Annotated in this window: 49 protein-coding genes; 43 read left to right on the forward strand and 6 right to left on the reverse strand. The window is 22.6% G+C overall.

The window, feature by feature from the left end; translation table 11 throughout:
* The first annotated feature begins 50 nt into the window (after window positions 1-50).
* Genes ACTTAV_RS00420 through ACTTAV_RS00445 form a run of 6 tightly spaced genes read left to right on the forward strand, consistent with a single transcriptional unit; the run spans window position 51 to window position 5,177 of the window.
* Complete coding sequence (locus tag ACTTAV_RS00420) at window positions 51-287, forward strand: hypothetical protein (protein ID WP_440669450.1); 237 nt, start codon at window positions 51-53, stop codon at window positions 285-287.
* 20 nt (window positions 288-307) lie between these two features.
* Window positions 308-709: a VOC family protein gene (locus tag ACTTAV_RS00425; protein ID WP_440669451.1), complete on the forward strand. Its 402-nt coding sequence runs from the start codon at window positions 308-310 to the stop codon at window positions 707-709.
* Window positions 710-720: 11 nt separating this feature from the next.
* The gene (locus ACTTAV_RS00430; protein ID WP_440669452.1) at window positions 721-1,863 is read left to right on the forward strand and encodes an aminoacyl--tRNA ligase-related protein; all 1,143 of its coding nucleotides are present in this window, start codon (window positions 721-723) and stop codon (window positions 1,861-1,863) included.
* Window positions 1,827-2,690, forward strand: coding sequence for a formyltransferase family protein (locus ACTTAV_RS00435; RefSeq protein ID WP_440669453.1), 864 nt, complete (start codon window positions 1,827-1,829; stop codon window positions 2,688-2,690). Before ACTTAV_RS00430 ends, ACTTAV_RS00435 begins: the two co-directional genes overlap by 37 nt.
* Window positions 2,691-3,434, forward strand: a complete 744-nt coding sequence (locus ACTTAV_RS00440; RefSeq protein ID WP_440669455.1) for an AAC(3) family N-acetyltransferase — start codon at window positions 2,691-2,693, stop codon at window positions 3,432-3,434. It begins immediately after the preceding gene.
* Window positions 3,435-3,446: 12 nt separating this feature from the next.
* Complete coding sequence (locus ACTTAV_RS00445; protein ID WP_440669456.1) at window positions 3,447-5,177, forward strand: LIC12162 family transferase; 1,731 nt, start codon at window positions 3,447-3,449, stop codon at window positions 5,175-5,177.
* On the opposite strand, the gene ACTTAV_RS00450 is transcribed toward ACTTAV_RS00445, so the two are convergent.
* Window positions 5,163-5,681: a hypothetical protein gene (locus tag ACTTAV_RS00450; RefSeq protein ID WP_440669457.1), complete on the reverse strand. Its 519-nt coding sequence runs from the start codon at window positions 5,679-5,681 to the stop codon at window positions 5,163-5,165. The genes ACTTAV_RS00445 and ACTTAV_RS00450 overlap by 15 nt on opposite strands.
* Before the next feature lie 34 nt (window positions 5,682-5,715).
* Between ACTTAV_RS00450 and ACTTAV_RS00455 the strand changes: the two genes are divergently transcribed.
* The 22 genes from ACTTAV_RS00455 to ACTTAV_RS00560 are packed head-to-tail and all read left to right on the forward strand — an operon-like array spanning window position 5,716 to window position 27,657.
* The gene (locus ACTTAV_RS00455; RefSeq protein ID WP_440669458.1) at window positions 5,716-6,996 is read left to right on the forward strand and encodes a DUF4910 domain-containing protein; all 1,281 of its coding nucleotides are present in this window, start codon (window positions 5,716-5,718) and stop codon (window positions 6,994-6,996) included.
* Window positions 6,983-7,975 (forward strand): UDP-N-acetylglucosamine 4,6-dehydratase (inverting), encoded by a 993-nt coding sequence (gene pseB / locus ACTTAV_RS00460; RefSeq protein ID WP_440669459.1) that lies wholly within the window; start codon window positions 6,983-6,985, stop codon window positions 7,973-7,975. The genes ACTTAV_RS00455 and pseB overlap by 14 nt, the downstream gene beginning before the upstream one ends.
* Window positions 7,975-8,841: an aldo/keto reductase gene (locus ACTTAV_RS00465; RefSeq protein WP_440669460.1), complete on the forward strand. Its 867-nt coding sequence runs from the start codon at window positions 7,975-7,977 to the stop codon at window positions 8,839-8,841. The genes pseB and ACTTAV_RS00465 overlap by 1 nt, the downstream gene beginning before the upstream one ends.
* Window positions 8,838-9,533, forward strand: coding sequence for a cytidylyltransferase domain-containing protein (locus ACTTAV_RS00470; protein WP_440669462.1), 696 nt, complete (start codon window positions 8,838-8,840; stop codon window positions 9,531-9,533). The genes ACTTAV_RS00465 and ACTTAV_RS00470 overlap by 4 nt, the downstream gene beginning before the upstream one ends.
* Entirely contained in the window at window positions 9,527-10,852 is a 1,326-nt protein-coding gene (locus ACTTAV_RS00475; RefSeq protein ID WP_440669463.1) for an aminotransferase class III-fold pyridoxal phosphate-dependent enzyme, read from the forward strand. Before ACTTAV_RS00470 ends, ACTTAV_RS00475 begins: the two co-directional genes overlap by 7 nt.
* A gap of 2 nt (window positions 10,853-10,854) precedes the next feature.
* Complete coding sequence (locus tag ACTTAV_RS00480; RefSeq protein ID WP_440669465.1) at window positions 10,855-11,040, forward strand: hypothetical protein; 186 nt, start codon at window positions 10,855-10,857, stop codon at window positions 11,038-11,040.
* 3 nt (window positions 11,041-11,043) lie between these two features.
* Window positions 11,044-12,096 (forward strand): pseudaminic acid synthase, encoded by a 1,053-nt coding sequence (gene pseI / locus ACTTAV_RS00485; protein WP_440669466.1) that lies wholly within the window; start codon window positions 11,044-11,046, stop codon window positions 12,094-12,096.
* On the forward strand, window positions 12,097-13,059 hold the full coding sequence (locus tag ACTTAV_RS00490; RefSeq protein ID WP_440669468.1) for an NAD-dependent epimerase/dehydratase family protein: 963 nt from the start codon (window positions 12,097-12,099) through the stop codon (window positions 13,057-13,059).
* Window positions 13,056-14,060, forward strand: a complete 1,005-nt coding sequence (locus ACTTAV_RS00495; protein ID WP_440669469.1) for a shikimate dehydrogenase family protein — start codon at window positions 13,056-13,058, stop codon at window positions 14,058-14,060. Before ACTTAV_RS00490 ends, ACTTAV_RS00495 begins: the two co-directional genes overlap by 4 nt.
* Window positions 14,053-14,931: an N-acetylneuraminate synthase family protein gene (locus ACTTAV_RS00500; RefSeq protein ID WP_440669470.1), complete on the forward strand. Its 879-nt coding sequence runs from the start codon at window positions 14,053-14,055 to the stop codon at window positions 14,929-14,931. The genes ACTTAV_RS00495 and ACTTAV_RS00500 overlap by 8 nt, the downstream gene beginning before the upstream one ends.
* On the forward strand, window positions 14,928-16,220 hold the full coding sequence (locus ACTTAV_RS00505; RefSeq protein WP_440669472.1) for a glycosyltransferase: 1,293 nt from the start codon (window positions 14,928-14,930) through the stop codon (window positions 16,218-16,220). Before ACTTAV_RS00500 ends, ACTTAV_RS00505 begins: the two co-directional genes overlap by 4 nt.
* 3 nt (window positions 16,221-16,223) lie before the next feature.
* Window positions 16,224-16,955, forward strand: coding sequence for a cytidylyltransferase domain-containing protein (locus ACTTAV_RS00510; protein ID WP_440669473.1), 732 nt, complete (start codon window positions 16,224-16,226; stop codon window positions 16,953-16,955).
* A gap of 16 nt (window positions 16,956-16,971) precedes the next feature.
* A complete protein-coding gene (locus ACTTAV_RS00515) occupies window positions 16,972-18,027 on the forward strand; it encodes a hypothetical protein (RefSeq protein WP_440669475.1) in 1,056 nt (351 codons plus the stop codon).
* Window positions 18,027-19,757 carry an asparagine synthase (glutamine-hydrolyzing) gene (asnB, locus tag ACTTAV_RS00520; protein ID WP_440669476.1) on the forward strand — a complete coding sequence of 577 codons (1,731 nt, stop codon included), beginning with the start codon at window positions 18,027-18,029 and terminating at the stop codon, window positions 19,755-19,757. The genes ACTTAV_RS00515 and asnB overlap by 1 nt, the downstream gene beginning before the upstream one ends.
* 1 nt (window position 19,758) lies before the next feature.
* Window positions 19,759-20,910: a UDP-4-amino-4,6-dideoxy-N-acetyl-beta-L-altrosamine transaminase gene (pseC, locus tag ACTTAV_RS00525; RefSeq protein ID WP_440669477.1), complete on the forward strand. Its 1,152-nt coding sequence runs from the start codon at window positions 19,759-19,761 to the stop codon at window positions 20,908-20,910.
* Window positions 20,900-21,388, forward strand: coding sequence for a GNAT family N-acetyltransferase (locus ACTTAV_RS00530; RefSeq protein ID WP_440669478.1), 489 nt, complete (start codon window positions 20,900-20,902; stop codon window positions 21,386-21,388). Before pseC ends, ACTTAV_RS00530 begins: the two co-directional genes overlap by 11 nt.
* Entirely contained in the window at window positions 21,363-22,430 is a 1,068-nt protein-coding gene (locus ACTTAV_RS00535) for an aminotransferase class I/II-fold pyridoxal phosphate-dependent enzyme (protein ID WP_440669479.1), read from the forward strand. The genes ACTTAV_RS00530 and ACTTAV_RS00535 overlap by 26 nt, the downstream gene beginning before the upstream one ends.
* Window positions 22,423-23,502: a Gfo/Idh/MocA family protein gene (locus tag ACTTAV_RS00540; protein WP_440669480.1), complete on the forward strand. Its 1,080-nt coding sequence runs from the start codon at window positions 22,423-22,425 to the stop codon at window positions 23,500-23,502. Before ACTTAV_RS00535 ends, ACTTAV_RS00540 begins: the two co-directional genes overlap by 8 nt.
* Window positions 23,492-24,271 carry a 3-deoxy-manno-octulosonate cytidylyltransferase gene (kdsB, locus tag ACTTAV_RS00545; protein ID WP_440669482.1) on the forward strand — a complete coding sequence of 260 codons (780 nt, stop codon included), beginning with the start codon at window positions 23,492-23,494 and terminating at the stop codon, window positions 24,269-24,271. Before ACTTAV_RS00540 ends, kdsB begins: the two co-directional genes overlap by 11 nt.
* A gap of 2 nt (window positions 24,272-24,273) precedes the next feature.
* Window positions 24,274-25,263, forward strand: a complete 990-nt coding sequence (locus tag ACTTAV_RS00550; protein ID WP_440669483.1) for a Gfo/Idh/MocA family protein — start codon at window positions 24,274-24,276, stop codon at window positions 25,261-25,263.
* 9 nt (window positions 25,264-25,272) lie between these two features.
* Complete coding sequence (locus ACTTAV_RS00555; protein WP_440669484.1) at window positions 25,273-25,881, forward strand: SIS domain-containing protein; 609 nt, start codon at window positions 25,273-25,275, stop codon at window positions 25,879-25,881.
* A gap of 6 nt (window positions 25,882-25,887) precedes the next feature.
* Window positions 25,888-27,657, forward strand: coding sequence for a hypothetical protein (locus ACTTAV_RS00560; RefSeq protein ID WP_440669485.1), 1,770 nt, complete (start codon window positions 25,888-25,890; stop codon window positions 27,655-27,657).
* Here ACTTAV_RS00560 and ACTTAV_RS00565 read toward each other — a convergent pair.
* Window positions 27,644-29,239: a hypothetical protein gene (locus tag ACTTAV_RS00565; RefSeq protein ID WP_440669487.1), complete on the reverse strand. Its 1,596-nt coding sequence runs from the start codon at window positions 29,237-29,239 to the stop codon at window positions 27,644-27,646. The two genes, ACTTAV_RS00560 and ACTTAV_RS00565, sit on opposite strands and share 14 nt — an antisense overlap.
* A gap of 146 nt (window positions 29,240-29,385) precedes the next feature.
* On the opposite strand from ACTTAV_RS00565, the gene ACTTAV_RS00570 reads away from it, so the two are divergent.
* Genes ACTTAV_RS00570 through ACTTAV_RS00585 form a run of 4 tightly spaced genes read left to right on the forward strand, consistent with a single transcriptional unit; the run spans window position 29,386 to window position 33,688 of the window.
* Complete coding sequence (locus tag ACTTAV_RS00570) at window positions 29,386-30,435, forward strand: NAD-dependent epimerase/dehydratase family protein (protein ID WP_440669489.1); 1,050 nt, start codon at window positions 29,386-29,388, stop codon at window positions 30,433-30,435.
* 14 nt (window positions 30,436-30,449) lie between these two features.
* Entirely contained in the window at window positions 30,450-31,748 is a 1,299-nt protein-coding gene (locus ACTTAV_RS00575) for a glycosyltransferase family 2 protein (protein ID WP_440669491.1), read from the forward strand.
* Window positions 31,749-31,757: 9 nt separating this feature from the next.
* Window positions 31,758-32,780, forward strand: a complete 1,023-nt coding sequence (locus tag ACTTAV_RS00580) for a radical SAM/SPASM domain-containing protein (RefSeq protein ID WP_440669492.1) — start codon at window positions 31,758-31,760, stop codon at window positions 32,778-32,780.
* Window positions 32,747-33,688 carry a glycosyltransferase gene (locus ACTTAV_RS00585; protein ID WP_440669494.1) on the forward strand — a complete coding sequence of 314 codons (942 nt, stop codon included), beginning with the start codon at window positions 32,747-32,749 and terminating at the stop codon, window positions 33,686-33,688. The genes ACTTAV_RS00580 and ACTTAV_RS00585 overlap by 34 nt, the downstream gene beginning before the upstream one ends.
* On the opposite strand, the gene ACTTAV_RS00590 is transcribed toward ACTTAV_RS00585, so the two are convergent.
* From ACTTAV_RS00590 to ACTTAV_RS00600, 3 genes are all read right to left on the reverse strand, one after another.
* Window positions 33,667-34,455 (reverse strand): class I SAM-dependent methyltransferase, encoded by a 789-nt coding sequence (locus ACTTAV_RS00590; RefSeq protein WP_440669496.1) that lies wholly within the window; start codon window positions 34,453-34,455, stop codon window positions 33,667-33,669. The genes ACTTAV_RS00585 and ACTTAV_RS00590 overlap by 22 nt on opposite strands.
* Window positions 34,452-35,207, reverse strand: a complete 756-nt coding sequence (locus ACTTAV_RS00595; protein WP_440669497.1) for a histidine phosphatase family protein — start codon at window positions 35,205-35,207, stop codon at window positions 34,452-34,454. Before ACTTAV_RS00595 ends, ACTTAV_RS00590 begins: the two co-directional genes overlap by 4 nt.
* Window positions 35,208-35,287: 80 nt before the next feature.
* Window positions 35,288-36,151, reverse strand: a complete 864-nt coding sequence (locus tag ACTTAV_RS00600) for a putative sugar O-methyltransferase (RefSeq protein ID WP_440669498.1) — start codon at window positions 36,149-36,151, stop codon at window positions 35,288-35,290.
* A 37-nt stretch (window positions 36,152-36,188) separates the two neighbouring features.
* Here ACTTAV_RS00600 and ACTTAV_RS00605 point away from each other — a divergent pair, with 37 nt between their 5' ends.
* The 4 genes from ACTTAV_RS00605 to ACTTAV_RS00620 are packed head-to-tail and all read left to right on the forward strand — an operon-like array spanning window position 36,189 to window position 39,802.
* Window positions 36,189-37,124 carry an NAD(P)-dependent oxidoreductase gene (locus ACTTAV_RS00605; RefSeq protein WP_440669499.1) on the forward strand — a complete coding sequence of 312 codons (936 nt, stop codon included), beginning with the start codon at window positions 36,189-36,191 and terminating at the stop codon, window positions 37,122-37,124.
* Window positions 37,121-38,200 carry a CDP-glucose 4,6-dehydratase gene (gene rfbG / locus ACTTAV_RS00610; RefSeq protein WP_440669500.1) on the forward strand — a complete coding sequence of 360 codons (1,080 nt, stop codon included), beginning with the start codon at window positions 37,121-37,123 and terminating at the stop codon, window positions 38,198-38,200. The genes ACTTAV_RS00605 and rfbG overlap by 4 nt, the downstream gene beginning before the upstream one ends.
* Entirely contained in the window at window positions 38,197-38,889 is a 693-nt protein-coding gene (locus ACTTAV_RS00615; protein WP_440669501.1) for a sugar phosphate nucleotidyltransferase, read from the forward strand. Before rfbG ends, ACTTAV_RS00615 begins: the two co-directional genes overlap by 4 nt.
* Before the next feature lies 1 nt (window position 38,890).
* Complete coding sequence (locus tag ACTTAV_RS00620; RefSeq protein WP_440669503.1) at window positions 38,891-39,802, forward strand: NAD-dependent epimerase/dehydratase family protein; 912 nt, start codon at window positions 38,891-38,893, stop codon at window positions 39,800-39,802.
* A gap of 9 nt (window positions 39,803-39,811) precedes the next feature.
* Here ACTTAV_RS00620 and ACTTAV_RS00625 read toward each other — a convergent pair whose 3' ends face one another.
* On the reverse strand, window positions 39,812-40,495 hold the full coding sequence (locus ACTTAV_RS00625) for a PIG-L deacetylase family protein (RefSeq protein ID WP_440669504.1): 684 nt from the start codon (window positions 40,493-40,495) through the stop codon (window positions 39,812-39,814).
* Window positions 40,496-40,542: 47 nt separating this feature from the next.
* Here ACTTAV_RS00625 and ACTTAV_RS00630 point away from each other — a divergent pair, with 47 nt between their 5' ends.
* The 7 genes from ACTTAV_RS00630 (at window position 40,543) to ACTTAV_RS00660 (ending at window position 48,281) form a co-directional block, all read left to right on the forward strand.
* Window positions 40,543-41,286 carry a methyltransferase domain-containing protein gene (locus ACTTAV_RS00630; RefSeq protein ID WP_440669505.1) on the forward strand — a complete coding sequence of 248 codons (744 nt, stop codon included), beginning with the start codon at window positions 40,543-40,545 and terminating at the stop codon, window positions 41,284-41,286.
* 71 nt (window positions 41,287-41,357) lie between these two features.
* Complete coding sequence (locus ACTTAV_RS00635; RefSeq protein WP_440669506.1) at window positions 41,358-42,308, forward strand: hypothetical protein; 951 nt, start codon at window positions 41,358-41,360, stop codon at window positions 42,306-42,308.
* Between the two features lie 20 nt (window positions 42,309-42,328).
* Window positions 42,329-43,321, forward strand: a complete 993-nt coding sequence (gene galE / locus ACTTAV_RS00640) for a UDP-glucose 4-epimerase GalE (RefSeq protein WP_440669508.1) — start codon at window positions 42,329-42,331, stop codon at window positions 43,319-43,321.
* A gap of 3 nt (window positions 43,322-43,324) precedes the next feature.
* Complete coding sequence (locus ACTTAV_RS00645; RefSeq protein WP_440669509.1) at window positions 43,325-45,061, forward strand: ATP-binding cassette domain-containing protein; 1,737 nt, start codon at window positions 43,325-43,327, stop codon at window positions 45,059-45,061.
* A 47-nt stretch (window positions 45,062-45,108) separates the two neighbouring features.
* Window positions 45,109-46,116 carry a glycosyltransferase family 4 protein gene (locus ACTTAV_RS00650; protein WP_440669510.1) on the forward strand — a complete coding sequence of 336 codons (1,008 nt, stop codon included), beginning with the start codon at window positions 45,109-45,111 and terminating at the stop codon, window positions 46,114-46,116.
* Window positions 46,100-47,407, forward strand: a complete 1,308-nt coding sequence (locus ACTTAV_RS00655; RefSeq protein ID WP_440669511.1) for an O-antigen ligase family protein — start codon at window positions 46,100-46,102, stop codon at window positions 47,405-47,407. Before ACTTAV_RS00650 ends, ACTTAV_RS00655 begins: the two co-directional genes overlap by 17 nt.
* Window positions 47,388-48,281: a glycosyltransferase family 2 protein gene (locus ACTTAV_RS00660; protein WP_440669512.1), complete on the forward strand. Its 894-nt coding sequence runs from the start codon at window positions 47,388-47,390 to the stop codon at window positions 48,279-48,281. Before ACTTAV_RS00655 ends, ACTTAV_RS00660 begins: the two co-directional genes overlap by 20 nt.
* Window positions 48,282-48,284 lie beyond the last annotated feature (3 nt).

Below are 48,284 nucleotides of genomic sequence, written 5' to 3' on the forward strand. Positions count from 1 at the left end.
ACCTGATATTATTTATTAAATTATCTTAAAGCGTTTATTAAAATACCAAGATGCCCAAAAATGAGCTTATAAAAAAAATTGTTGATGATTTTTTAATAAAAAAAGAAGGTAAATCAGTCTTAAAAAGAATAGATAAAAAAAATTTAATTTCTGAGGGTATTATCGATTCTCTTGATGTATTTACTTTAGCTTCAAAAATTGAAAAAAAGACTAAAATCAAGATCAATATTGCTGATAGTAAAATTTTTAAAAAGTTTCAAAAATACAAAACCTTAATTAATCTATAGACAAGTCACAGTTATTTTAAATGAAAATACATCATATAGGAATTGTTTGTGAGGAAGATGATTTAAAAAATTATTTTTTTTTACCAGAAAAAAAATTTATCTATTTCGATAAAAAGCAGAACAATAAACTAGTAATAGGAAAAAATAAATATAACAATCTATGGATGGAGTTTGTAATACCACTTAATTCTAAATCAACTGTTAAAAATTTTCTTAAAACTAGAGGTTCAGCAATTCATCACATTGCTTACTATGTGAAAGATATTAATAAGATTAAAAGAGAATTTAAAAAAAAAACAGATTTTTTATATGTTAATTCTTATAAAATAGAAATAAATTGTTTTGGTGGGTTATTGGAGACTGTCTTTTTTTATAATAGTAATATATTCATAGAATTTTTATCAAAAGCTAAAAAAAGATAATCTTTAAGAGTATGAAAACTGTTTATAAACATAACCATAGAATTAACGATAAACAAAAATCTTTTATATTAAATTCTCTTAAAGATAGTTTTCCTAAATCAAATTTAATTATAAAGAAAAACAAAATTTTTTTATTAAATAAAAAAAACTATTTAGAGATCAAAAAAAACTGTCCAAATTTGATGAAATTATCTATAACATCAAAAAATAAAATAATTTTTTATCAAAATAAAAAAATAAAATATAAAAAAAATCCAATTTCATTATTAAAAAAAAAAAAAGAAATAATAAAAATCTCAGAAGGATTATTTCAATTTCAAGGTAATTTTTTAAAAGTTTTTAGATCAGTAAATAAATACTTTTACGATTTGGCTTTAAAAGAATATAATGCAATAGATCAAGAGCACCCTGTTTTTTGGCCAATTGATCTATATAAAAAAATTGATTATTTCAAAGATTTTCCTCAGCAAATATTAATGGTTAGCGGTTTAAAAAAAAGTTTTAATAATTATAAAAAGTTTTCAAACAAATATGGTAACAAAAAAAATTTTAAGTCAATTAAAATAAACAATCAATTTAGAAATTCAAATTATGGTCTTCAGCCAGCTGTTTGTGACAACTGTTACTATGCTTTACAAAATGTAAAAAATCATAAAAATTCAATTTATACAACTTATAATAAAGTTTTTAGAGATGAAAAATCAAATTTTAAAACCTTGGATAGGCTAATTAGTTTTTCTGTTAGAGATATAATGTTTGTTGGAGATGAGCAATTTGTTTTGAGGACTAAAAACAAGTTAGTTAAATCCTTAAAGAAATTTTTTCAAACAACAATGCTAAATTGTAGGATAGAAGTAGCAAATGATCCTTTTTTCATTTCTAATGTAAATAAAAAAGTATTCCAGGATGCAATGGATTTAAAGTATGAAATAATTGTTGAAATACCTTTTTTAAAAAAGGAAATAGCAGTAGGTTCAATTAATTTCCATCTTAATACCTTTGGTAAAGCTTTTAAGATTAAAAGAAAAGGAAAATTTATTTTTTCTGGGTGCATCGGAATAGGTTTTGAAAGATTATTATTAGCACTCTACAGTCAACATGGAATTAATATCAATAAATGGCCAAAAAAATTAAAAAAAATTTTAAATTTATGAGACTAAAAATTGCCCTTATCATCGGTCAGGCAATTGGTCTTAAATGTTTCCGGCATATTAGTGAAGATAAAAATATTGATCTTAAGTATGTAGCATGTGATGACAGAAGATATATCAAAATAGTTAAAAAAATTTCTAAAAAAAAAAAAATATCATTCATTAAGAAATTTGACAAAAATTTTATAAAAAAAAAAAACTTAGAAGGTTTTTTTTTACTAAGTATTCTATCAAAAACAATAATAAAAGAAGATGTTTTGAATAAGTTTAAAGATTGTTTTAATGTTCATCCTGCAATTTTACCTCAATATCCAGGTATTAACCCAATTTCAGGAATGATTTTTAATAGAGAAAAAAAAATTGGAGTAACGATACATAAAATGACAGCAAATGTAGATGCAGGTGGAATAATTCAAGTGTTCAGAACTTCAATTAGTTTGAAAGATAATTTACTCAGCTGTACAAAAAAAATTGAAAGTTTGACCATAAAAATTTTAATCAATTTTTTAAATAAACTATCTAAAGGAAAAAAAATTAAAATCCTAAGTAACAATATTAAAAAAAAAAAACTTTTTCCCAAAAAAATTCCTAACAATGGATTACTGAATTTTAATTGGAATTTTGATGAATTTTTAAAATATTTTAATGCTGGATTTTCAGGACCTTATTCTAGCGAATGGGGGAAATTATATTTCAATTATAATAAAAAAAAAAAAATAATATGTAATTTTAAAATTTTAAAAAAAAATAACGAAAAAAAAATCTTACAAATTGATAAAAAAAATTATTCTTTAAAATTAAAAAATAAAACAATTATAGTATCCACTTAAATGTTAAAAAAAATTCAATCAATTTTATTAAAGTCTGGTATCAACGAAGCAGATTATGTTTACATTTATTCAGATTTTAGACCCTTCTTTAAATTCTGTAAAAAAAATCCAAAAAAGTTAGTAAAATTATTTTTAGAGTTTTTTACAAATAGAGGAATAACATGTGTTATCCCGTCATTTTCATATACCACTTCTGGTAAATTTATTGTTGAAAAGACAAAGTCGAAAGTCGGATTTTTAGCAAATTTTGTAATTAGTAACTTAAAATATGAAAGATCTGAACATCCATTATTTTCTTTTGTTTCAATTGGTAAAAATTCTAAAATTGTTCAAAAGGTTGGCAAATCCGCTTTTGGCAAAAAGTCTTTACACGCAAGACTTTATGGTAAGAATTGTTATTTCTTATATTTTTTCCGTCCTCTAAAAGATGGGAATACTCTTGTCCATCATATAGAACAGATGTTTAAAGCTAATTACAGATTTGAAAAAAAATTTTCCACAAAAGTATATAATGGTAAAAAATATATAGGAAAAAATTATTCTGCTTATCTAAAAAAAAATATAAACGACAAAAAATATTTTTTAAATTTTAAAAAAGTTTTAAAAAAATTGATAAATAAAGAATACATTAAAATAAATAAATTCAAAAAATCACAAATAGCAATTTTAAAATATGATAATTTTTATGATGATTTAAAAAAACTTTATAAATTTGACAACAAAATTTTTATTAATTGTAAATAAACTTTTGTAGCAATGAAAAATAGATTAATAACAACAAATATCAGTTCATTATTTTCATTAAATGAGCGCAATATTCTTTTAGGTGAATGGTGTATTGAGAATAAACAAAAAACTGATTTTGATACGTTAAAATACGAAAAAATAAATTATCATTTTAACAAACCTGGTAAATTGCAAACTGATTTTCAATATTTGAATAATCTTTATCCTAAAATACTTAATTCATTAATTAGATTTTTAAATGACTATCATGAAACAAAATTTTCAAAAAGATATTGGGAAATCATTATTGGTCCAACACTTGTACAATTATTATCAGTTTTTTGGGATAGATGGGAATTGATTAAAAATGTATCAAAAAATTATGATATTAATGATGTGCCAATTATAGAGTATGTGCCATCTGATTTTATATCTCAAGATTTTAACGATATTTTTACTAATAAGCTCGATTCCCATTTTTGGAATAATTGTGTTTTTTCAGAAATAATTAAAGATTCATTTAAATTGAATATTTCTAAAATTAAGAATGAATATTTTAAAAATAAAAGTTTTTTTGTTAATCAAGACTTAGAGTCAAGTCATAGATTTAAAATTTTGGATAAAATATTATCTAAACTTATAAATCCTAAAGAAATTCTTATATATAAACTAAACTTGGGAAAAGCAAATTTTTTTAAGTATATTTTTTTTCAAAGAAGATTATCAAGATCATTTAGTGAATTTTCAAAAAAAATTAAAATCGACAATATCAAAATTGATAGAAACTTTAAATTAGATTTTACTATTTCAAATGAATTTGAAAAAATGTTATCAAAAAAGATATTATTATTTTTTCCATTATCACATCTTGAAGGTTTTAAAAAGATTCAATCAGAAGCAATAAAAATTAAATTAAAACCAAAATATATAGTCACAGCGTTTGGGCATGTAGTTAATGATCTTTTCAAAGTTTGGTTAGCTGAAGTTTTAGAAAAAAATGATAGTAAATTAATTATTTCAAGTCACGGAGGTTATGTGGAAAATTGTATTAATTTTGATTCTTGGATTAATATTTCAGACAAGTTTATATCTTGGGAAAAATCTAATGAAAAAAAAATAGTTCAGTTACCTCCATTATGCCTTAAAACTAGTAATAAAGATCATTCAAACAAAAAAAATAATATTTTATTTTGTACATCTAATACAAATCTTTATGCATACAGAATTCAGGATTATATTATTGGCTCACAAATAATTGAATGTTTAAAGTTATGGGAAAATTTATTTACAATAATGAATGACAAGATTAAAGATAAAATAGTTATAAGACATGTTCCCAATTTTGATAGATGGAATCAAAAAGAAAAACTTGATAAATTATTTCAGCATAATGCACTATCTCAAAAAAAAAATTTTATAGATGAATTAAAGAATTCAAAAATTGTAATTAATACAGCTATGCAAACAACGTTTTTTGAAAGTATGAGTTTTGGCGTACCTTCATTGGTTTTATTAAAATATGATTTATGGAATTTATCTGAAAAAGGAAAAACTATTTATGAAAAATTAAAAGAAAATAAAATTATTTTTAATGATGTAAAAAAATTAAATGAACACTTAAATGAAATAGCTGAAGAACCAAATTTATGGTGGAATAGTCAAAAAATTTTAAAAATTAGAGAAGAGTTCCATGATCATTACTGTAAAAGAGGAAATTTTGATCAATGGAATAATTTTTTTAATAATTTAATTTTTTCTTAATCTCAATTTTATTTTCTGAATTGTGGTTCTTTTAAAAGTAGTATTTTTTTTTGTTAAATATGTCTCAAAACCTATTTTTTCATAAGATAGAATTGATTTGATATTCTTTTTATTAAATCCAGCAAAAAAGTTTTTTTTATTAAAAAATTTGTTTATAAAGATACAAGCATGGGCAATAAAAAAATGTGAAACTTTTTTATTCAAAAAATTTTTATCAAAAATAAAAATACCTACCGAAACATATTTTTTGTTTAGATTTTGTAGTCCAGATGTAGCAATTAATTGATTATTATAAAAAAAACCTAGAATTATTTTAGATTTAGACAGGTTAATTTTGTTTATGTATTTTTTTTGCCATAATTCACCATTATTAATTTTGCTTAAAATAAATTTAGACTTTTTTATCGACGATAAATATTTTCGGTTTATATGTTTCTCTGAGATACATTTAATGCTTAAATTAAATTTTTTTACTTTGAAATTATAGGTGTTTTTAATAAACATGTAATATATAGACTAAAATAAAACATACAAAATTATGATTGGAAATAAAGTTTTTAATTTAGCAAAAAAAGTATGGAATTATAATAGAAGTTTAACTGGTCAAGGCGTAAGAGATACATTAAATGAATTTAAAAAAATTAACAAAGATCTTAAAATAAATAAAGTTAGATCGGGCACAAAAGCATTTGATTGGGAAATTCCTCTAGAATGGAATGTTAGAGAAGCATATATATCCGATCCTTCAGGAAAAAAAATATGTGATTTTCACAAAAATAATTTACATCTCGTGGGTTATTCTATACCTCAAAAAAAATCTTTCAATTTAGAACAGATAAAAAAAAAAATTTATACTTATAAAAAAATTCCAAAAGCTATTCCTTATCACACCTCTTATTACAAAAAAGATTGGGGATTTTGTATGAGTTTAAATCAAAAAAAAAAATTAAAAAAGGGAATTTATAAAGTCAATATAAATACTAGCCTTAAAAAAGGTTATATGAATTTTGGGGAAATTTTTATTAAAGGAAAGAAAAAAAAAGAGATTTTTTTTTCAACATATGTTTGTCACCCATCTATGGCAAATAATGAATTATCAGGTCCATGTACTATGATTTATTTTTCAGATTATCTAAAGAAAATAAAATTAAATTATTCAGTTAGAATATTATTCATTCCAGAAAGTATTGGATCAATTTATTATTTAAGTAAGAATTATAAAAAAATGAAAAAAAATATTATAAGTGGATTTAATATAAGTTGTATAGGTGATAATAGATCTTATTCTTTCATTTCTAGCAGAAAAAATAACACTGATACTGATAAAATTACTAGATATGTATACAAAAACATATCCAATAAATTCAAAGAATATTCTTGGAATGATAGAGGAAGTGATGAAAAAAATTATTGTGCGCCAGGAATAGATTTACCAGTATGTACAATAATGAGATCAAAATTTGGAAAGTATAAAGAATACCATACATCAGAAGATAAATTAGGAAAAGTGGTTTCAAAAGTAGGTCTTAATAATAGTTTTGAATTATTGAAAAAAATTCACTACTTAGCAGATAATTACTCTAGTCCAAAAACAAGCGTTCTGGGAGAGCCATTTTTGACAAAGTACAATTTGTATCCAACTTTAAGTTCACAAAATTTACCAAAAAAAACTATGCTAATTAAAAATATTATTACATATAGTGATGGCGATAATTCTATAATAGACATAGCCGAAAAGTGTAAAGTCTCAGTTTGGGATATAATTCCTTTAATAAAAATGTTACAAAAAAAGAAAATTCTAAAAAATGCTGAACAATAAATCAATACTAATTACTGGTGGAACAGGATCTTTTGGAAAAAGAATCACAGAAAAGATCTTAGAAAAATTTAACCCAAAAAAAGTAATTATTTTTTCAAGAGATGAACTCAAACAATCCGAAATGCAAAATGAAAAAATTTATCAAAAAAAGAATGTAAGATTTTTTTTAGGTGATGTAAGAGACTTACAAAGACTCAAAACAGCTTTTGATGGTGTGGATGTTGTAATTCATGCGGCTGCTTTAAAACAGGTTCCAGCAGCAGAATATAACCCAGGTGAATATGTAAAAACAAACATTCATGGCGCACAAAATGTTATTCAAGCCGCAATAGATTGCAATGTTAAAAAGGTTATAGCATTATCAACTGACAAAGCTGTTAACCCAATAAACTTGTATGGGGCAAGTAAATTAGTATCTGATAAATTATTTGTTGCAGCAAATAACATAGTAGGTAAGAAAAACATATGTTTTTCAATAGTAAGATATGGAAATGTTTCTGGCTCTAGAGGATCAGTTTTGCCATTGTTTTTGGAATTAAAAAAAGCAAAGAAAAAACTTACGATTACACATAAAGATGCAACTAGATTTTGGATCACATTGGATCAAGGTATACAATTTGTATTTGATTGTCTTACAATAATGAAAGGTGGAGAAATTTTTATCCCTAAAATTCCAGCAATAAAAATTACAGACTTAGCTAAAGTAATAGATCCACAAAATAAATACGAAATTATAGGATTGAGGCCATCAGAAAAATTACATGAAGTTTTAATTTCGCCAGATGAAAGTATAGATGTTGTTGAGTTTCGAAAATACTATACTATAAAGCCATCATTTGAATTTCATACTAGAGTTGATTATTTTAAATCACAAAACAATGAAAAAGGAAAGAAAATTAAACAAGGCTTTAAATATTCTTCTGATTTAAGAAACAATCTATTAAATCTTAGTCAGATAAAGAAGCTTATCAAAGTTTAATGAGATTATCTAAAATCGTAGTTGGAGGTGCTCAAATTGGAAATAATTATGGCGCAGTTGGTAAAAATTTAACCAAAAGTGATACAATTAAGATTTTTAATTTTTTTATTAAAAATAAAAAAAAAATTCATATAGACACCTCGCCTTTTTATGGAAACAGTCAAAAATTGCTAAGTTGTCTGTCAAAAAAAAATATTTATATAATTTCAAAAATTAAGAATATTCCAAAAAATGAAAAAAAAATCGAAAACTATATTCAAAATTTTATTAAAAACTTACAAAAGGAAGTAAATAAAAAAATCTTTTGCATTTTTCTTCATGATGAAAAAGATCTAGATAATCTTAAAAGACTTAAAGTAATTAAAAAAGTTTTTCAAAAGTTTAAGAAAAAAAAAATTATTAAATATTTTGGTTATTCAATTTATGATCTTAAAAAATATAAAAAAAATATTTTTAAAGTTAAACCAGATATTTTACAATTTCCATACAACTTACTAGATAATAGAGTTACCAATAAAGATTTAAAAAAAATTAAAAGTCATAAAATTAAGATTTATGTGAGATCGATATTTTTACAAGGTTTGTTGTTATGTAATTCTAAAAATTTACCAAAAAAATTTAATAAATTTTCTAATATATGGAAGAAACATGAGAAAGAGCTAAGTTTAAATGGATTAAATAGACTTCAGGCTGCTTTGAGTTTTGTTTTTAATAATAAAATGATTGATAAATCAATTATTGGTTTTAAATCATTGAAAGAATTTAAACAGATTTTGAAATGCAAACTGTCAAAAAAAAAACTTAATTTTGTAGTAAAAAATAAGAAAATTTATAATCTTATAATTAACCCAAGAGTTTGGAAATGATAGCAGTAATTATTCAAGCTAGAGAAAAATCTACACGGTTTCCAAAAAAAATTTTTAAAAAAATTATTAAGAATGAAAATTCACTATCTTTAATTATTAAAAGATTAAAAAAAAGCAAACAAGTTAAAAAAACTATAATTGCAATTCCATCTTTAACAAAAAATTTTGAGTCTATAAAAAAAAGATATCGACACATTAAATTTTTTGTAGGTAATGAAAAAGATGTATTAAGTAGATATTATTATGCTGCCAAAAAAAATAACATTTCTATAATAGTAAGAATAACATCTGATTGTCCTTTAATTGACTGGGAAATGCTTGACAGAATGATAAAAGATTTTAAAAAATTGAAAGTAGATTTTTATTCAAACTGTTTGAATAGAACTTTTCCAGATGGATATGATATAGAAATATTTTCATTTAAAGCTTTATCTTTAGCTTTTCATAAAGCCAAAAAAGTTTTTGATAGAGAGCATGTAACAAGTTATTTAAAGAGATCAAAATTAATAAAAAAAAAGAACTTTGCTAACAAAATAAATTTATATTTTATTAGACTTACATTAGATACTAAAAAAGATTTATTTTTTATTAAAAAGATATATAAATTTTTTTATCCAAAAATATTTTTTAAATTTAAAGATGTAATGGAATTATTCTCTCAAAAACCACATTTATTTCATCAAAAATGGTAAAAAAAAATAACTATAATATTTGGAAAAAAGCAAAAAAAATTATTCCAGGAGGAAATATGTTAATATCAAAAAGACCTCCAAAGTTTTTAGAAAAAAAATATCCAATTTATTTCAAAAAATGTAAAGACTCATTTGTCTGGGATATAAACAATAAAAAATATCTTGATATGTATTTAATGGGAGTGGGAACAAATATTTTAGGTTATAATAATTCTTATGTTAATAATGCAGTTAAAAAAATAATTGACAGTGGCAATACATCTTCTCTCAACTCAGTTGAGGATTTGAAATTATCTAAAGAACTTCTTAAAATTAATAAATGGGCTGATATGGTCAAACTCGCCCGAACTGGTGGGGAAGCCAACGCCATTGCTGTAAGGATAGTAAGAGCATCAACAAATAGAGATTTAATTCTCTTTTGTGGTTATCATGGTTGGCACGATTGGTATTTATCCGCTAATTTAATAAATAAAAATAATTTAGACAGCCATTTATTTCCTAATTTAAGTGTTGCAGGAATTCCAAAAAAACTGAAAGGTTCATCAATTTCAGTCAATTTTAACGATTTTAAAAAAATAAGATTATTGGGATCAAAATATAAGGAAAGAATTGCAGCAATTAAAATCGAGGTTCAGAGAAATGATCCACCAACTAAAGAGTTTTTAGGGGAAATTGAAAATATTAGAAATAAATATGGAGTAAAATTGATTGTAGATGAGTGCACATCAGGATTTAGAGATAACTTTGGTGGAATTTATGAGAAATTTAATATTAAACCAGATATTGCTATTTTTGGTAAATCTTTAGGAAATGGTTTTCCAATTACTGCAATCCTAGGTAGGAAAAAAATTATGCTTAATGCTGATAAAACATTTATAAGTAGTACTTTTTGGAGTGAAAGGACTGGAACAACAGCTGCCATAGCAACTTTAAAAAAAATGAAAACTTTAAAAAGTTGGTCGAAAATTTCAAAAAAAGGTAAATTTATAAAAAAAAAATGGGGAGAATTTTCAAAAACTTATGATCTGCCAATAATAATCACAGGTCTAGATGCATTGCCTAAATTTGAATTTAAAAATAAGAATAATGAAATAATGAAAAATTTTATTCTATTTGAAATGCTAAAAAAAAATATATTGGCAAAAAATATTATATATTTAAGTGTTACACACTCTGATCAACAAATTAAAAGGTATTTAAATAATCTGAAAAATATATTTTATAAAATCAAAAAAAATAGGTTAGATCATCATAATATTAACAACTTTTATGTCAAAAAATTAAAAATTGCTGATATTAAATTAAAGCGTATAAACTAATTATGAAAAAAAACTATAAGAAAATAATTTCTCAAATAGAGTCTGTAAGAAAAAAAAATAATAAGAATTGGATGGACATTTTAAGAATTGCTTTTGAAAATAATCCAAAAGCAACCTCAAAAGTCTTTGCAAAGATTTACAGAGAAGATAAACAAATTTCTAATTTAGCTAAAAAACTTACCAAGTAAAATATGATTAATATTGATGGAAGAGCTTTAACTGATTCTAAGCCACCTTTTTTGATTGCCGAAATATCAGCAAATCATAAAAAATCATTATCACGAGCTTTAAAATTGGTAAAAATGGCCGCGAAGGCTGGATTTGATGCTGTTAAACTTCAAACTTATGAGCCAGATAAGATTACCTTAAAATCAAAAAAAAAGGATTTTCAAATTAAGGATAAGAAGAGCATTTGGTATAAAAAAAATTTATATGATTTATATCGAAAAGGTCAAACACCTAAAATTTGGCACAAAAAAATTTTCAATGAAGCAAAAAAACTTGGCTTAATTGCTTTTAGTACACCATTTGATTTAGAATCTGTTAGGTTTCTAAAAAAATTAAAAGTTCCATGTTATAAGATATCTTCATTTGAAATAACTTATTTAGATTTAATCAAAGAATGTGCCAAAACAAAAAAACCACTTATTATTTCTACAGGCTTAGCTAAGTTTTCTGAAATCAAAAAAGCAATATCTGAAATAAAAAAAGTAGGAAACAACAAGATAATACTATTAAAATGTTCTAGTAGTTATCCTGCAAATCCTGAAGATATAAACTTAAAAACTTTACTGGATTTAAAAAAAAGATTTAAATTAGATGTTGGTTTATCTGACCACTCAATAGGTTCTGAAGTAGCTATAGCGAGCATACCTTATGGAGTCAAAGTAATTGAAAAACACGTTACAGTAAATAATAAAGATGGAGCGTTGGATAGCAAATTTGCTCTTCCAATTAAAGAATTTAAAAATTTTGTAAACTCAATTAAAAATACACATAAAGCTCTTGGCAAAATTAAATATGGCCCTACTAAAAATGAAAAAAATTCTTTAAGATATAGAAGATCTATATATGTTAGTGACATAATCAATAAAGGTGACAGAATTTCTAAAGATAATATAAAAATTGTACGACCCTCTTTAGGAATGCCAATTAAATATTATAAAAAGATTTTAGGTAAAAGAACAAATAAAAGTTTTAATCCTGGGGATGTAATTAAATTAAAAAATTTAAAGAGAAATTAAATGTATTTAGTAACAGGTTGTGCTGGTTTTATAGGAATGAGTCTTACTCATCAATTATTAAAAAAAAATAAAAAAGTAATTGGTTTGGATAATTTGAACCAGTTTTACAATGAAGGCTTTAAAAAAAAACGATTATCAATTTTAAAAAAAAATAAGAATTTTAAATTTATTAATGTTGATATATCTAATAAAAAAAAGATACTGAATATTTTTAAAAATAATAAACCTAAAGTAGTTATTCATTTAGCTGCCCAAGCTGGAGTTCGAAACTCAATTCAATTCCCAGAATTATATTTAAAATCTAACTTAATTGGATTTTTTAATATTTTAGAGTCTATAAAAATCACAAAACCAAAAATATTTTTATTTGCTAGTAGTTCAAGTGTATACGGTTACAGTAAGGGAAAATCATTTAAAGAAAGTGATAATACAGACAAATGTTTAAGTTTTTATGGTGCAACAAAAAAATCAAATGAGATTATGGCTCATTCATACTTTCACCAATATAACTTAAGCATTATTGGCTTAAGGTTTTTTACTGTTTATGGACCATGGAATCGACCCGATATGGCAGCTTATACTTTTGCAAAAAATATTAAAAACTCTAAGAAAATTAGTGTTTATGGGAAAGGTAATCTTAGACGAGATTTTACTTATATAGACGATGTAGTAGCTTCAATTGATAAATTAATTTTTAAATCACTAAAAATAAAAAAACCTTTCTTTGAAGTATTTAATATTGGAAATAATAGTCCAGTTAAAGTGAGTAAATTTATTAAGATAATGGAAAAAAAATTAAATAGAAAATCAAAAAAAATTTTTAAAAAAAAACCTAAAACTGATTTGGTATTTACAAATTCAAATTCAAACAAGTTAATAAAGTTTATTCGTTTTAAACCACAAACTTCTATTGAGAGTGGTCTAAAATTATTTTTTAATTGGTTTAATAAAAATTCTAAATGAAATTATCAAGGATAATTAAAAATAAAATTATTTTTAAAAATAATTATGAAAAATGTTTTATTATTGGCTCATCACCATCGAAAAATGCCAGATCACCAAGATTATGGAATTATGTATATAAGAAATTAAAAATTCAAAGAGAAATGTATCCAGCAGATTTAGAAAAAAAAAATATAAGAAATTTCTTTAAGATTATTAAAAAAGATGAAACTTTTAAAGGATTATTAATTACAATTCCATTTAAAGAAATAAGTCTTAAGCATGTTGATAAAGTTTCTTTATCTATTTCAAGGATAAATTCAATAAACACAATAGTTAAAAAAAAAAAATTAGAAGCCTTTAATACTGATTACTTAGGTGCTTTAGAGAGCTTAAAAAAAATTAAATTGAAGAAAAAAAATCAAAAAGTATTAGTGGTCGGTTCAGGGGGTACTGGTAAAACAATTATGCATGCAGTAAATAGTTTTTTAACAAATAGCAAAATTTATTTACTGAATAGAACAGCAGGTAAATCTTATAAAATTTTAAATAAATTCAAATCACAAAAAAAAAATAGTTTTTTTCATATTAAGAAATATGATGATATATTTAAAATAGATAAATTTGATTTACTTATTAATTGTACATCGGTTGGTTTTGATAACTGGTGTAAAAGAAAAAATTTAAACATAAATTTAAAACCTTTTTCGCCATTATCACCAATAAAAAAAATTAATGGAATAAAGTCAAAAAATCTTAATTTATTTATGAAAAAAAATAAATTAATTATTAAAGAAAATCAAAAAATTACCGAAAAATTTTTGAAAAAGAATAAAAAAATCAAAGTTTTTGATGTAATATATAATCCAGTAGAGACAATTTTATTAAAAAAAGCAAGAAAAAACTCTATAAAGAACCTTAATGGACTATATATGAATCTTGTTCAGGCTGCTAAAGCTTTTGTTTTAGTAAATGGATTAGGTTATAAAAAAGTTTTAAATATAATGAAATCTTATGGATAATAAATTTCCTGGTAAAGATATTACATTAGAAGATTGCGAGTTCAAATTTCCACTCGCTACAAAAAAAAAACAAAAAGAGATTTTATTTAGCAAAAAAATCAAATTTAATTCAAAAACAATACCAGTAATTGCCGGCCCAAATACTTTAGAAAATAGAGACATGATTTTAAGATGTTGTGATCTATTAGAAAAAAAAAAAATTGGAATGTTGAGAGCAGGTATTTATAAACCACTTACTTTTCCATATAGATCTAAAAAATATTTCGAACTTGGAGATAAAGCAGCAAAGATTTTAGAGGAAATAAAAAAGAATTATGATTTGTTAATAGTTTCTGAAATTATGGAAGAAAAGAAAATAGATTTTATTAATGATTATGTTGATGTTTTTCAAATTGGATCAAGAAATATGCAAAATTTTCCTCTGATAACCGAAGTTTCAAAAAAACTTAAACCAATGATTATAAAAAGGCACTATGGTGCTTCTCTAAGGGATTTGTTGGGAGCAGCAGAGTATGCATTAGTTAACAAAAATAATAAAGTAGTTTTATGTGAAAGAGGAGTTTCTGTACCCCATACTCATAAGGCTACAAGTAGATTTTTATTAGATTTACAAATTGTACCTGCGGTAAAAGAGGTTTCAAACCTACCCTTAATTGTTGATCCTAGTCATGCTTGTTTTTGGCACAAATGGGTAGAACCATTAACACTTGCATCAATTGCTTCTGGGGCAAATGGTTTAATGATTGAATTTCATCCAGACCCCAGAAATGCCGCAGTAGATCCTTTGCAACCAATTAGTTTCCAAGAGTTTTCAAAATTAATTGATAAATGTAGAGAATTAACAAAAATTTTAAACAAAAAAATAATTTGAAAAAAAAAGTTTCTATAATTGTAAGAACACATAACGAAAGTTATTGGATCAGCAAATGTTTGCATGAAATTTTTAATCAAAAATTCAAAAATTTTGAAGTTATAGTTGTTGATAATAACAGTAAAGATAATACAAAAAAAATAATAAAGAAAAATTTTCCAAATTGTAAATTGGTAAATTATAATTCGAAGGTATTTAAACCTGGTGCGGCAATAAACTATGGAATTAAATTTTCAAAAGGAGAGTTGATTTGTATAATTAGTGGACATTGTATTCCAAAAAATGAGTTTTGGTTAGGTAAACTCGTAAAAAATTTTAAGTCAAAGATGATTGCAGGTGTTTATGGAAAACAAGAACCATTAGATACCTCGGACCCTAATATTGTAAGAGAACTAAATTATTTATTTGGAAATGATAAAAAAATTCAAATTAAAGATCCTTTTTTTCATAATGCTAATAGTATGATAAGAAGAAGTGTATGGAAAAAAATTAATTTTAATGAACAAACCTATCATATTGAAGATAGGATATGGGCTCAACAGGTTCAAAATTTAAATTATAAGATTATTTATGAACCAAATTCAATAGTCTATCATCATCATGGAGTAGGACATAATGATAATATTAAAAGAGTTTCAAGAATTTCAAAAATAATTCAAAATCTCAATCTTAGAAAGTATAAAAATGAGCAAAAAATAATTTGCATGATACCAATTATTAATCCTATTAAAAAAAATGATTCTTTCTTAGTTGAAAAAATATTAAATGAGCTAAATAAGAGTTCTTTAATTTTTAAAACTTTTATAATTTGTAGTAATCAAGAATTAAAAAAGAAAATGAAAAATTTGAGAAAAATTAAAGTAATAGATAGGCCAAAATACTTACAGAAAGATTATTTAGGCACTGATTATATTCTTAAAGAAATATATAAAAAATATATAAAAAAATCATTCAAGCCCTCTCACGTAATGGTGCTTGAAGAAGTTTATCCCAACAGACCAAGAAATTTTATTAAAGATTTAATAAATAAGATAGACGAAAAATACGATTCTATTGTTCCAATATGTAAAATAAATGACCACAATATTTGGAAAAAAAACAGTTCAGGAGAGATGAATATAATTTTTAAAACTTCTATGCCAAGTTCGTATGTTACAAATAATGTTTTTAAAGAGATAAAAGGATTAGGTTGTATTACCAAGAGCTCAGTTTTTGAACATACTGGAAGAGAAACAATGTCAATTAATTTTTTAGAAGTTTTAGAAAAATATTCAATTAAATTTAAATAAAAAGTGTCTATAAAAAAGAAAATTGAGTTTTTTATTCCAGCAAGATCTGGGTCGTCTAGAATTAAAAATAAAAACTTAAAAAAAATAAATGGAAAAACATTATTAGAAATTTCTATTAAAAAATGTTTAAAGACAAAATTAGGTGATGTTGTTGTTTCAACTGATTCTAAAAGTTATGCAAACTATTGTAAAAAAAAAGGTGCAAAGATTTATTATTTAAGAGAAAATAAATATTCAACATCAAAATCATCAACTATATCAAGTATTTTGTATCATATAAGATACTTAAAAGACAAAAATATTTCGTTACCTGAATATTTAGCAATAATTCCAGTAACAAATCCTTTTTTAAAAGCAACTAGTATAATAAAAGCTTTTAAAAAAATTAGTAATAATAAAAAATTCAATTCTATAGTTTCATACACCAAATCCACAGAACACCCATTTTTGTACGTAGATGTAAATAATGATAAAATTAAATTTGATTTATTTAAATTTAGAAATTCCTATTATTCTGATTTAGAAAGAACACAAGATTGGCCACATGCAATTATTGCTACACCTTCCTTAAAGATTACGAAAACAAAATATTTTTTAAAATACCTAAAAAATAAAGATCCTAATTTTAATTTAAAAACTTTTGATTTGAATTCATGCATAGGTTTGGAAATTTCAAATAAAGAGTCATTTGATATCAACACCACAAAAGATTTGAAGCTTTCAAAAATTATTTAATTATAATTTTAAAATAATGATTAAATTTGATTTTAAAAAAATTAAACAAAAAAAAATCATGGTTTATGATGCCATGTCATTACCAGGAATTGAAATGTTATTAAAAAAAAAAAGTTATAATGTTTATTATAATAGAAATGAAAAAATAAATTTTTGGATTTTAATGAAAACAATTATATCTTTTGATTTTATAAATTTTAAAGAAAATTATAAATTAAATTATATAAAAAGTGCAGATCCTAAAATAATCATAACTTTTATTGATAATAACCCTTCATTTTATTATTTAAAAAAAAAATTTCCAAAAATAACAACTATTTCAATTCAAAACGGTAATAGAACAAGGGAGGATTTTGAAGATCTAAAGAATTATAAAAATTTAAAAGCAGATTATTTTTTTGTTTTTTCTAAACCTGTAGCTAATAAATATAAAAATTATATTAAATCAAAATATATTATTTCAGGATCAATTAAATGTAACTATTTTAAAAAAAGAAGGTTGAAAAAAAAAAATGAGATTCTTTTTATATCGCAACATAATAAAAGCAAAACCCTTCCACTTAATGAAGAGAAAATTATCCACATTCTACAAAAGATAAAAAAGGAATATAAAATTAATTTTAAAATTTCATTAAAGAAAAATATAGAAAATTATTTTATAGAAAAGTTTCCCGATTTAAAAAAATCAATGTTTCTAAAAAATACAAATATTTTTTCATCCTATAGACATATACAAAAATATAAATTAGTTATTTTTATCAATTCTACTCTAGGATACGAAGCATTGGGAATGGGCGTCTCAGCACTCGCTATACCAATTGGATGTGAAAATTTCGCTTGGTGTAAAAAACATGGAATAAGAAAACCTGAAAGATTTGGATATCCGAAAAAATTGCCAAATTATGGATTTTGTTGGATTAATAAATTTAATGAAAAATTTGTCATAAAAAAGATAGTAGAAATTATTAAAAATAAAAAGATTTCAAAAAAAAGACAGAATTTAGATATCAAAGATATAATGTTTTACGATTATAAAAACAAAAAAATAAAAAAATTGTTAAAGGAAATTTAATGTGTGGTTATGTCTTTTTTTCTGATGGTAAAAATGAAATTACAAAAAAAAAATTAGATTCAATTTTAGATTTACAAAAACATAGAGGTCCAGATTACTCCAATTATCAAAGACATAAAAAATATTTTTTTTTACACAATAGATTAAAAATAATTGACTTATCTTCAAAAGGAAACCAGCCTTTTGAAGACGATAAGGGTAATATTATAATATTTAATGGTGAAATTTATAATTTTTTAGAACTAAAAAAAAAATATAATTTAAAAAATTTTACAAGCAAATCTGATACAGAGGTTATATTAAAATTATATGACCTTAAAGGTCCTAATTTTTTAGAACTTTTAAATGGTATTTTTTCTTTTATAATTTTTAATAAAAGAAAAAATAAAGTATTAGTTGCTAGAGATAGATTTGGAGTAAAACCTCTTTTTTTTTACAAAAAAAAAAATTTTTTGATCTATTCCACTGAAATTAAACCAATTTTAAGAATTATTAAAAAATTTGAAATAAACTTTAATGAGTTAACAAAATATATAGGAGAAGGCAAATATTTTGATACATCAAAAACCTTCTTTAAAAATATTGAAATCTTTCCTCCAGCATCTTTTGAAGAGTTTTCTTTAAACAATATAAATAAAACAAAAATTAAAAAGTACTGGAAATTAAGAAAAAACAAAAAACTTAGATGTAAAAATGAGAATGATTTTTTTAAAAATTTTATAAAATATACATCGAATGCTATAAAGTTAAATCTGGTAAGTGATGCAAGATACTCTTTGTTGTTAAGTTCAGGTATGGATTCAAATTTTATCAAATCAATAATAGAAGATGTTTTGAACAAAAAAATTACAAGTTTTACATATGGTTGGAAAAATAAATATTATAATGAAATATTAAGGCTAAAAAAATTAAGATCATCTAATTATAGTAATATTAAAAAGTTAATAAAAGACCCTCAAAAAATTTTTTATCAGCTTAAAAAATTAGTTTATCTTTATGAGGGTCCCCTAGGTGGATTTGGAACAGCAGCGCAATATTATTTAATGAAAAAAATAAAAAAAAATAAAATAAAAGTAGCTATTTCAGGTGAAGGAACAGATGAATTTTTACTTGGATATAAAAATTTACAAAAAATTTTTTTTGAAAAAGATAAATCCTATTTGACAGATAAAATTTTTACTCCTGATGGCAAGGAAATGGGGGATAAAAGATTAATTCTAAAAAATTTTAAATTTAATGATAAAAATACAAAATATAAAAATATCAACGAAGTTGTAATGAATTATACATTTAGAATAAAATTACCAAAATTATTGTATTTCTATGATAAGTCCTCAGCACTAAATGGGATAGAAGGAAGAGTTCCTATGCTGGATCATAAGTATGTAGAATTTATTTTTTCTAACAGTGATAAATTTAAGATAGATTTAGATGGTGGTAAAAAACCAATTAGAAAATGGCTTGAATTAAAAAATAGAAAAACTTACAAAAAAAAGCTAGAAGTTTCAACTCCCCAGAGAGAGTTTTTTAAACAAAAAAAGATTTATAAATACATTATCAAGCTTCTTCAAAATGGAGAACTTATTAAGAATAAAATACTAAATTTTAAAGAATTTAAATTTCAATACTTAAGTTATATTAAAGAAGAAAAAGTCTCAAATTCATTTTTTATTTGGAAAGTAATAAATGCAGAGTTTTTTTTGTTAAATTATAGAAACAAAATTATATAAAATGAAAAATATAATCAATTATTCAAAACATTATATCGATAAAAAAGATGTATTTGAAGTAAGCAAAGTTTTAAAATCTAATTTTTTAACTCAAGGTCCTACTGTAAAAAAATTTGAGGATAAAATAAAAAAATATCTTAATGTCAAGTTTTCAATTGCAGTTAATTCAGCAACAAGTGGTTTACATATATCTTGTTTAGCATTAGGAGTTAAAAAAGGTGATATTGTTTGGACAACACCAAATTCGTTTGTAGCTACAGCAAATTGTATAATCCACTGTGGAGCAAAAGTTGATTTTGTAGATATAAATCCTGATACTTATAATATTTGCGCAAATTTATTAGAGAAAAAATTAAAAAAAACTAAAAAAAAAAAATTACCAAAAGTAATAATTGTAGTTCATTTTTCCGGTTTACCTTGTGATTTGAATAAAATAAAAAAACTTTCAAAAAAGTATAAATTTAAAATCATTGAGGACTCATCCCATGCTTTGGGTGCTAACTATAGAAAAACAAAAATAGGAGACTGTAAATTTAGCGATATAAGTGTTTTTAGTTTTCATCCAATTAAATCTATAACTTCAGGTGAAGGAGGAATGGTAACTACTAATTCAAAAGAAATTTCAAACAAATTATCTATATTAAGAAGTCATGGAATTTTAAGAAATAAAAAAATATTTGAGAAAAAATATAGAATTGAAACACATTACGATCAAGTAAAGTTGGGTTTCAATTTTAGAATGAACGACATTGAAGCTGCTCTAGGAATTTCTCAATTTAAAAAATTAAAAAAATTTTTAAAGAGAAGAAAAGAGATTGCTGATTTTTATTTTAAAAATCTAAATAAATTACCAATTAAATTACCAATTAACTCTAAAGATAGTTCCTGGCATTTATTTGTTATTTTATTAAAAAATTTTAATATAAGAAATAAACTTTATAAATATCTTAAAAAAAGGGGAATCATATGCCAACTTCATTATATTCCTATTCATACTCATTCATATTATAAAGAAAAAAAATTTAATACTCGTGATTTTCCAAATTCGGTCGAGTATTACAAAACATGTATTTCATTACCAATGTTTTATTCTTTAAAAAATAGACAATTAAATAAGATTGTCTCTTTAATAAAAAAATTTTATGCAAATTAGTATATTAAAAACCAAAAATTTAAATTCAAAGATAAAAAAAAAAATTTTCAGTTTAAAAAAACAATCATGGAAATTTAATATATCAGAACAAAAAAAATGGTTCATAAAAAATATTGGTCAAAATGATCAACATATTCTATTAGAGGTTAAAAATAAATTGATTGGTTATAATTGTTTGAGATTTAATAAGATAGGTTTAATCAAATATTTTTTATTAGATACTATTATTGTTGATAATAATTATAGATATAAAGAAATAGGGAGTTTATTGATATTTTATAATAAAATTTTATCAGAATTATATAATTATTACATTTTTTTAAAATCTAATACACAAACCAAAAAATTTTATATTAAAAATAATTTCAAGATTATTTCAAAAAATAATAAAAAGTTATTTTTTTTATATGGAAAAAAAATAAATAAAATAACAATAAATAGAATTTTAAAACATGCTAAAGTTGAACATAGTAAATAGACCAAGTTGGAAAAAAAATCAGACCAGAGACTATAAAAAGTTGTGGTTAGATAAGAATGAAAACCCAGATATATACTTATCCAATAAGATCAAATCAATCATTCAAAAAATTCCGTCATATTCAATTTTTGGATATCCGAATTTAAATTTTATTTATGAAAAATTATCTTCAATCTTTAAAATCCAAAAAAAAAATTTACTTATATGTAATGGATCTGATGGAGGCATAAGAGCAACATTTGATTGTTTCGTTAAACAATCAGATAAAGTGTTAATACCCTCTCCAACATTTGCGATGTATGATGTTTATGCAAAATTATTCAAAACAAGATTAATAAATTTTAAATATTTATTAAAAAATGACAAATTTATTTTTGATATAAATAATTTTATACAAGTTATAAAAAAAAAGAGACCCAAGTTAATTTGCTTAGCAAATCCAGATAGTCCTTCAGGCACTGTAATAAAAAAAAATGAGATTTTACAAATTATAAAAACTGCAAAAAAAATAAAGTGTATAGTTTTGATAGATGAGGCTTATTACCCGTTTTGTAATATCACTCTCAAGGATGAAGTAAATAAGTATACTAATTTAATTGTTGTAAGAAGTTTAAGTAAATCCTGGGCATTAGCTGGATTAAGAATTGGTTTTATTTTAAGTAATAAAAAAATCATAAAATATATGACCTCATCAAAACCAATGTATGAAATTGGAGGTCTCCAAACATATATACTAGCTAATTTGATTAGTAAAAAATACTATTTAGATGTCAAAAAATCTGTAAAAGATTTAAATGAATCAAAGAAAAAATTTGTCAGTCTTCTAAATAAACTCAATAAAGTTAAGTATATTGATACACAATCAAACTTTATACATGTTCAACTTGGAAAAAATAGAAAAAAAATTGTTAAAGAAATAAAAAAATTTGCGTATATAAGGGATAGTCAGAGTAAAATTTTAAAAAAATATTCAAGAATAACAATAACAAGATATAAGTTTTTAAAGAAAATATTTAATATAATAAAAAAAAATTATGAATAAAGTAAACTTAGCAATTGTTGGATCAGGTAGAATTGCTGGTCATCATATTAAAGCTATAAAAAAATATAAAAAAATCAATTTAATATCAATTTGTGATTTAGACATTAAAAAAGCTAAAAGATATTCAAATTCAAAAATCAAAACTTACAAAAATTATAATCAGATGCTGATAGAGCACCCAGAAATTAATTGTGTAGCGATAATGACGCCATCAGGCATGCATTTTGATCACGCTTTTCAAATTATAAAAAATTTTAAAAAAAATGTTATAATAGAAAAACCTACAGTTCTTAGAATGGATCAATTAAAAAAAATATATAGTTTAGCAAAGAAAAAAAAATGTAAAATTTTTCCAGTTTTTCAAAATAGATACAATAAAGCAGTACAAAGAGTATATAAATCAATAAAGAATAAAGAAATTGGTAAAATTAATATTGTTAATGTAAGAGTTAGATGGTGTAGGACTCAAAGATATTACAACAGTGCAAAATGGAGAGGAACTTATTCACATGATGGTGGTGTCTTAACTAATCAAGGAATTCATCATGTAGATTTATTAAGACATCTTGGGGGAGAGATAAAAAAAGTTTTTTGTAAAATGAAAACTTTTGGATCAAAAATTCAAGTTGAGGACACAGCAACAGCTTCTCTAGAATTCATAAGTGGTGCTATTGGTACAATTGAGGTGACTACAGCAGCTCGTCCAAAAGATTATGAAGCTTCAATTTCAATTATGGGAACAAAAGGCACAATTCAGATTGGAGGTATAGCAGTAAATCAATTAGAACAATTTTCAATGAAAGAAAGAGACATTAGAAATTTTTCTGAAAAAGTACCTGACGCTTATGGTTTTGGTCACTACAGTTTTTATAAAGATGTAGTAAAAAGTTTAATTAATAAGAAAAAATTTCCTATAGATTTTAAAGAATGTGAAAAAACACTTAGACTTTTGCATAGTTTTTATTCTTCAAATGAAAAAAAAAAAGAAGTTATAGTTGCAAAAGTAAAAAAATCATCAAGATTGGGAGAGGATAATAAATCTATATCTAATCTTTATACTTATGAAAAATAAAGTAATCGGTATCATTCCTGCCAGAATGAAAGCAAGTAGATTTCCTGGAAAGCCTTTGGCAAAAATAAAAGGAATTCCAATGATTCAACATGTTTTTGAAAGAGCAAAAATGTATAGCGGATGGGATCAATTAATGATTGCTACTTGTGATAAAGAGATTATGAATTTTGCAAAACATAAAAATTACCCTTGCATTTTTACATCTAAAAAACATAAAAGAGCTTTAGATAGAGTTTACGAAGCAGCTAATAAAATCAAAAATATAAAAAAAAATGATATTGTCGTATGTGTTCAGGCAGATGAACCACTTTTATATCCAAAAATGCTTAAAAATTTAGTGTTAAAACTAATCAAAGGAAAAGTGGATGGTGCAGTTGCAGCTATGCAAATTATTCATAAAAAACAGTTTTTTGATCCAAATATTGTTAAAATTGTTAATTCAAAAAATGGTGAAGTTTTATATACTTCTAGATCACCAATTCCTTACAATGTTAGATTGAGTAAAAATTTTCATATAGCAAAGAGAATTCATGGAATGTTTTCTTTCAGATGGCACTATTTAAAAAAGTTTTATAAAACTCCAGAGAGTACCTTAGAAAAAGTAGAGGCATGTGACTCTAATCGAATTTGTGAAATATTTGGTGGTCAATACATAAGTTATGAAAAATATAAAGAAACTTATTCCGTAGACTCAAAAAAGGATATTAAAACAGTGGAAAGATTATTATTAAAAGATAAGTTAGTTCAATTTTATATAAATAAAAATTAAATATGAAAAAAATTATAACCGGTATTATTGGTTATGGAGTTGTTGGAAAACGAAGACATTTTTTTCTTGAAAAAAACAAGAAATATTTAGTTAAGTATATTTCAGATGTTTTATTTGAAAAAAATTATCAAAAAAAGGATATTATTTACTTTCAAAACTACTTAGATTTACTTAATAAAAAAGATTTAGATGTTGTTTTTATAACCCTACCAAATTACCTAGCACCAATAGTTACTAAAAATGCCCTAAAAAAAAAATTGCATGTCTTTTGTGAAAAACCTCCAGCAAAAAATGTTAGAGATTTAAAAAGTGTTATAAATTTAGAAAAAAAATTTAAAAAATTAAAGTTAAAATATGGATTTAATCATAGATATCATGGATCTGTGATGAAAGCTAAAGAAATACTAAACAGCAAACAATTAGGAAAAATTATAAATATAAGAGCAGTATATGGGAAAAGTAAGATAGTAACATTTAATAAAAATGAATGGAGAGCTAAAAAAAAATATGCTGGAGGAGGCATTTTACTTGATCAAGGAATTCATTTGATAGACTTAATCCTATTTTTTCATGGTAATTTTAATAAATTTAAAAGCTTTATTTCAAATAAATTTTGGAAATATGATGTTGAGGATAATGCCTTTAGTATTATGAGAGATAAAAAAGGAGTTATCGCCTCTATTCATTCAACTGCAACACAATGGGAACATAAATTTAGCCTAGAAATAACATGTCAAAAAGGAATGTTGATATTAAGTGGAATTTTATCCAGTACCAAAAGTTATGGAAAAGAACAGCTAATTATTTTAAATAAACTTAAAAATGGTGTAAAGAAAAAATATTTTACATTCAAAAACGATAACTCTTGGAGAGATGAAATAAAAGATTTTGCAAAACTGATAAAAAACAACAATAAAGTTAAGATAGGTTCAAGTTTACAAGCACTAAATGCAATGGAAGTAATTGAAAAAATCTACAAATCGGATAATTGATTAAATTAAATGAGCTATTTAAAAAAAATCTATAAAAACAAAATTAACTATTATGACTATTTTCAAAAGTATGCAGATTATTTGAATCTAGTGCTTAAAAAACTAGATAAAAAACAATTAATTGATTTCGAAAAAAAATTACAAAATTTAAGAAAGCAAAATTCTAATATATTTGTTTTTGGAAATGGAGGTGCAGCATCTACTGCAATCACGATCTCTAATGATCTTGGTTTTGATATTTACAAAAAAACAAAAAAAAGACCTTTTAAGTTTGTTTGTTTAAATGAAAATCAATCAGTGTTAACTGCGATAGGGAATGATGTTGGGTATGAAAAAATTTTTCTCAATCAACTAAAGATACATTTTAGACCAAAAAAAGATGCGATTTTAATTCTTTCAGCATCAGGAAATTCAAAAAATCTAATTGAGGCAGCTAAATGGGTAAAAAAAAATAAAGGAACAATTTTATCAATCGTTGGTTTTGATGGAGGAAAAATTAAAAAGATTTCTGATTCATTTATTCACATAAAAACAAAAAAAATGGAATATGGTCCAGTAGAGGATATTCAATTAATTATTAATCATACTTTAGCTCACTGGTATCAAAATAAACTTTAAATTGTGATGTTAAAAAATATCGAAACTATTGAAATAGTTAACGATAAAAATACTATTAAAATTTATCCTTTAAAAGAATATTTTGAAAAAAAATCTGAAGAAATAAAAAATGAAATTATTTTATTTATCTCCTCAATTAAAAGTCAAAAAATAAATGATTTAAAATTTAAAAAATTTTTAAGGTTTGATAAAGATTTTAGTATTTGGGACTTGAGTTTGGTAAACGAAAAAAATGTATATAAATCAGATAGTATACTTAATTTAACAAAATTTATAGCAATCAAAAAAATATTAAAAAAAAATAATTCAAAAAAAATTATTCTTAAAAATTTTGATGAAATATTTATTTATAAATTTAAAAAAACAGAAATATATAAGAATAATAATTTTGAAATATTTTTTATAAAAAAAAATAAGAAAACATTTAAAGAACAGATTCTTTCAAAAATAAATAACTCAATCATTTTAAGCATTCTTTATTTTGCATTGTTTATATTGAAGAATTTAAGTTTTAGAGGTTTTGCAAATATTGAAAAAATAAAAATGCAATCAATTTTTTTTAATTATTTTACTCAATATGATCAAAAGAAACTGGAACAAGGCAAATTTCATCCAAAACAATGGCCAAATGAAACTTATGAGTCAAATGATACGTTTTGGATAAATATATTTTTACCCAATAAAGAATTTAAAAATATTCACCAAATAAATAAATTTATAAAAAATAAAAAGATAAATAATATTTTGTTTGTAAATAATTTTTTGAATTTAAATATTTTATTTAAAATATTAAAAACTTTTTCAATATCATTATATAAATTTTATTTTTTTGTAAAAAAGTTAAAATGTAATAAAAAAAATGACAATGATAAGTTGATTTTCCTTAAAGATGATATCAAAAAATCTTTGTGTTGTTTTCATTTATTACAAAATTTGACTTACCATTATTTAATTCAAAATTTTCTAGAAAAAATGAACACCAATAATAATAAAATTCTATATTTATTTGAAAACCAGCCGTGGGAAAAATCTCTTATTTTTAGATGTAGAAGTTTAAAAATAAAAAAAATTTATGCTTATTCACATACCACTATAAACTATTGGCATTTGAATTATTTTAATACAAAAACTGACAATAAAAATTATTTAAACAATTATTTACCTGAAACAATTTTGTGTCACTCTGAAAATTGTAGAAAATATTTATTAAATCAAGGTTATAAACCGAAACAATTAATCAAAGTATCTGCAGAGAGGTTTAGATGGACCATAAATTTGAAAAGAGTAAATCCTCCCAAAAAAAGAAAAAAAATTTTAGTAATTGGTGATTACGAAAAAAATATAAATTTGAATTTAATAAATATTGTTAATGAATTTTCTCTGAAAGATTTAAATAACTTTAAGTATTCTATTACTTATAAACCACATCCATCGACTTTTTATGATTTAAGTTTTTTAAGTCCAAAAATTTATGTAACTAGAAAAAGTTTAAAAGAGATATTAAATAATTTTGAAGTAATTATTTCTACAAACTCTACAGCTGCATCTGCAGAAATATCTTTAGTAAAAAATAATATATTAATTTTTTTGGATTTTTTTAATTTAGATTTATCACCATTCAAGCTTAAAAATAATTTTAAAAATAATTTTAATTTTATAAATTATAAAGATCTTCAAAAATTACTTAATTCTAAAAACAATAATATAAATAAATACAATTTTTATTTTGAAAAAAAATATATGAAAAACTGGAAAAAATTATTTAAGAGACCTTAAGACACTTTTTTAACTCTATAAAACTTTGATCATCAAAGACTGTTAGAACATCATTATTTTTGAGATATATTTTGTTATCATAATTTATCAGTTCTGCAGTAATATTTGTTGATAATAAAACTGCTTTATAAAATTCAAGTTTTTGTATTACTTCTTCATTTAAATTCTTTTTATTATTAATATTACTATAAAGCTCAGTTTTTAATTTATTTCTTTTAAAATGTTCATTTAAAAAATTTGAACTGATATAATTATAATGCACGTTACCAAATAGCCTTGATTTATTTGCAACATAATTGGTTACTTTCTCCGAAACATCTATATCTTCTAAAATAAAGTCATTACATTTTTTTATTTCCAAAGCACTATCAAGTCTAAAAGTGTTATCTTTTATTAAATCTTGGATTGTCCATTTACCAGTTTTTGAAAATGTATAAGTGTCTATTTCGTTATTGATCTTCTTTATTGATAAGTAACTTTGACTTAAAAAAATCATTAACAAACAAATCACATATGTTTGAAAAACATTTATTTTAATTATTTTTTTTAGCTTATCTGAATTATTTAAAAAATATAAAAAAATACAAAAAATAAATATGAGCAAACTAATTAGTAAAGATTTTATTGTATAAATTAATAAAAAAAATAATCCTGTAATAAAAAAAATTTTTATATTATTTAATGTTTTAAGGCTTAAAATTTTCTTTAATACCAATAACCAAAAAAAAGTTTCATATAATTCTAATGCTCTAGGTATGCCCAATATTATTATTCTTGGATCAGGAATAAATTTATTCAAATATTCAACATATATAATATTAAATATAAATAAACTTGAAGAAATGAATAATAATACAAAATTAAATTTTTTTAAGTGTGTTTCATTTTTGTTTAAAAAATAAAATACAATAAAAGAAACAAATAAAGAAATATTTTTATAGAGTGGTTGGAATTTAAAGGCACCCTCAATTTGATCTCTATCTAGAGCTATTTCAAAAAGATTTTTTCTTATTTCATAACTACTTACTAATTCTTCTTTAGTTGATAAAAATAAGGCACATATTAAGGGAAGAACTATATAAAAAGATTTATTTCTAATATCTTTTTCTGATATTAAGAATAGGAAAAATATTGGCACCAATACCCAGCCAACTTTAATATGCATTAGCAAAGTAAAACTTAAACTTAAAATTGAATAGAATATTTTTTTTTCTAACAATAGATAAACACTCAACAGAGCAAAAGTTTTTGCAAAATAAGTTGGACAATTTGTATGAGATATTATCCAACTTCCTCTGTTAGCTTCTATAAAAAAATTATCAATAGAGATAATAACTAACGCGACTAATAAGATATTTTCAATATCTGTAATATGAAAATGATTTTTAATTATTTTAAATATTAAAAAACCATTAAAAGCCGAAAATAAAAGATGAATTGAAAATGCTATAAAGTCATTAGATAAATTAATTTTTAAGGTTTTTAGTATTGGATATAAAATACTTGTTTTAAGACTTAACGAATTTTGAAGATAAAAATCATTTTGAAAAAGATTATAAGAATAATATTTAACATTATACATAAATAGGGAATGAAAATCACCGTAAAATCGAATAAAGATAAACTGCAACACTATTAATATAAAAATTGAAAAAATAATGTTTTTTTTGTTCTTGATCATAAAAGATTTTTATATATTTAAATGGGCTTAAATTAAATAGCAAATTTATGAAAATATGTATTGTAACAGGATCTAACGGTTTAGTCGGTTCAGAGTCAGTAAGGTTTTTTTCATCAAAAAAATTTAAAGTTATTGGGATTGATAATAATTTTAGAAAACTTTTTTTTGGAAAAAATGGTGATACCACTTGGGTAAAAAAAAAACTTAATAGTGAATTAAAAAATTATAGTCATTATAGTTATGATATTAGAGATAAAAATAAGATTTCAAATATTTTTAAAAAATATTCTAAAGATATTAAGATAATTATTCATTGTGCAGCTCAACCCTCACATGATTGGGCATACCAAAACCCTAAATTAGATTTTGAAACAAATGCAAATGGTACATTAAATTTACTACAAAATTTTCACAAGTATTGTCCAAAAAGTGTATTTATAAATCTTTCAACTAATAAAGTTTATGGTGATAACCCCAACAAATTAAATCTAATTGAGAAAAAACTAAGATATGAATTACCAAAAAATCATGAATATTTTTATGGCATAGATGAAAAAATGAGTATTCAAAATTGTGTTCATAGCTTATTTGGAATTTCTAAACTTTCAGCTGATCTTATGGTTCAAGAATATGGCAAAAACTTCGGTCTAAAAACTGTGTCGTTTAGGGCAGGATGTTTAACAGGTCCAATGCATAGTGGAGCAGAGTTACACGGATTTTTATCTTTTTTAGTTAAACAAACTATAAATAAGAAAAAATACAAAATTTTTGGTTATAAAGGAAAACAAGTTAGAGATAATCTTCATTCATTTGATTTGGTTAACGCTTTTTGGAATTTTTACAAATCACCTAGATATGGTGAAATTTATAATATAGGAGGTTCTAGAAAATCAAACTGCTCAGTACTAGAAGCAATAGAAATTATTGAAAAATTAAGTGGCATCAAAGCAAATTTTATTGTTTTGAAAGATAATAGAGTTGGTGATCATAAATGGTGGATTTCAAATGTTAAAAAATTCAAAAAACATTATCCAAATTGGAAGATTAAATATAATATAGAAAAAGTAATAAAAGATATTCTTGCTGCACAAAAATAATGATTAAATAAAAAATGATTTTATTTGAAAATGAAAAAAAAAGTTTTTTCCGAAAAAAGTGGGAAGATGTATTAATCGATCATATTGATACTAATCAACTTAAAAGTGATGAAAAAAAAATTATCTTGAAAAATAAAGTAGAAATAGAAAATTTTTTAAAAGAAGATTGGAAATTAAGAGAAAATCTTGAAAAAATTGTAATCATCCCACCTTTAAATAACTTTTATGATGTAATAAAATTAATGAAAAAAATTGATGAGATTACAAATGATAATATAATTCTAGTAGTTAACTTTTTTTCAAAATCTTGGCTTCCCATATTTAAAGTTTTTTCTAGGTTGGATTTCATAAAAAATTATAAAGACTCTCTATTTTTTTCAGAAAATATATTTAGAATTTTTTTGGAGGCTTCAAATTTCGAGGTTTCTAAGAAGATCAAAAATATATCAATGCCAATCAAAATTCCAATTTTATCTAATTTAATTAATATTTTATTCTCTTTATTGCCATTCCTATCATTGTTTAGTTTCTCTAAAATTTATTATTTAAGGAAAAAAAAAGTTAACAAAAAAGATCTTTTAATTTCAATAATAATTCCATGTAAAAACGAAGAAGGTAACATAAAAAACATTATAAAAGATAATTTTAAAAATAAATTGAGTTTTAATTATGAAGTAATTTTCATTGATGATGATAGCACAGATAAAACTTTATTAATAATGCAGGAAGAAAAAAATAATAATAGTGATATTCAAATAAAAATTGTAAATGGTTTGGGAAAAGGAAAATCAAGAGCTGTTGATGTTGGTGTAAGGAATTCCAATGGAGATTATTGTATGATATTAGATGCTGATATAACTGTTAAAGTTGAAGATTTAGATTTATTTTATAATGCGATAAAAAATAATAATGCTGACCTAATAAATGGAAGTAGATTAATTTATAAAGTAGAGAAAAAATCAATGAGAACTTTAAACTACTTTGGAAACATTTTTTTTTCGATTATTGTTAGCTACATATCAGAGAAATATGTTTCAGATGTTTTGTGTGGCACTAAATGTTTTAAAAGAAAAAGTTGGTATAAATATGAAGATTTTAGAAACAAATATCAATTAAATGACATTTGGGGTGATTTTAATATAATATTTGCTTCATCATTTATTGGTGAAAAAATTATAGATCTTCCTGTCAGATATTATGAACGTGTTCAGGGAGAAAGTAAAATGGGTAAGAGATTTTTAAATTTTTTGAACATGATGAAAGTATGTTTACAAGTTTTTAAATGTTTTAAGTTAAAAAATAAGTTAATATAACAATATAGAATGCAAAATTTTCAAAAATTTTTATATCATTATGGAAATTATTTTTTTAAAAAAGATTTTAAACATTTGATTCTACACGTAACAAATCATTGTAACTTTAGATGTGCACATTGTTTTGTTGATTTTACAAATCCACCTAAAGATTTGAAAACAGTTGATTATGAAAAAATTTCAAAGAGAGTAAATGATTTATTTTGGTTAGATATTGCAGGTGGAGAGCCGTTTCTTAAAAAAAATTTATTTGAAGTAGTTAATTTATTTAAAAAACAAATAGTTACTATTCCAACAAATGGTTGGCTTAAACAAAATATTCTAGATCAAATTGAACAAATGAATAGAGATTGTGAAATAGTAATTAACTTAAGTCTTGATGGATTGGAAAAAAATCATAATATAATTCGAAAAAATAATCAAAGTTGGGAAAAGGTTTGGGATACATTTGAGTCTTTAAAAAAAATTGAAAATATAAAAATAAGATTTATTTCAGTAATTCACCAAGATAATTATCATGAGATAATTGAATTAATGAAGTTAGTTCAAAAAAGAGGGGCAGATTTTCACTCTGTTATTTTATTGCGTGGAGATCCGTTAGATCCTAAAATTAAATTACCGTCCTTCGAGGTTTTAGAAAAAATTTCAAAAGATATATTTAATATTCTTGAAAATTATAATTATGGAACTGGCAATTTATCTGCAAAAATTTTAAGAAATTATCACAGGTATATGTGGAAGTCTTCTATAGAAACTTTAAAACAAAAAACTCAAATTGTTCCTTGTTTAGCTGGTCAAAGTCATTTAGTTGTTTGGGGTAATGGAGATGTTTCATCTTGTGAAATGTTACCTGCAGTTGGCAATGTAGCTAAGAATGATTTAAATGAAATCGTTAATGGTGAAAAATTTAAAAAACAAGTAAAAAGCATTGTTAACAAGGAATGCCATTGCACACATAATTGTGCTTTAATAACATCAATTTTATTTAATCCAAAAAAATGGCCAAACTTGATTTATCAAAAAAAACCTTAAAAAAAAAAATTTTATTATGTATTCTTTATCATGATAAAAAAATAAATTTAAAAAAACTTTTAAATAAAATTCAATTAAAATTTATTCAAGAAGTTCTTATAATAAATGATGGTATTAAATATCATTTTAAAGATAAAAGATATGGATCAATAAAATTTATTAATGAACCAAAAAAAAAATTTTCAATTCCAATAAATAGAAATATTGCTTTGAAATATGCAAAAAAAAAAAAATTTGATTTAATATTATTTTTAGACTCAGATATAATCCCTCAAAAAAGATTAGTTGAAAATCATTTAAAAGCTCATATTCGGCATCCCGAAACATCTATCATTGGTGGTCCGGTTTTACCCTCATTTAAAATTAAAAATTTTAACTTTTGGGAATTTTTAGATGGAAGATTATCTTGGTTTACATCTGTTGATAATAATTTATCTCATTATGTAAGATGGCCATATCATTTACCTACATGCAATTTAAGTATTCAGATTAGCAAGTTGTTGCAAAAAAAAATTTTATTTAATGAAATAATCCAGACAGGGGAAGATGCAGATTTATTTAGTCAAATAAGAAAAAAAAAATTAAAGGCTTTTTTTGACAAGGATTGCAAAGTTGAACACAATGATAGAAAAAATTTTTTGAGTTTTATCAATCATCATTTGAAATGGGGAAGACACCAATATTATAATTTGTTTAAGTTAGATAAAAAAAAAATAATTGAATTTTTATTCATTATTTTATTTCCATTTATTTATCCGATTTTAATTGTGTTACAAACCTTTTTTGTTATAAAAAAATGGTGTTCTAAAAATATCTTTTATATTTTTTTATTACCTATATTTCTTTTAATTTTCTCACTAAAATCTTTAGCAACATATTTTGAGAGTTATAATAGTTTTTTTAAGTGATATACTGTTATGTAAGGATGTAATTTTAGTAAAGGTACAATTTTACTAAAGCCAATAACTCTAAGAATTTTCGACCTATTATATTCTGCTTGAAACATGAGTTTTTTTTTTGAAACAATTGTAAATCCGTTGTTATATATTACTTTTTCTAATTCTTTTGGGTATCGTCTAAATCCATGATGATTTTTTTGAATCTTGATTTTTTTATTATTGGTAATTTTTAGGGAATATTTAATTAAATTTTCGAATGGTAAAATACAATTATCTAAAAAATTAATAAATACACTATCATTACTTCTAAAAAATAAGTAAAAATTTCCATTATCTATCATCGTTTTTTGAATATTTTTAAAAAAAATATTTAATTCTTTTTCATTAAATAAATATATTATCCCAGGTGCAAATACATTGTCATATTTTGAATTTGTTTGAAAATCTTTTGAAATAATATCTGTTATTATATAATTAATTTTTTTATTATACTTTGAATATTCTTCATTTATATCTGATGCGGTGATATTAAATTTTTTTGACAAATGGTATTCTAAATGACCCCATCCGCTACCAATCGATAAGTTACTACCATATAATTTTTCAGATAAATATTCATATATATATTTAGAAAAATCTTTATTAAAAAAGTCAAATTCAAAAAGTTTATCAAGATCAGAAAAATCTTTTTTTATCTGATGTGAGGTATATTCTAATACAGAGGAAAAGTTTTCATTGTTATTATCCTCTAAAGTATATTTGTACCAATTTCTCAATTATTTATTTTTCTCTTCAAGATATTTTTACTAAAATGATGAAAATTATTAAATTTATGTTTTACAATAAGTTTATCTTCATCTTTACTTATAATATAAAATCCACCTTCGTTTAAATCAAAAACAAATCCGGCAGGATATTCATCGACAACTCGTTCCTCTATAACACCGTTATGAGCACTTATAATTGTATTTTCCCCTTTTTCATACGGAACACTAAGTAAAACATTCCTTACATTGTTGTAATGAAAATCCTCTGTTTCGTTCCAAGGGCCATAATGAACAAGTTCATTTTCAATTATATCTATTCTACCCAATGCTAACATTGCAGTTTGTCTTGCTCTACAACTAGGGCTTGAAACAATTACATTAATATTTAAATTAATTTTTTTGAAATATTCTCCCATTATTTTTGCCTGCTCAAGTCCTCTTGATGACAAACAGACAGCTTTATTAAAGGAAGAGTTTTCAGCTAGTATATTATTTTCTAATTCAATTGCGTCATAAAACTTTACGTCTAACCATTTCTCTCTCTCAGCATGTCTAAAAAATAAAATATAACCAGGATTATCTAGAATTTCTTCAAACCATTTTTTATCTTCTTCTAAATAGTTTGTGTAGGTTGCGGCTCTACTTAGCTTAGTAATAACCTTATCTTTTTTTTCGTATAAAAATACAAGTGATGAAAATGTAATGATTAATATACAAACATATAAAAATATTTTTTCAATTAATAAAATATATTTTTTCATGTGAAAATACATTTCGTTATATCATTTTTTTATTTATTTAATAATTCATTTTTTTTAGAATGATTTTAAATTATTAGCATTTATTTATATGAAATTAAACAATGCCAATGATCACCATCATAATCATAAAAAAAAGGATATTTGAACGAATAATATTTTGTAATCCATTCACATTTCTCAAAGAAAATTTTTGAGCCATTACCCCAAGGATAATCTGCAAATTTTAAAATTTCCCCAGCTGGTAATATTTTGTGATATCTATTACATGTATATAAGTAAGATTTATTACTTTTTATAATATCAAAGTAATTTTTAATATCAGAAAATTTCATTTCTTGAAAAGAAGAAAAATTCACAAATAAATCTATATTATAGTCTTTTAGAAGGTGCGCATTGTCAGGTGGTATCAAAAATAATTTTATATTTGTTTTTTTTAAATCCTCTACTTTTTCAACTACTGAAATATTTTCATCTTTTAAAATATTATATTTTTTTAATATTAAATAATCATGTATTAGAACCTCACTTAAATTAATTGAATAAATTTTTGCTTCAGGGTAAATAGATAACATTCCAGATAAAAAGTTAATTTTTCCATCTCCGATAACACACGCTGAATTAATTTTATGCTTTATATTTTCGTTGATTTTTCTAAAAAAATATATGTGTTGAATATTATCTATGTTAATAAGTCTATTCTGTTTTTTAAAAAAATTTTTATATTTTCTATATTCTTCACTTTTAAATATTTCATTTCCATAAATTTTTTTTTGTAAAATTTTGTGCAAAAAATTTGATATAAAATTATTTTTAGTAAAAGATCCAAAACCTAAGAATTTTTTTGTATCAAGATATCTTTCATTATCAAGTCTATCTATCCAGAATGAAGATTTATATTCATTTGATTTTTTCAAATAATAGTTTAATTTTTGTAGAATACTCACGTAAAAACAATATATACACTTATTATTAATAAAAAATATGAAATTTAATATTTTAATTACAGCATTTCCTTTTGTAAATGAATATAAAAAATTGAGAAAACTTTTTAAAAAACATAATTTTAATATAAAAGTCATCAAAACATCTCAATATTTAAAAGAAAAAGATCTTATTAAGGTTGTCGAGAACATTGACGGAATATTATGTGGAGATGATGAGATTAATGAAAATGTTTTGAAAAAAGCAAATAAACTTAAAGTACTATCAAAATGGGGCACTGGAATAGATTCAATAGATTTAGAAACATGTAAAAAATTAAAAATAAAAGTTTTTAATACACCAGGAGCGTTTACTGAAAGTGTTGCAACACAAGCTTTGGCATTCATTTTAAATTTTAATAGAAAAATTTTAGAAAATGATAATAATATCAAAAAAGGAATTTGGAATAAGTTTGAAGGAGTCACTTTAGTAGGTAAAAAAATAGGAATAATTGGATTAGGTAATATAGGTTTAAGAATAGCAGAATTATTATTACCATTTAAAAGCAAAATTTTTGGAAATGATATAAAGAAAATTAATAATAAAAAATTAAAAAAGCTAAAAGTAAACATTAAATCAAAAAATTATATATATAAAAATTGTGATATTATAATTATTGCTACAGATTTAAATACTTCAACGAGATATTTAATAAATAAAAAAACTTTAAAATTAATAAGAAAAAAACCCTTGTTAGTAAATATAGCAAGAGGTCCAATAATTAACGACCAAGCTCTAATTTTACTTTTAGAAAAAAAGATTATTGCGGGAGCTTGTTTGGATGTTTTTGAAAAAGAGCCTTTGCCTTTAAAATCAAAATTAAGAAAGTTTAAAAATGTTATTTTTACAAGTCACAATGCTTTCAATACGGTAGAAGAAGTAAACAAAGTTCATTTTAATACATATAAAAATTTAGTTTTAGGTTTAAAAAAATGAAAAATTTTAAGGAAAAATTAAATATTTATAAAAATAAAAAAATATTAATTACTGGACATACTGGTTTCAAGGGGAGTTGGCTTAGCTTTTGGCTCAACTCTTTGGGTGCAAAAATTTATGGAATTTCAAACAATATTCCAACAAAACCATCTTTTTTTAATGCCTGTGGTGTAGAAAAAATATCAAAAAATTATTATTTTGATATTAAAGACTATTTAAAAGTAAAAAAAACAATTTTTAAAATAAAACCTGATTTTATTTTTCATCTTGCTGCACAATCTTTAGTAAGCAAATCATATGACAATCCAAACTTAACGTGGGAGTCAAATTTAGTTGGAACAAAAAATGTTATAGAGAGTTTATTAAATTATAAAAAAAAATGTTCTGTAGTTCTTATTACTAGTGATAAATGTTATAAAAATATTGAAACACATAGACCTTATAATGAAAAAGATGTATTAGGTGGTCAAGATCCCTATAGCGCATCCAAAGCTAGTGCTGAAATTCTTTTTAATAGTTACTTTCAAAGTTTTTTTAAAGAGAGTAAACATATCAAAATTGCAACTGCTAGAGCTGGTAATGTTATAGGTGGAGGAGACTGGGCTGAAGATCGATTAATTCCAGATTGTATTAAACTTTGGAGTATAAATAAAAAAGTTGAAATAAGAAACCCAAAAGCGACACGACCATGGCAACATGTTTTAGAAGCTTTATCAGGTTATTTGCTTTTAGGTTATAATTTGAATGTAAATAAAAAAATTTCAGGTGAGTCATTTAATTTTGGTCCAGATTTAAGAAAAACATTTGATGTAGCAACTATACTTAATTTAGCTCAAAAAAACTGGAAATACAGTAGATGGATCATAAAAAAAAGACAGAATTTTAAATTTAAAGAAGCAAAACTTTTAAGTTTGAACTCAAACAAAGCTAGAAAAATTTTAAAATGGAAAATTAAAATTAGCATTAAGGATGTGATTAAATTTGTAATTTTATGGTATCAAACTTATTATTTTGACAAAAAAAACTTGTTAAAAATTACAAAAAAACAAATTAATTTTTTCGAGAATTTGATATGAAAGTTGTGATATTAGCCGGTGGCTTGGGTACAAGATTGTCAGAATATACAAAATTAATACCAAAACCGATGGTAACTGTAGGTGGCAAACCAATAATTTATCACATAATGAAACATTATTATAATTATGGTTTTGATGATTTTATAATTGCAGCTGGTTATAAACAAAAAATTATTAAGGATTTCTTTAAAAAAAAAAAATTTAAATGGAAGATCAAAGTAATTGATACTGGTAAAAACACAATGACTGGAGGAAGAATAAGAAGACTTAAGAGATTTTTAAATAATGATGATTTTTTAGTTACCTATGGAGACGGTATATCAAATGTAAATATTAAAAAGTTAATAAATTTTCACAAAAAAAATAAAAAAGTAGTCACTCTTACAGCAGTAAGACCACCTGCGAGATTTGGATCAATAAAAATTTCCTCAAAATTTGTTAAATATTTTAAGGAAAAGTCTTCAATTGACGAGGGCTGGATAAATGGCGGGTTTTTTGTAATGAATTCAAAAATATTCAACTATATAAAATCTGACAAAACTTATTTGGAAAGAAAACCATTCGAGGAATTGTCAAAAAACAAGCAATTGTTAGCTTATAAACATAAAGGTATATGGCATTGTATGGATACTAAACGAGATAGGGATAATATAAATAATCTCTTTAAACTTAAAAAAATTAAATTTTAAATTGAAAAAAAAAATTTTAGTTACAGGTGGAACTGGATTTTTAGGTTATCATTATTTAGCTTATTTAAGCAAAAAAAAAAATTTTTCATTATATTCATTATCAAGGAAGAAACCGCCATTATTTAAAAAATTAAAAAAAGTAAAATACTTAATTGGGGATTTATCCAATAAAAAAGATTTATATAAATTATCAAAAATTAGTTTTAACTATGTAATAAATTTTGCAGGCAATATAAATCATAAAGAAAAACTTAAAACTTTTAATTCACATTATGTGGGCGTAAAAAATTTAATTAATTGTTTAGATAAATCGAATTTGTTTAAATTTATTCAAATTGGGAGTTCAGTTGAATACGGAAAAATTGATTCCCCACATGTAGAAAAAAAAGGTGTACCAAAAAATAAAAAAATATTTTCTACATATGGTCAATCAAAATTACTTTCGACAATCTTTTTAATGAAAGAAAATAAGATGAGAAAATTACCATCGGTAATAATTAGACCTTATTTAATTTATGGACCTTTTCAATCTCTAGATAGATTAATACCAATTACAATTAATTCATGTTTGCAAAATAAAAATTTTGCTTGTTCAGATGGGTTTCAGTCAAGAGACTTTTTATATGTTACAGATGCAGTCAATTTTATATATAAAATGATGATTGGACCAGAAGTTGGTAAAATTTTTAATTTAGGTTCTGGTAAAAAAATAATGGTCAGAAATGTTATAAATAAGATAGTCAAACTTTGTAAAGGTGGAAAGCCAATATTTGGAAAGATAAAATTGAGAAAAGATGAAATATTTGATTTATATCCCTCTATAAAATTAGCAAAATCGAAAAATTGGAAACCAAAAATAAGTTTGGATAAAGGTTTAAAATTAACACTTAGTTATTATAAGAAAAATTTTTAAAATTTAGCTTCAATCTAAAATTCTAATCACATCAAATGCTTCTGCTTTTTTAGCACCACACATTCCACCTCTATAAGTTTCAAGTGCATCAATATTTTTTAATGACCTAGGATGTGGATGTTTTCTTAGCTCTTTATTATAAAAACTTAAAAGTTTTCTTTTTTTTTTACAAAAATTTGTAATATCAACAAATTTTTTAGGAATAAAAAATTGATTAGACGGACTGGCCCAATCTGTAGATGAAGGAACTTCGTAAGTATAAAATTCTTTAATTTTAAAATATTCATTTGGTCTACAAGCGGTATAAGTACTTTCGAAAGTAATTCTGTGATCTATATTGTTGTCACCTGGATGATGTGTATAAATTACATTTGGTTTTATTTTTTTTAGTATATCAAATATCTTATTATTTATATAGTTGTGTTTATATTTATTTAATTCTAAATTTTCTAATCCTAAAAAATCTACAATCTTAAATTTTGCAAATTTTGAGGCATTGATAGCCATATTTTTTCTATCACTTATTTCTTTATATATTTTCTTATTTGATTTATCGCCATACCTTCCACCAACTCCATCTGAAATATATAAAATATTTACTTTATTACCGTATTTAATATTTTTTAAAATTGTTCCGCCGCATCCAAGAATCTCATCATCTGGGTGAGCAGCAATAATTAAAATATTTTTCATAAATTATTATGTTTTTAGCAAAAGAGGCTATATATACAATTGGTTTTATGAAAATAAATAATGCTGTAAAAAATAGGTCTATTTCTTCCACTAAATTAAGAAACAGGCTAGATATGAACAAGAAGCTTGGAAGTGTTGATCTTACTTCTTGGTTATTTAAAAGATATAAAATAAAAAAAAATGATTTTATTTTAGAAGTTGGATGTGGAATGGGTCAACATGTTAAAATTGAAGAAAAAATAATTGGAAAAAAAGGCTTTATTTTAGCCAGCGACATATCAAGAAAATCATTAAATAATATTCAAATAAAAAAAAATTTGATGGTAAAAAAAATTGCTATGGAAAAGTTACCTGATTATTTGAGAAAATTAGGAAAAAAATTTGACAAAATAATTTCAAGTTACGCTTTTTATTATGCAAAAGATCCAATCAAATTACTTAAAAAATTAAAAAAATATTTAAAGAAAAATGGAAAATTTCTGATTACTGCTCCATGTTATCCACACACTTTGACTGAATTTGCAAAAAAAACAGATACACTACCTAAGAAAGCAGAAAACTATATTGATTTTGGAACAAAAAAATTAGAACCTTATATAAGAAAAAACAGACAAAAAAAAATTTTTAAATTTAGAAATAAACTTGTTTTTAGGTCTGAGAATGATCTTTTATATTTTTATAGATCAACTGTTTTTTATAATAAATTAAAAGAAAAAGATCTGATTAAAAATTTTAAAGATAAAAAAAAATTTGAAGTATTTAAAAGTGCAAAATTATACCAATTTGATTAATGTATAGTAGTATTTTTTCGTTGTACACAATTCTATTTTTTTTTATTTTAAATTGTATTTTCTTTTTCAATTTGAGATTTATATCAAAAAAAATAAGAATATTTGATGAGCCTGATAATAAATTAAAAAAACATAAAATTAAGGTATCTTTGCTTGGAGGAACTTTTATTTTTGTAAATGTATCTTTATTTTTTTTAATTAATTTTTTTTCAAAGGACTCAATTATTGATCTTACAAATGAAGAAATAATAACCTTTTTATTAATTTTATTTTCTTTTTATGTAATTGGAATTTATGACGATATTAAAAGAATTATGCCTAATTTTAAATTACTTTTGATAATTTTATCTACTTTGATTATTACTTATTTATATCCAGACTCTAAAATAGATATATTAAAGGTTACCTTTTTTGAGCATGATTATAATTTTGATGAATATTCCATTCCATTTACAATTTTATCCTTTGCATTGTTAGCCAACGCCTTAAATATGTTTGATGGTATAAATTTACAATTAATTTTGTTTTCAATTTTCACTTTTTTGATTTTTATTTTTAAAGGTATCTTTTTAAATTTTTCACTTATAATTTTAGTTTGTTTGTTTTCTTTATTAATATTAAATTATAAAAATAAAATTTTTTTAGGAGATAGTGGTGCGTTTATCATCAGTGGGATTTTAGGCTTTATATTAATAAACCAATATAACAACAATCCAAGTTTTTTTAAATCAGATGAAATATTCATTATTTTGATGGTACCAGGTATAGATATGTTGAGATTATTTATTTTTCGAATTTATAAAAAAACTAATCCATTTAGAGGTGATCTAAAACATTTGCATCATTTAATTAAAAATAGATTTAAAAATATTATTTTAGTAAATCTAATAATTGCTTTATTTTATATTATTCCTTTTATCTTACTATTAAGTGGTGTTAAAACTTACTTGATACTACTTATATATTGTTTGATATATAGTTATTCAGTTATTCATTTGCTAAAAAAAAATAATGCGTTTTAAAAAAGACTAAATTAAAATAAATGAAATATCTTATTACAGGTGGTGCTGGCTATATCGGAAGTTGTGTATCACAGTTTTTAATAGATAAAGGTCACCAGGTAATTATTTTAGATAACCTGTCCACAGGTTTAAAAAAAAACTTGCCCAAAAAATGTAAGTTTTACAAAGTAGATATTAGAAATAAAAAAAGGGTTAAAAAAATATTAAAAAATAACAAAATTGATGTTGTCATGCACTTTGCTGCTTTTATTAACAATGAAGAGTCAATCTTAAACCCAAAAAAATATTTTAATAATAATTTTTCTAATGGAAAAATTTTTTTTTCTTTATGTTTGGAGAGTGGAATAAATAGAATAATTTATTCATCTACTGCCGCAGTTTATGGAAATAAAAGTAAAAAAGTTAGTGAGAAAGATACTTTAAAACCGATGTCTCCATATCCTATTTCAAAGTTAAAATTGGAAAAGTATTTAGAAAAAAATAAAAAAAAAATAAGTTGTGTTATTTTAAGATACTTTAATGTTGCAGGATCAGATAAAAAATTGAGATGTGGTTTCAATATAAATAAAGGATATAATTTAATACTAAATTTATGTAGAGCTGTTTTTAAAAACAAAAAATTAAAAATAAATGGTCAAAATTATAACACAAAAGATGGTACAACTATCAGAGATTTTATACATGTACGTGATTTAGCAGAAATTCATTACAAGGTTTCAAAATTGGTTTTGAGTAAAAGAGTTTTTTTTAAATTAAATTGTGGATATGGATTTGGATTTTCAGTGTTAGAAATTTTAAAAAAATTTTCAAAAATCTCAAAAAAAAAAATAAATTATCAATTTATAGAAAGAAGAAAAGGTGACATTATTATTTCAATAGCAAATCCTTCAAAAATTAAAAAGATTATAAATTGGAAACCTAAACATCAATCACTAAATAAATTGGTAAAATCTTCTTTAGACTGGTACAGAAAAACGTCAAACATTAATAAACATAAAAATTATCTAAATTAAAATATGAAAAATTTTAATAGATTTTGGTTATTTCTATCTAATAAAGAAAAATTAAATTTTTTTTTAATTGTTTTCTTTTCAATTCTACAAGCTTTTTTGGAATTACTTAGTATAGCTGCAGTAATACCATTCATAACAATTTTATTAAAACCTGATGAATTAAATAATTTTCCATTTATTGTAAGTTTTTTAAAAGATACTGAATTTCTATTTCAAGAAAATTTAGTAATAATGTTATGTTTGACATTTTGTTTAATTTTTTTAATTAAAAATATTTTTATTATTTATATAAATAAAAAACTTTTTGAATTTATTTTTAAGTTTAAAACATCATTACATTTAAAGTTATTGAATAATATTCTTCACCAAGATTATTTGTTTTATGTTGAGGAAGGATTTTCAAAAATAAATAATATTTTATCTGAGGAGGTGGCCAATTATTGTTTAAATAGTGTAAGACCAATGATAAATTTATTTAGAGAATCTATCATTAGTTTTGGTTTATTATTATTAATTTTTTATGCAGGATTTTTTAAAAATTTAATTTTTGTTATTCCTTTTATTATCTTCATAGCATTTGTTTTAAAAAAAATTAATAGATTTATAAAAGAATGGTCTAAAATAAGAATTATAAATAAAGAAAACTTAGTAAAATATAAATATAGTCTTATTCATGGTATAAAAGAAATTTTAATTAATGGAAATATATCAAGAATACTTGATGATTTTAAAAAAAATTATCTTTCATTACAAAATATTGATATTAAAAATAACACTATTGGCACTTACCCAAGAGCTTTGCTTGAACAAACTGTAATAATCATTTTTATATTTATAATTATTTTTATGAATACTACTTATAATAATTTTGATGACACATTAATCGTTTTGAGCTTTTATTTGGCTGTTTCTTATAGATTATTACCAACAATAAACAATATTGCAGTTGCAAATCAACAACTTAAATTTGGAAAACCATCGTATAGTAAAATACATGAATATTATTCAATTAAACAAAAAAATATTTACCTAGACTCATCAGAAGAAAAAAATAATTTTGTATTTGAAAAAAGTATTAGAATAGAAAATTTGACATTTTCATATAATAATCAAAAGGAAATTTTTAAGAACTTAAGCTTTAATTTAAATAAAAATGAAATAGTGGGAATATTTGGTGAAAGTGGATCAGGCAAATCTTCATTTTTAGATATTTTAATACAACTAATTAAAATGAATAATGGATCATTATTTTTGGATGATAAAAAAATATCAGGGCCTATAGATATAAGAAAATATCAAAATTTGTTTACAGTTGTGACTCAAGATGCTTTTTTGTTAAATGAATCTATCTTGGAAAATATAATTTTAGACAATAGAAAGGATAATTATAATAAAGATGATTTAAATGAAGCATTAAAATTTGCTAGTCTAGAAGACACAATTAAATCATTTCCGGAAGGTATAAATACTAAGGTTGGTTCAGCACATAAAAGAATTTCATCTGGACAAAAACAAAGAATAGCAATTGCAAGATCATATTATGGTAAAAGAAAAATTTTAATTTTAGATGAAGCCACAAATGCTCTAGATGAAAAAAATGAAAGAAAAATATTTGAAAATTTAAAAAATCTAAAAAACAAATTAACAATAATTATAATTTCACATAAAACTGAAAATTTGAAAATATGTGATAAAATTTATAAAATTGAAAACAAAAGACTAATCAATGTTAATTTGTAACCCCAAAGTCTTTCAAAAAATGATTATTTATTATAAAAACCAAACAAATGGTTAAGTTACATATTGTCACTAATGATAAAGTTTGGTTTTCCAAAAAAAATTTTACCTCTAATAATGATCTAGACAATATAATTTCTTGTCTTATTGAAAATTATGACGTTCAACTAATTTGTAGAAAAAGTTTAAACAAACTTAATTTTTTAATTAAAAGTAAGTTCAATTTTTGTAATTTAAAAAAAATTTCAGAAGAAAAATTAAATTTGTTATTAATTTCAATCTCTCCATATAATTTTTTTATTCTGTTTTATTTATTATTTTTTAAAAGAGTTAAAGTAAAAGGATTTGTTTATTTAAGAAGTGATGGTTTTTTAGAATACAAATATAGGTATGGTATAATTGGATTTTATATTTATTTTATTATGTTTTTTTTAATTAAAAGACATTTAAAAATTATATCTTGCTCGAAAAATTTTACATATGTCGATATAAAAAAAGTTATACATCCCTCGGAATTAACATCAGAATGGTTTAAGAAAAAAAGAAAAAAAAATACTTATAAATTTGATTTTCTTTATGTAGGACGGTTTAAAAAAGATAAAGGAGCAATATTTCTTTCTGAGATTTTCAAAGAAAAATTTAGAAATTACAAATTAGCAATTGTAGGTACGAATAAAAATAATATAAAAAAAAATTTTTATTCCAAAAATATAATATATATGGACTCTATATCAAATCTGAAAAATCTTATTAACATTTATGACTCTTCCCGTATTTTTATTTTGCCTTCATATATAGAAGGTTTTCCAAAAGTAATTTCTGAATCTTTAGCAAGACTAAGACCAATAATAGTATTTGAAGATATTAAATATGTAAAAAATGGAAGAGATGGAATTTTTATTTGCAAAAGAGATGAGAAAAGCTTAAGAAAAACCATTAAATATATTTTAAAAAATTATAAATATATTCAAAAAAAAATTCAAAAAAACTATTTTTATACAAAAAAAAATTTTCAAAATGAACTTTTGGCATCACTAAATAATGAATTCTCAAACTAGTTTTTTTAAATTTTTAATTGGATATTGTTTAAGTGTATTTCCTTTATTTTTATTAATTGGTCCATTAATATCTGAAATAATTTTAATTTTATCAATTATTTTTTCATTTTACTATATCGTTACTCTTAATAAGTCATACTTTTATCTTAATAGATTTTCAATTTTTTTTATAATTTTTTGTTTATCTACTTTAGTTTCTACCTTAATAAATTTTTATAATTTTGATTATACTAAATCAGGCTTATTTTATTTTCGCTTACCACTTTTTGCATTATCGATATGGTTTATTTTACAAAATTGTAATCTTTTTAATAAAAAAGTGGTTGTTTTTTATATATTATTGTTCACAATTATAATCACTGACTCTTTAATTCAATTTACTACCGGAGAAAATTTAATTGGTTATAATATTGTAAAAAGTCGTATATCGAGCTTTTTTGGAGATGAATTAATTCTAGGAGGTTTTTTAACGAGGGCATTACCGATTTTTTTAATATTTTTAATAATGTCTGGTTTTCTTAATGAAAAAAAAAACACTATTTATTTTTCTTTATTTTTTTCGATTGCAATTGTAGTTATATATTTATCTGGTGAGAGAACTTCTTTTTTTTTAGTAATATTATTTTTTTCCACTTTATTTTTTTCAATAAAATATCTCAGAAAATTTATAATTATTATGATGATCTCTTTTGTTGGACTTGCTTTTCTATTACCTAAATTTAGTGCTAATGAAAAATTAAATCCAGCAACCAGAATGTTTAGTAAGTCATATGCACAGATAATTGGAAAAGGTGAGGAGCAATATGAGGAATATAAGCAAAAGATATTTAAAAAAGTATATATTTTTTCACATGATCATCATGGTCATTATATGCTTTCTTTTAAAATTTTTAAGGACCATATTTTTTTAGGAACAGGTCCAAAAGGTTTCAGATATTTATGTAGAAATAAAATTTACATTTTAGAAAAAGATGATGGATGCTCAACCCATCCTCATAATACATATGTACAAATTCTTACATCTAATGGTATTGTGGGATTTTCTTTATTGTTGTTTGCTTTTATTTACATAATAAAAGAAATATTTAGATGTAAAAAAAAAATAATTAATCAAAAAGAATTTGATAAAAATCTTATTTCTGAAAGTATTATTGTGTCTGCTATATTTATTAATTTATGGCCTTTAATACCTAGTGGAAACTTTTTTAATAATTGGCTTTCAATGATTTATTTTTATCCTATTGGTTTTTATTTATATTTTAAGCATAAAAATGAAAAAAAAATTAATTAGTATTGTTATTAATTGTTTTAATGGTGAAAAATTTCTATCACAAACACTTCAATCAGTAATAAGTCAAAAATATAAAAATTTTGAAGTTGTATTTATAGATAATTGTTCTACTGACAAAAGCGCAAAGATATTTCAAAGTATAAAAGATAAAAGATTTAAATATTTTAAAACAAAAAAAAAAATTAATTTATACAAAGCTCGAAATTTTGCTATTAAAAGGTGCAAAGGTGAATTTGTTGCTTTTTTGGACGCAGATGATTGGTGGGATAAAAACTTTTTAAGTTCGAGAAAAAGTTTTTATAATTCATCAAAAGAATATGGATTTGCATTTTCTAACTGTTTTCACTATTTTGAAAACAAAAAAAATTTAAAAATATTTTTTAAATCAAAATTACCCTCAGGATTTATATTAGATGACCTATTGCAATATTATTCAGTCAAACTTAGTACAATCATTGTTAAAAAAAGATTAATTGATATTTTTAAATTTAATGCCAGATATAATATAATTGGAGATTATGATTTTATTATAAGAATTGCGGAAAAATTCAAAGGAATGAGTTTCCAAGATAAACTTGTCTATATAAGAATTCATTCACAAAATTATACACATAATAATAGAGGAAGATTTTATAAAGAATTTAAACACTGGACATCAAATCAAAATTATAAAGATTTTTATTTTAAAAAGAATAAATCAAATATTATGAACCAATTACAATATTTAAAGTTAATTAATTTATTATTAAATTATAAAAGGTTCAAACTATTATTTGATATCTTAAAATATCCTTTTGGACTTTCAAAATTAAAATTATTATTAATTTATTTTTTGCCAAAATTCTTAATTAAACTAAAAATCAAATACTTCTAATTA

Source organism: Candidatus Pelagibacter sp. HIMB1483 (assembly GCF_052048135.1).
Classification (GTDB): Bacteria; Pseudomonadota; Alphaproteobacteria; order Pelagibacterales; family Pelagibacteraceae; genus Pelagibacter.

Coding starts and splice junctions, on each gene's coding strand:
- ACTTAV_RS00565 (WP_440669487.1), bottom strand. CDS start 29,239: ATGTATAATGTTAAATATTATTCTTATAATCTTTTTCAAAATGATTTT.
- ACTTAV_RS00540 (WP_440669480.1), top strand. CDS start 22,423: ATGAATAAAGTAAACTTAGCAATTGTTGGATCAGGTAGAATTGCTGGT.
- ACTTAV_RS00660 (WP_440669512.1), top strand. CDS start 47,388: ATGAAAAAAAAATTAATTAGTATTGTTATTAATTGTTTTAATGGTGAA.
- ACTTAV_RS00595 (WP_440669497.1), bottom strand. CDS start 35,207: ATGAAAAAATATATTTTATTAATTGAAAAAATATTTTTATATGTTTGT.
- ACTTAV_RS00560 (WP_440669485.1), top strand. CDS start 25,888: ATGTTAAAAAATATCGAAACTATTGAAATAGTTAACGATAAAAATACT.
- ACTTAV_RS00490 (WP_440669468.1), top strand. CDS start 12,097: ATGTATTTAGTAACAGGTTGTGCTGGTTTTATAGGAATGAGTCTTACT.
- ACTTAV_RS00625 (WP_440669504.1), bottom strand. CDS start 40,495: ATGAAAAATATTTTAATTATTGCTGCTCACCCAGATGATGAGATTCTT.
- ACTTAV_RS00440 (WP_440669455.1), top strand. CDS start 2,691: ATGTTAAAAAAAATTCAATCAATTTTATTAAAGTCTGGTATCAACGAA.
- ACTTAV_RS00645 (WP_440669509.1), top strand. CDS start 43,325: ATGAAAAATTTTAATAGATTTTGGTTATTTCTATCTAATAAAGAAAAA.
- pseI (WP_440669466.1), top strand. CDS start 11,044: ATGATTAATATTGATGGAAGAGCTTTAACTGATTCTAAGCCACCTTTT.
- ACTTAV_RS00475 (WP_440669463.1), top strand. CDS start 9,527: ATGGTAAAAAAAAATAACTATAATATTTGGAAAAAAGCAAAAAAAATT.
- ACTTAV_RS00465 (WP_440669460.1), top strand. CDS start 7,975: ATGAGATTATCTAAAATCGTAGTTGGAGGTGCTCAAATTGGAAATAAT.
- ACTTAV_RS00420 (WP_440669450.1), top strand. CDS start 51: ATGCCCAAAAATGAGCTTATAAAAAAAATTGTTGATGATTTTTTAATA.
- ACTTAV_RS00495 (WP_440669469.1), top strand. CDS start 13,056: ATGAAATTATCAAGGATAATTAAAAATAAAATTATTTTTAAAAATAAT.
- ACTTAV_RS00455 (WP_440669458.1), top strand. CDS start 5,716: ATGATTGGAAATAAAGTTTTTAATTTAGCAAAAAAAGTATGGAATTAT.
- ACTTAV_RS00585 (WP_440669494.1), top strand. CDS start 32,747: ATGGCCAAACTTGATTTATCAAAAAAAACCTTAAAAAAAAAAATTTTA.
- ACTTAV_RS00430 (WP_440669452.1), top strand. CDS start 721: ATGAAAACTGTTTATAAACATAACCATAGAATTAACGATAAACAAAAA.
- ACTTAV_RS00515 (WP_440669475.1), top strand. CDS start 16,972: ATGATTAAATTTGATTTTAAAAAAATTAAACAAAAAAAAATCATGGTT.
- ACTTAV_RS00470 (WP_440669462.1), top strand. CDS start 8,838: ATGATAGCAGTAATTATTCAAGCTAGAGAAAAATCTACACGGTTTCCA.
- ACTTAV_RS00425 (WP_440669451.1), top strand. CDS start 308: ATGAAAATACATCATATAGGAATTGTTTGTGAGGAAGATGATTTAAAA.
- ACTTAV_RS00580 (WP_440669492.1), top strand. CDS start 31,758: ATGCAAAATTTTCAAAAATTTTTATATCATTATGGAAATTATTTTTTT.
- ACTTAV_RS00655 (WP_440669511.1), top strand. CDS start 46,100: ATGAATTCTCAAACTAGTTTTTTTAAATTTTTAATTGGATATTGTTTA.
- ACTTAV_RS00445 (WP_440669456.1), top strand. CDS start 3,447: ATGAAAAATAGATTAATAACAACAAATATCAGTTCATTATTTTCATTA.
- ACTTAV_RS00605 (WP_440669499.1), top strand. CDS start 36,189: ATGAAATTTAATATTTTAATTACAGCATTTCCTTTTGTAAATGAATAT.
- ACTTAV_RS00450 (WP_440669457.1), bottom strand. CDS start 5,681: ATGTTTATTAAAAACACCTATAATTTCAAAGTAAAAAAATTTAATTTA.
- ACTTAV_RS00500 (WP_440669470.1), top strand. CDS start 14,053: ATGGATAATAAATTTCCTGGTAAAGATATTACATTAGAAGATTGCGAG.
- kdsB (WP_440669482.1), top strand. CDS start 23,492: ATGAAAAATAAAGTAATCGGTATCATTCCTGCCAGAATGAAAGCAAGT.
- ACTTAV_RS00555 (WP_440669484.1), top strand. CDS start 25,273: ATGAGCTATTTAAAAAAAATCTATAAAAACAAAATTAACTATTATGAC.
- asnB (WP_440669476.1), top strand. CDS start 18,027: ATGTGTGGTTATGTCTTTTTTTCTGATGGTAAAAATGAAATTACAAAA.
- ACTTAV_RS00550 (WP_440669483.1), top strand. CDS start 24,274: ATGAAAAAAATTATAACCGGTATTATTGGTTATGGAGTTGTTGGAAAA.
- galE (WP_440669508.1), top strand. CDS start 42,329: ATGAAATATCTTATTACAGGTGGTGCTGGCTATATCGGAAGTTGTGTA.
- ACTTAV_RS00650 (WP_440669510.1), top strand. CDS start 45,109: ATGGTTAAGTTACATATTGTCACTAATGATAAAGTTTGGTTTTCCAAA.
- ACTTAV_RS00435 (WP_440669453.1), top strand. CDS start 1,827: ATGGCCAAAAAAATTAAAAAAAATTTTAAATTTATGAGACTAAAAATT.
- ACTTAV_RS00630 (WP_440669505.1), top strand. CDS start 40,543: ATGAAAATAAATAATGCTGTAAAAAATAGGTCTATTTCTTCCACTAAA.
- ACTTAV_RS00530 (WP_440669478.1), top strand. CDS start 20,900: ATGCAAATTAGTATATTAAAAACCAAAAATTTAAATTCAAAGATAAAA.
- ACTTAV_RS00480 (WP_440669465.1), top strand. CDS start 10,855: ATGAAAAAAAACTATAAGAAAATAATTTCTCAAATAGAGTCTGTAAGA.
- ACTTAV_RS00615 (WP_440669501.1), top strand. CDS start 38,197: ATGAAAGTTGTGATATTAGCCGGTGGCTTGGGTACAAGATTGTCAGAA.
- ACTTAV_RS00575 (WP_440669491.1), top strand. CDS start 30,450: ATGATTTTATTTGAAAATGAAAAAAAAAGTTTTTTCCGAAAAAAGTGG.
- ACTTAV_RS00570 (WP_440669489.1), top strand. CDS start 29,386: ATGAAAATATGTATTGTAACAGGATCTAACGGTTTAGTCGGTTCAGAG.
- ACTTAV_RS00535 (WP_440669479.1), top strand. CDS start 21,363: ATGCTAAAGTTGAACATAGTAAATAGACCAAGTTGGAAAAAAAATCAG.
- rfbG (WP_440669500.1), top strand. CDS start 37,121: ATGAAAAATTTTAAGGAAAAATTAAATATTTATAAAAATAAAAAAATA.
- pseB (WP_440669459.1), top strand. CDS start 6,983: ATGCTGAACAATAAATCAATACTAATTACTGGTGGAACAGGATCTTTT.
- pseC (WP_440669477.1), top strand. CDS start 19,759: ATGAAAAATATAATCAATTATTCAAAACATTATATCGATAAAAAAGAT.